This is a genomic window from Paenibacillus sp. FSL M7-0420 (genome assembly GCF_038002345.1).
Classification (GTDB): Bacteria; Bacillota; Bacilli; order Paenibacillales; family Paenibacillaceae; genus Paenibacillus_AQ.
Window position 1 is genome coordinate 5,535,851 of the sequence record NZ_JBBOCJ010000001.1, and the last position, 57,671, is coordinate 5,593,521.

Genomic DNA, 57,671 nt, shown 5'->3' on the forward strand with positions numbered 1-57,671 from the left:
GCGACCTGCTACACCATTATTCTAACCTATGCTATCGCTATTCCGTTCTATCTGTACTTTCCGGTCAATGAGGTATGGTCCTATGCGCCTGCCGGGGTCCGGTTCATCATGCTGGATGTTTTCCCGAGGTTTGAACAGGAATACCGGCCGCTATCCGGCCTCAATAACTGCTTCCCGAGCCTACATACCGCTATCTCCGTATCCATGGCTCTGCTCGCTTACCGCTCAGGCAACCGCCGCTGGATGGTGATCAGTACAATCTCAGCCGTTATTATCGTTTTTGGAATCTTCTATCTCGGCATTCACTGGCTGACCGACATGATTGGCGGCACCCTGCTGGCTGTACTGTCCACGGCTATCGCCGTACCGCTTGCCAAGCTTACCCTGCGCAGCGGGGAACAGGGCTTGAGAGTGCGGGGCCGGGTCACCAATACACGTTAAGGCCCTCAATTCGCATATGGCGTATAAAAAAAATCGGCGTTCTCTCCTAAGAGAAACGCCGATTTTTATGTAATTAAGCAGAGAGACTATTACATCTTGTCTTCTACTTCCACAACTGCGTGACTGATCGAGCCCCGGTCAAACGTCAATCGGGTCACATCATTAACCCGCAGAATAACGATGTCATCCGAAATCTCCATGATCGTTCCGTGCAGACCGCCGATGGTAACGACCTTATCGCCCTTCTTGAGCGCTTTGAGCATTCCGTTACGTGCCTTGGTCTTCTTCTGCTGCGGACGAATCAGCAGGAAGTAGAACACGACAAACATCAGTACAAAAGGGCCTACAAGACCCAGAATACTGCCTCCGCCGCCGCCTGAACCTGCTGCCATATAAAACTGTGACATATCATTTCCCCCCTTTCAAGAATAAACATGAACACTCCGTACTCTCTAGAAGCCTTTTAGATTATCATATAATCCGTATTGTGCAAAAAACTCATCGCGAAAATCAAGCAGCCGATCTTCCATGATGGCTTCACGCACTTTACGCATCAATTCCAGCAGGAAGTGTAAGTTATGGTACGTTGTCAGCCGCAAGCCGAAGGTTTCGTCGGCCTTAATCAGATGACGCAGATAAGCACGGGAATAGTTCCGGCAGGTGTAACAGGTACACTCCGGGTCCAGCGGCCCGAAATCACGGGCATACTGGGCGTTACGCACGACGAGTCTCCCCTGACTGGTCATTGTTGTTCCATTACGGGCAATACGGGTAGGCAGAACACAGTCGAACATGTCTATTCCGCGGATTGACCCTTCCAGCAGCGCATCGGGTGAACCTACGCCCATCAAATAGCGCGGTTTCCCTTGCGGCAGCAGCGGAACCGTGTAATCCAGCACTTCATACATAAGCTGCTTGGACTCTCCGACGCTGAGTCCCCCAATAGCATACCCCGGGAAATCCATGGAAGTCAAATCAGCCGCGCTCTGGCGGCGGAGATCCTCATGCATGCCTCCCTGTACGATAGCGAACAGTCCCTGGTCATTCGGACGGGCATGGCTTCGGAGGCAGCGTTCGGCCCAGCGGGTGGTACGTTCGAGCGATTTCTTCACATACTCATATTCAGCCGGATAAGGCGGGCATTCATCGAAGGCCATCATAATATCGGAGCCGAGCGCATTCTGGACCTCCATAGCGACTTCGGGAGACAGAAACTTCTTGTCCCCGTTCAGATGGGAGCGGAAATGAACCCCTTCTTCGGTGATCTTACGCATGTCGCTCAGGGAGAATACCTGGAAGCCGCCGCTGTCGGTCAAGATCGGGCGGTCCCAGTTCATGAACTTATGCAGGCCGCCCGCTTCGCCGATGATCTCATGACCCGGACGAAGGAACAGATGGTACGTATTACTCAGAATAATCTGTGCTTCCATCTGCTTAAGCTCTTCAGGACTCATCGTCTTGACAGTAGCCTGGGTGCCCACCGGCATGAAGGTCGGTGTCTCAATAATTCCGTGCGGGGTGTGGACTCTTCCGAGCCGTGCCCCGGATTGCTTACAGGTCTTAATGTGTTCGTAAGTGATTGCTGCCATTGGTTTAACCCTTCCTCTTGCTTAATAAATGAACATTGCATCGCCAAAGCTGAAGAACCGGTACTGCTGCTTAATCGCTTCTTCGTATGCGGCGAGAATCAGCTCCCGGCCAGCCAAAGCGCTTACCAGCATGACCAAGGTTGACTTGGGCAGATGGAAATTGGTGATCAGTGCATTGACGACAGTGAATTCATAACCCGGATAGATAAAAATATCCGTCCAGCCGCTGCATGCCTCAATCGGCCCGCCCTGGCATTGTCTGCCTACGGTCTCCAGGGTCCGGCAGGAGGTGGTGCCTACAGCTATGATTCTTCCGCCTCTTGCTCTGGCTTCATTGAGAGCATCCGCTGCTGCCTGCGACAGCTCGAAATACTCGGCATGCATGACATGCTCTTCCACGGTCTCGGCAGACATCGGACGGAAGGTCCCCAGACCGACATGTAGTGTGACATAGACGATATTCACACCGATGGCTGCAATCTGCTCCAGCAGCTCAGTGGTGAAATGCAGTCCGGCTGTCGGCGCTGCCGCCGAGCCTTCATGCCGGGCATACACAGTCTGATAACGCTCACGGTCATCCAGGGTTTCCTTGATATAAGGAGGAAGCGGCATGGAGCCGAGCCTATCCAGAATCTCCTGGAAAATCCCCTGATAAATGAAGCGGAGTGTCCGCCCGCCCATATCTGCTTCATCTTCAATCACGGCACGAAGCTCTTCACTGAAGACAATGACCGCTCCGGTCTTCAGCTTCTTGCCAGGCTTCACCAGCGCCTCCCAGCGGTCCCCTTCGAGATTCTTAAGCAGCAGGACCTCCGCCTTGGCTCCGGTATCTTCCTTGACTCCGAACAGTCTGGCGGGAATAACCCGTGTATCATTAAGTACAAGCGTATCGCCCGGGCGGAACTGCCCCAGTATATCCGTGAAATGACCGTGGTCCAGTTGCCCGCTCTCCTTGTCTACCAGCAGCAGTCTGGATGAACTGCGGTCGGCAAGCGGAGTCTGGGCAATCAGCTCCTCCGGCAGATTGAAATCATAAAGTTCAACATTCATAATAGGATCTTCATTCCTTAATTCTTAATTATAGTAACGTTATTAAAATAGTGTTGCAATATTTGCTTATAATCATACCCTTTGTCGGCCATTCCCTTCACGCCCCATTGAGACATGCCGAGTCCGTGCCCATAACCCCAGCCGATGAAATAGAAGCCCGGACTGCCGGTCACGACTCTGGAGTTCTGATCCGCACCCATCACAACCGTACCGCTGCCGCTGGACGTCACTTGGCCCGAGGCAGACAGCACTCCGGCCGGGCTGGTGCTGCCGATAGCAGCTGTAGAGCCGTCAGCGCCTAATACAGTATAACTTCCGGCAGGTACAATATCAAACAAGGTGCTAGGCAATCCGCCGAAGGAGGAACGGAACAGATCCGGGTACTTCACCTGCAGGATCTGGCCGTTCGCCTTGACCTCCACCGCTCTTCCTGAAGGCCCGCGCCGGGTAACCTCCAGAGTGGTTATAGAAGAGGGCAGAGTGCCGCTGGTCTTGCCGGCCAGGCTCTTCAGCAGCTCGGCTGAAGAATACGGACCCTTGATCCAGCTGTAGCTGCCGGATTCATAGACCTGATTCAGCACTACGGCGTTCTGTCCGGGATTCAGCTTGCCTGCCGGAGCAGCACTGCTGTCAACGACAGGCAGCGGCCGGATATTTACATCCTTGGCAGTGGCTGTGGCAATAGGGAGCCCTGCGGCTGTCTTGCTGCCTGTTAATTTGATGTTATCTTCCCGGGCATAGCCGGAGACGCCGTTGTCCAGCAGTACATAGTACCACTTCTTAGCCGAGCCCACCGCAGCCACATCCTCTGCGCTGGCCACACTGGTATAGTTGCCGCCGCTGTTCCATACCTCCGACGGATCAGCCGTAACGCCGCCGCTGTTCGAGGAGAATACCGCCTCCACAACCTTGCCGCCGCTCTGCAGCACTTCACCTGCGGTTGCATCAACCGCCTTGATGATTGTGGGTGCTTCTGCACTGATTCCGTTATAGACCTGGCTGAGCGTTGTGTCCACCACATTGGCAACATCGAAGCGGTTCCCCTGGGACAACGCGTAACTGCGTGCCGCTACAGCCTGGGCCTTCAGCGCCTCTTCCGGCCAGCCGGAGGATACCTCTCCCCCCACTACCGCATACAGATATTGCTCCAGCGGAACCACGTTAATGACAGACAATGAACCATTCAGGTTGCCAAGCTCCATATCGCCGCGGTAGATCCGCTTGGACCTTTCTGTAAGCATAATTCCCTTATCATTGCCGGACAAGATGAACTTCGCGTCACTTCCGGATAACAGATAATGAAAGGCCTGGACTTCGCTGTTGAAATCGAGCCCTGCGTCCATGCGGATCATTACGCCGGGTGCACCCGGCGCCACAGGCGTCAGAGCAAGCTGAGGAAGCAGCGCAGCTGCCGAAGCAGAGACCGCCGCAAGCTCGCTGTCACTTGACGCCTCTCCTACCCATACCTCGGTACGCGCACTGCCGCCCTCACCGGATATGAATACCGGCCAGGCATCTAAGCCGGCAGTGGTCAGGCTGCTGACTACCGCCTGGGCTTCCTCAAGTGTAGCGTAGGAGCCCGCAGACAGATGCTTGGTTCCGGCCACCGCAGGGGTCTGCCCCTCAGGAATCGCCAGACCGGCCTTGAGGACTGCGTTCAGCCCGTTATTGGCTGCACTCTCACTGGCATAGCCTCCGGTATATAGCTGATATACCTTGGCGCCGCCTCTGGCAGCCATGAAGATCTGCGGCTTATTGGAAGAAGACTGGAGCTTCTTCGCCGCATCCGCAGCGCTCTGCCAGCTTGGCGTCTCCAGCACCTTCACCCGGAACCCGTCGAGACTGACACGGACCTTGTTCTGGGCCGGAACCGACAATAGCGGGCTGCCGCCGGCTGCCGGAAGCAGGCTGAAGCTCTGCTCGGACTGCAGGGTTACCAGCGGTACGGTAGATTTATATTTGCTGCCAATATCGGCATACAGTGCAACCCGGATCGACCCGCCGGAATCGGCACGGGCGTGATCAGCCGGAATGAGCAGACTGCCTGCCGCAAGCAATGCAGCCAGCGCCCCCCGGCCCAGCAGCCCGATTCCTGTTGTTGTCCACTTCGCAAGTTTCATTGTAGGCCTCCTAAAAAGTATTAGTGATACATCCGCTTCGTGTGTAGCCCAAACAATACGTAAGATGTTGTACTATGGGCAGGATTCTCAGTAATCAGTTAGGCTGCGGAGGAAGCGGAAGGCCAAGATGATGATAGGCCGCAGGCGTAACAATGCGCCCTCGCGGCGTACGCTGCAGGAAACCGATCTGCAGCAGATAAGGCTCGTATACATCCTCAATGGTCTGGCTCTCTTCACCTATCGTAGCAGCGATGGTATCCAGCCCGACAGGACCGCCCCGGAAGGAGCTGATCATGGATTGCAGCATCTTATGGTCAATGCTGTCCAGTCCCCGGGGGTCCACCTGGAGCATCTTCAGCGATTCGGCAGCAATCTCCGGGGTGATAATCCCGTCACCCCGGACCTGAGCGTAATCGCGTACCCGCTTCAGAAGACGGTTGGCAATCCGCGGTGTCCCCCGGGCCCGCAGGGCAATCTCTTCCGCTGCATCGCCCAGAATCTCAATACCCAGCAGTTCAGCATTGCGCGCCACGATGAAGCTTAGTTCATCGATAGTGTAATACTCCAGCCGGCTGACCACTCCGAAGCGGTCACGCAGCGGAGCAGACAGCAGTCCCGCACGTGTCGTCGCCCCAATGAGCGTGAAAGGCGGCAGGTCCAGCCGGACCGACCGTGCGCTTGGCCCCTTACCTATCATGATATCCAGCGCGAAATCCTCCATCGCCGGATACATGACCTCCTCCACCGTCCGGTGCAGACGGTGAATCTCGTCAATGAACAGCACATCGCCTTCCTGAAGGTTCGTCAGCAGTGCTGCCAGATCGCCGGGCCGTTCAATCGCCGGACCGGAGGTGGTCCGCAGATTGACACCCAGCTCGTTGGCAATAATATTGGCCAGCGTCGTCTTGCCGAGACCCGGAGGCCCGTACAGCAGCACATGATCCAGTGCTTCACTGCGCATCTTCGCCGCTTCTATATATATTTTCAGGTTCTCTTTCACCTGGTTCTGGCCGATATATTCACCCAGATAACGGGGGCGCAGACTTAATTCCACCGCCTGCTCGTCCATCATCAGATTAGCCGATATAATCCGGTCATCCATTCTTCCTCACTCCGTTCTTCAGGGACCTATTTGGCGGTATACAGCAGCCCCAGCGCCTTCTTCATCAGCACATCAACCGGTCCGGCATCCGTGCCTTCCTGCTTCATCTTCAGATACACCCTGTCCAGCTCGGCATCGGTGTAACCGAGCGCCTTCAGCGCATCCCTGGCTTCTTCCCACGGCAGCGCCTCTGCCTTGCTCTGCGCTTCAGCCGCTACTGCGAACAATCCCGTCTGCAGGGCTGCCCCGCCGAAGCCGTCCAGCTTGTCCTTCAGATCCAGAATCATCCGCTGCGCCGTCTTCTTGCCGATCCCCGGCAGCTTCGTCAGGAAGGTGATATTCTCCTGATAGATGGCCGCGATCAGCTGGTCCGGCGTTCCGCCGGTCAGAATGCCCAGCGCAACGCGCGGGCCGATGCCCGATACCTCAATCAGCTTGCGGAACAGCCGCTGCTCCTCGCGCGACGGGAATCCGAACAGCAGTGTAGCATCCTCGCGGGTCTGATAATGAATGAACACAGTCACCGGACCCTCTGTCTTGGCAAAAGCATACGGGTTCGGGCAGAATACTCGGTACCCTACGCCCTGTACATCCAGCACAACATATTCCGGCTCCAAATGGGCAACCGGCCCTCTAAGAAAATCTATCATTTTCGCAATACCTCATTTAATTTGGAATTAAGACTCACAGAATGGGCATGGCATACCGCCACCGCCAGCGCATCCGCCACATCATCGGGCTTCGGCACAGCCGTCAGCTTCAGCAGCAGCTTAACCATCTCCTGCACCTGCTTCTTCTCCGCCTTGCCGTAACCGACTACAGCCTGCTTCACCATCATCGGGGTGTATTCCGCCACCGGAAGCCCGCGCTGCACGGCTGCCAGAATCAGCACCCCGCGTGCCTGCGCCACCGGCAGAGCCGTGGTCACATTGCGGCTGAAGAACAGTTTCTCTACCGCTACCGCGTCCGGCTTATATTTATCAATCAGCTGCACCATGCCTTCATAGACATGCAGCAGACGCTCTTCTTCCGGGGTATGTGCCTCTGTCTGGATGCAGCCGTATTGGACCGGTGTTAATTTGTTGCCGACCTTATCGACAAAGCCAAAGCCGACAATCGCCAGCCCCGGGTCAATCCCCAAAATGCGCAAGATCCTTCTCTCTCCTCTATGCCCGGGCGGATACTCCGGCCCTAAAGCGAACATATGTATTCCTTCCACCCATTATAGCAAAAAAAATTCCCCGGGAGACAAAAAGTTTGTCCCCGGGGAAATGAAACATGCATAACACAACAAAGACCCGCAGGCACCTGCGTGCCACGAGTCTTCATGATACTAACTCTATAGTCTCTCCCTCACTCCGCATGCATCACCTGTTCAGAGGAATCACGCGCATAGTCGCTGAAGGTGGAGAGCACGCTGTTGTACTCCTCCAGATCCTGCACCCGGATGCCCTGATGAAGCTGCTCCCAGATGCCCTTGGGCAGAGAGGATTTGATGGAGCCCATGTCCATCTGGAAAAAGGTCTTCATCACCCGCTCCGCTTCGGGCGGGCCTTGGAACAAGGTCAGGTTGCCCTGCTCGTCCACTCCGAAGTAGGCTTCCTTCTTGGTCAGCGGCGACAGATCATTGACCCGCTGCTCCAGCCATAGATCCCCTTCCCGGCTGAGCCAGCCGCTCCAGCCCGCATGCCGGACTATAAGCTCCTTAAGCTGGGCCGGGGTCTGCTTGCCGGGCAGGGTCTGCACCTCTTCACCAGCTACATAGAGGGTCTTGAGATGCACCGTTCTGCTAATGGCTTCCTTGCCCACAGCCTTCAGCAGCTCTTGACTATTCATCACGGCAGCATCCACTTCGGCATCATCGTCTGTATGGTTATATACGGCGGCTACAGCCGGTAAGCTGCTTCCGGGTTCCAGATTCCGCCCTGCGCTTCCGCTCAGGAATGACGAAGATTTAAGCAGCGTACTGATCTCTTCCGGAACCTGCATGCCGCGCCAGGCGAGCAACGTCAGTACGAGGCATGCCGCACCAACCCAGGGAGCTTTTTTCCAGCGTCTCCACCGCCGCCACAATTGTTTTTTCAGGCGAAAAGCATTCACGTTAATCCCTTCATTCTGCTTTTTTCCTATTGTGACCTGTGAAGGGATCATTTATGCGTAAATGCTTGAAATTCATCCCAGCCTGAATCTAATCCGTGAGCTGCGGATTCTCAATTGCTCCAAGGAACAGCACGACCCCGGTCTGCGTATCCCTGATCATGAACAGGAACGGCCGGTTGACATTCATTTCAAAGGGCGCATCTACAGGGGGCGCTGATCCGGCGCGCATATCAATGACAGTGGAAGCCGCCGCCTCCGTTCCCCGCTCGTTCACATCGATATATGTTTTGTGGATGACCTGCTCGAAGTAGATCGGGCTGTCCAAATCTGCCAGCAGGGAGAAATCCCCCCGGCTCGGATCAAAGGCCAGCTTCACACCCAGTGTCTGCAGGACCTTGGAGAGTTCTGTGCCATAGCTGGCCGTGAACCTTGGCAGCCAGAGCGTCCCCCGGGAACTGGAGAAACCCTTATCCAGTAGCAGAGTCCCCTGCTCCAGATGACCCACAAGCTCCGCGAGAGAAGATGGCTCACCCGGAAGGACCACGACCATCTCCAGCTCTCCCTCTCCGTAGGGAAGCTTAACCGCCTGCCAACCGTCATGAGCTGCATACTCGAACATACCGCTCCGCTTCATCATCATCACCTGCACTGCCGGTCCGTCCGGAGGATAAAAGTCCGCCTGCTTCGTAGCCTGTTCCTCGAACACATCCGTCCAGGCACCTTGGAAATACAGCGCATTGACAAGGACGGCAACAGCCTGCGGTCCTGGCGGCTCCGTGAGCATCTCCTGAATCTTGTCCCCCGTATGGTCTGCCACCCATCCGTTAATCTCCTTCACAGACTTCTCTGCCGACAGGTCCGTAGTCTTAATCTGCGCGTCATAGAAATCCTCACCGGTCTTGAGATAGTCCCTGCGCAGCGTCAGACCCTTCATACCCCAGACCGAATTCGCGATCTTCAGCTCCCCGCCCGTTCCTCCATGACTCATGAGCTTCATTAATAACTGATGGCCGGTATTCAGCTTCTGCCGTTCATCCGGCGCATAGCCCAGCAGCTTCCCCAGCTCCTCTGCCGTCTCTCCGGCACTGCCGTTATAGGCCAGGGCCAGAGCGGCAGCAACACTGTACGGGGATATCGTCAGGTTCCCGCTCCCTTGCTTCCATAACTGGCTGAACAGCTTCACACCCAGCCGGTTGCTGCTGTCCGTCAGACGCGAACCGAGCTCTGCTGCGGCAGCCTGTCTCTCCGCATAATTCATGCCCGAACCTCCTTCACTGCAGCCGCCCAAGAGCAGCACGGTTAGTATAAGTGCGGATAATCTTCTGCCCATGCCAATCTCCTCCCTGTATCTCCGTAACCTCTCTACCCACTGACGCTGCGGATTGGGAAAAGTTGCAAATTCTTAGCGGCAGGCATCCAAAATTGCTATTCATTATATTGAAGGCTTATCTTTCTATGCCATCATTTGCTATACTCTATATTAACGAAAAAAGTTAAAAACTAAAACAAAGGGGATATCCTTGATGATTATTCAGCCAAAAACACGCGGCTTTATCTGCACAACAGCTCACACGGAGGGATGTGCCGGACAAATACAGGAACAGATCGATTATGTACGGTCCCAAAAGAAGCTTACCGGCCCGGTGAACGTGCTGGTCATCGGCGCTTCCACAGGCTATGGACTGGCTTCACGGATTGCCGCTGCCTTTGGCGCAGGCGCGAACACCATCGGCGTCTTCTTCGACAAGGCCGCTGAAGGCACCCGCACCGCCTCCGCAGGCTGGTACAATTCTGCTGCCTTCGAGCAGGAAGCGGCCAAGCAGGGGCTGAAATCCTTCAGCATCGTCGGCGATGCCTTCTCGAATGAAATTAAGACCAAGACGATTGAGCTGATCAAGGCCGAATTCGGCACCGTTGATCTGGTCGTGTACAGCGTAGCCTCCCCGCGCCGCACCCATCCGGTAACCGGAGAAGTGTTCTCCTCGGTGATTAAGCCGGTAGGCCAAGCCTATTCGAACAAGACGATGAACTTCCACACCGGAGAGGTCTCCACCGTTACCATTGAACCGGCTACAGAGGATGAAGTCCGCCAGACCATCGCCGTGATGGGCGGGGAAGACTGGGGCATGTGGATCAGCCAGCTGCAGGAGGCCGGTGTGCTTGCAGACGGAGCAACTACCGTGGCGTACTCTTATATCGGGCCCAAGATTACGCATCCTATCTACAAGGATGGAACCATCGGCCAGGCGAAGAATCATTTGGAGCAGACCGCCATTGCCTTGAACGAGCAGCTCTCCGCCACAGGAGGCCGGGCCTTCGTATCCGTGAATAAGGCACTGGTTACCCAGTCCAGCTCGGCTATTCCGGTAGTGCCGCTGTATATCTCCGCCCTGTACAGAGTTATGAAGGAGAAGGAGCTGCACGAGAACTGCATCCAGCAGATGTACCGTCTGTTCGCCGACCATCTGTATAACGGCGGTGAAGCCGCTGCGGACGGCAGCCACCTGATCCGTATTGACGACTGGGAGATGCGCGAGGATGTGCAGATCGAGGTCATGAGACGCTGGAATGAGCTGGAGACGGATAATGTGCCTGAGCTGGCGGATCTGGCAGGCTATCAGGACGACTTCTTCCATCTGTTCGGCTTCCGTACCGAAGGCGTAGACTATGACGCTGAGACAGACCCTGCCGTAGAGATTCCTAATATGGTATAAAAGCTTGACGTTTGCTGTACGCAGTGCAAGGAAGCCGCCCCCTACCGGGAGCGGCTTCCTTTGCGTTCTATCCAGCCTGTGGCGCGGCCTGCGCCACGAATGGTCACAGCCACGCCGGCCTATTCGTCCCGGAGCCGCTTCTGGTACAGCACCACAGACACAAGGGTCAGCACGGCTGTCCACGCCGCAATGATTAGAAGAGGCGGCCACACCTCTCCCGCCGAATAACCGGCTGGGCTCAGGTTCAGCAAGTGCACCAGCTGGCTGCTTGGCATGTAATCCAGCACCCCGAACACCGGATAATTCTCCGCCAGTACGGCACCCCAAGGTGCGCCCATGAAGATGAAGGCTACCGGGATGATCGATAAGGACGCATCCAGTAAGGTTTTGGAATAAAGACCGCAGATCGTCCCGGCTGCCGTGTAGAGAACAATGGAAAGAACGATCGCGGCTACGAATACCCCTATATTTGCAGGCTCATAGCCAAACAATAGAGTAGAAATGGCGAGAACCACCATCGACATGACAAAGACCAGACTGCTTTTGCCCATCAGCACATCCATTGTTGTAGCCGGAGTCATCATGAGTGTCCGCAGCGTGTTACGCTCCTTCTCTTCCGCAATCAGGCAAGCCTGGGCGAAGCAGGTCAGCAGCACAAACGAGCTGTTGAACAGAAATCCGGCGGCTCCCGGTAAGGATGCACCTGCGCTTTTGAACAGCAGCGCAAACAGAATCGGAAACAGCAGCATAATGGACAGCGCATAATTGCGCGAGAATTCCTTATAATCCTTCACAAAGATCGCGCTGGCCCGCTTATAGGAGATGTTCATAGCAGCTCACTTCCCGTCATTTTGATAAAAATATCACCCAGGCTAGGTTCCTTCGTCTCTACCCGTTCAATGAGTCCCCGCTTCATCCAATCCGCGATCCGGTCCGCCGTGTCCCCATCCACCGGAAGCTCATAAGCCTCTCCACTGGTCAGCTCCACCCGGATCAGGTTCTCGCGGTGCTGCCGCTTCAGCTCCCTTGGTGAGCCGATGGTCTGGATGCGTCCCTGATAGAGAATCGCCACACGGTTACAGAGCAGCTCCGCCTCCGCCATATCATGCGTCGTGATGAAGATGGTCGTGCCCTTCTCATTCAGATAACGTAAGCCTTTATAGATATGCGCTGAATTCACCGGGTCCAGTGCCGAGGTCGGCTCATCCAGGAACAACAGCTCCGGCTCATGGATAATGGCGCAGGCCAGCATCACCCGCTGACGCATCCCTTTGGACAGCGTATTTGTTTTCTTCTTGCGCTCACTGCTTAAATTAACGAACTGCAGCACCTGATCCACCGCAGAACGGGGAAGATCATACAGCTTCCGGTACAGCTCCAGATTCTCCTCTATGGACAACCGCTCGTACAGACCGCTGTTATCGGTCAGAATGCCAAAACGCATCTTCTGGGCCGACTGCTGCATCGCCTCCGCCGGCTGATCGAATACTTTGGCCACTCCACCTGTAGGCTTCAGCTGTGCAGTCAGAATCTTAATCAAGGTGGTTTTGCCTGCACCGCTCGGACCGAGGAACCCGAAAATCTCCCCTTTTGGAATACTGAAGGACACCTCTGTCAGCGCATCTCTCGCCCCGAAGGTCTTGCGGATCTGTTCTACCTGAATAACCGCCATCTCACCACATCCTTATGTTGTTGATGACTTAACGTTATCCAGAATTCAGCCTTTCTGCCACCAAAACCGGGTGAATGGTACCCATTCCGGCCTGAACGGTACCTTTTACAGCTTAAGCAGCGCCTTAAGTTCCTGCAATTTGGAGCGGGATAACGGAACCACGGCCTCCTTGCCGGTGTTCAGCCGCAGACTGTAGCTGTTCTTCGTCCAGGTAATGATCTCGCGTACCTTTTGCAGATTGACGATGTAGGAGCGGTGGCACCGGAAGAATCCGAAATTCAACAGCCGCGCTTCAAGCTGGGTCAGGGTCAGGGCACAGTCATAATGCTCACCGCCGACATGTACCAGGATAGAGCCTTCTACACTTTCAATAAAATCAATCTCGGGCGGATCAAATAAAATCACCTTATCCTCCCGTTTGGTCGAGACCTTCTGCAAGGTGATGTTGGCCTCATCCTGCTTCACTGCCTCCTGCTTGTCCTCTTCCGAATCGCGGATATCCAGCTGATGAAGCCCGGACCCGCTCAGCCGGTAGATGACATCACAGGAGATCAGCGCATCCTCCAGATTCGAGGTCAGAATGAGTATCCTTTTCTGCTGCGACAGATCATCCAGTATCCGCTTCAGCTGGCGGCGGTCCTGCTCCTCCAGATAGAAATACGGCTCCTCCAATACGAGCGTGGACTGATGGGCGAAAAAGGCCCGCAGCAGGGTCACATACACCCTTTTCGAAGAGCTGAGCTGCATCAATCTGACCTTACGTTCCTCCTTCAGCGCAAAATAATCCGTCAACACAGCCGCCCGCTCCTCCCGTCCCGACATTCGGATCAGAAACGAGATTAGCTCCTCTACCGTCAACCGCATATATTCGTTCTGCCCGGCCCACGACAAATAATTGCCGGATTCCCGGGACAATTGCTCCATTAATAACTGCTTGCGCCTCAAATCTGTGATAATACCAACCGAAGGGTTCGCAGACAGGTCAAGCTCGAGCTTCGGCATAATTAATTCTCCGTCTTCATATATAGGTTGAAATTGCATATCTTCCTCCCGCTCCAGGCTCTCTAGGATATATAATGCAATTATAGAGTTATGCCATGTATTTGTCAGGTACGGCCACTATCAATGCACAGAGGAAGGCGGATTTCTGCGATGGGACTGCATACTCAAGGTTTTATCATTTCTTTACTCGTATTACTGCCGAATCTAATATTCATGTTCTTCCCGCCCCGGAGTGCTCCCGGCTCCCTGGACTCCGTCCCGCTGGTCTTCACGCTCCTGGAGCGGGCAGGCCAGATCACCTGCTTCATGATGCCCATTCTTTTAGGCCGAATGATTGCTGCTCAGCCCCTGGGAGTATCTGCTGTACTGATGGCACTATGTATGCTGGTGTACTATGGCTGCTGGGTGCGCTATTACCGGAGCGGGAGAGCTTTTGCGGTGCTGTTCAAGCCCTGGCTGGGCATCCCCGTTCCGATGGCCGTCTTCCCGGCCCTCTACTTCCTGCTGCTTGGCGTATGGCTCCAGTCCTGGTTATTCGTTGTTCCGGCCTGTCTGTTCGCCGCCGGTCATTTAGCCAACAGCTGGAGCGTCTACGGGCAGGTCCGTTCATAGCAGATCCGCAATATAACTATAGTTTTGTGCAACAAACCTACAGCTTGACCGGCTTATAATATGGTTAAGCACACTATAGCGATATGATGGAGGTTATGGCGGGTATGATGAACTGGGAGCAGGCAATTGAGCAGACGCTTACGACTACGCGGCTTAATGTGAAGCGATTTGGGAAGAGTTTTCCAATTGTAAGTATGGAGGACGGCAAATATCATCTGACCGACCACACCAACTGGACGGAGGGCTTCTGGTCCGGCATTCTATGGCTAAGCTATGAATACAGCCGGGACCCGGAGATTCATGCCGCCGCCATCCAGGCGACAGATTCCTTCAGAGGGCGCATGCTGGACGGGCAGGCGCTGGATCACCACGATATCGGCTTCCTGTACTCGCTCTCGGCCAAGGCCCGCTGGATTGCAGACAAGGATGAAGCCTCGCGTCTGCTCGCCTTGCAGGCAGCGGACCAGCTGATGAAGCGCTGGCGTCCCGGTCCGCAGCTCTTTCAGGCTTGGGGACCCGAGGGCGATGCAGACAACGGCGGACGGATCATCATCGACTGCCTGATGAATCTTCCGCTCCTCTGCTGGGCCAGCGAACAGACCGGCGACCCGGTCTATGCCAGGGCTGCCCGTATCCACGCCGAGACAAGCCGCCGCTTCCTGGTGAGGGGCGACGACTCTTCTTACCATACCTTTTACTTCGACCAGCAGACGGGGGATGCCCTTCGCGGGGGGACGGCGCAGGGGTATCAGGACGGCTCCACCTGGACGCGGGGGCAGGCCTGGGGCGTCTATGGCTTCGCTCTCGCCTACCGCAGCTTCCAAGATCCGCATTATCTTGAAACCTCCAAAAGAATGGCCCGCTACTTCGTGGAGCATCTCCCCGCCGACCATGTGGCCTATTGGGATTTCGATGCCCCGCAGGAGGAAGGCACCCCGCGCGACAGCTCCGCTTCCGCTATCACAGCATGCGGACTCTTGGAGCTGCTGGAGCATCTGCCGGAGAATGATCCGGACCGGGACTATTTCAGGGACGCCGTGAACAAATCCATGGCCTCGCTGATCAATCACTACTTCACCGCAGGCCACCCATCAGAAGAGGGATTTTTGCGGCACGGCTCCTATTCCGTCAGAGGCAACGCCTCCCCGGATGACTTCATGATCTGGGGCGATTACTTCTTCCTGGAGGCGTTGCTGCGTCTTGCACGGGGAATTCCGGGGTATTGGTATGAGCGGGGGGGGGACAAAGTGAAGTGATATACTAACCAGATTTTAAGGGACGAATGTAGAACAAAATTACCCTGCGGCATCCCCATTGTGATCGGTTTTTCGACCATATCCGGCCCACACGCCTCTGCCGCAACGAATGTAGTCGGTTTTTCGACCATATCCGGCCCACGCGCCTCTGCCGCACCGAATGTAGTCGGTTTTTCGACCATATCCGGCCCACACGCCTCTGCCGCACCGAATGTAGTCGGTTTTTCGATCATATCCGGCCCACACGCCTCTGCCGCACCGAATGTGGTCGGTTTTTCGACCATATCCGGCCCACGCGTCTCCGCCGCACCGAATGTGGTCGGTTTTTCGACCATATCCGGCTGTTCGGTGAAATCAGCGAAGTCATTCCTATTACTGATCCAGAATATAGTCATCCTGCCGATGCTCCAAGACACTTCCCCCCAACTTTATGCACAACTTATCCTTATTGGACGCAAATCACAATTTCCTAATCAACAACTGGAAACGGCTTTGCCGTCCTTTTAAAGGACGGTACCGTTTCGGCGAGAAATAGAAGGATAATTTGTAGTGTGAAACATATAAATTCTTATCTTTGAACAAAATCACCCTGCGGGTGAACGATGCTAATACCTCTCTCACCGGCCGCTTTTAAGGAGCAGTAATGTTGTACTTTTTTCAGGATTTCTCTATACCTTTTACGGGTTGAAGTACATTGTTGCATTATTTGCACAAATTTCGGTGTTTAGGGCAAGTTAGCGCTGAATTTGTTGCAGTTCGTGCAGGATTTCACCATTGACCACTTCTTTGGGAGCAGTAATGTTGCACTTTTTTCAGGATTCCTCTTCAAATTGAACCGTTCGTAAGCTCTGCGAATATCGCCAATTAAACGGAAATCAAATGAAAATCCAGAAAAATATTGTCTAGCGGACTCTTGTAGCGTATAGTATATTCCCATGTTGGAAGGGAGAGATTACTATGCTGAACAGGATTGAATCATTTCAAGGCTCCAGGCATTTCCGGCTGCAATCTATTGCGGATAGCGTAGTTGCAGCAATTGCGGCTCCAGGCACAGGCTCACTCGCAAACGCGGCCATTATTGACCTGGGGGGACTCACTCTGGTAGTGGACACATTCGCGACACTGGAGGCGGCTCAGGATTTGAAGGCTGCTGCTGAGCATCTCACAGGGAACCCTGTATCCTATGTAATCAACACACACTGGCATAGCGATCATACCACTGGCAATCAGGTGTTTGTGCCTGACGCCCGGCTGATTTCCACATCCGGGACCCATAAGATCATGAATACATTCGCCAGAGACCGGGTAGCCCAGTACCAGAACAACAGGGAGAAGATGCTAGAGGCGATCGGAGAAGCTGAATTGCAATGCGAGCAGGAGACAGATACTAAGCTGCAGCAGGAAATGGCCTGGGAGAATGCAACGGACCGTGAATTCGTGAATATGCTTCCGCAGCTGGTGCATACGGTGCCGACGATAACTTTTGACCGGCAAATGACCATTCACGGCAGCAACCACAGCGCCCAGCTCATTACATATGGCGGAGGGCATACGCAGAGCGATGCCATTGTGTACCTCCCGGAAGATAAAATTGTCATCATCGGGGACCTCGTGCTCTCGAACCACCATCCGGTTCTGGCCAATGCCAATCCTCAGGAGTGGCTGCATATTCTGGAGCAGATTGAGCGGTTGGATGTGGAGACGATTATACCGGGGCATGGTGAGGTCTGCTCCCTGCAACAGCTTCATGAGGTGAAGGGATACATAAGCAGAATGATCGCCATCGTGACCGAGGCCGTCCAGAATCAGCAGAGTATTGAAGAGATCGAAATACCGGAAGAATACCGGGCTTGGTACTTCACAACCTATTTCAAGACAAATTTGAATAAGCTCTATGACCTGATTACTGCATCAGGAAATTGAAGAAGGAGAGGGTGATCGAATGGAAGCTGTCTTTGACTACCCCGTGAGAGAACACACCTACAAAACAACCAAACATCGTGCCTTGAAATTATATGTGCTTGAGCCAAGCCATCAAATATCACAATGTCCAGTTATCTTGTTCTTTTTCGGTGGAGGTTTTGTAAGAAATAATCGTACAGCTGCACAATTTCAACATCATGCCAATTTCTTTTCTTCAAGGGGGTTTACCTCTATCTGTGTGGATTATCGTAACGCTAATGATACTGATTTCATACCTGCACAGGCAATCATGGATGCAAAGTCAGCTATAAGGTATATTCGCAAAAACAGTGCGGAATTCGGAATTGATCCTGCTAAAATCGTCATGTGTGGGGCCTCGTCAGGGGGTTACACCTGTGTTTCTTCAATTCTGTTTAATGAGTTGAATGAAATAGATGATGAAACGGAGATCAGTTGTATCCCAAATCTCCTTGCTGTTTTTGCCGCTGGAATGGATGGGGTAGAGATTATGAACCGTTTGTTTCCGGGTATAGAGGAGGAATCACAGGCTATCTCCCCCATTCATCATGTGAAGCAGGGGTTGCCTCCAACGATTTGGTTCTGCGGGACCGCTGACCCGCTTTATCCACAAAACCTGCAATTTATTGAAGCTATGAACCAGTGCGGGAATCAAATTGATTTTTATACTTATGAGGGAATGGAGCATGGTTTCTTCAATTACGGTTTACACGACAATAAGCCTTATATCGAGACCACCAAACAAATGATCAAGTTCTTTCAAGACAATTTGTAAGACTATTGCTTCCTGCAACAAACAGGTGGAAAACGGCAGTTTAATTTCTTGATTTCTGGCGCATGAGCCTAAACAAGCGGAAAAACAGCATCTATTATCGCCACTTTTGCCGCATATGGGGAATTGTCAAAAATTAAGTGCTGATTATCCAACTGTTTCCTTGTAAAACAAAGTACAGTATAGTTCTCTCCCCTTCTCTCCGTACAGAAATTCTGCTTAACCGAAGAATAGGTTACCCCTTTTCCCAACTCATCAGCCCGCTCCAGCTTTCCCTCAGGCCTCCACCCATGTTATATATGTACTTAACTGAACAAGACAAGGAGCCCCATAAATATGTCCAGAATCATGATTGTGGAAGATGATCCGAAGATTGCAGACCTGCTGCTGTCAGCGATTGAGAAGTATGGTTATGAGGGGGTTAGGGTCAAGGACTTCCGGCTGGTGCTGCTGGAATTCGAACAGGTACAGCCGGATCTGGTGCTGCTGGATGTGAATCTGCCCAGCTATGACGGTTATTACTGGTGCCGCCAGATCCGCAAAGTCTCCACTTGCCCTGTGCTGTTCATTTCGGCGCGGGACGGGGAGATGGACCAGATTATGGCGCTGGAGAACGGCGGGGATGATTATATTACGAAGCCCTTCCACTCCGGGATTGTACTCGCCAAAATCCATAGCCACCTCCGCCGGGCTTACGGTGAGTATGCGGCTAAGCGCGAGGAGCTGATGCTGGAGAAGGAAGGGCTGATTCTGTATCCTGAAAGGCTTGAACTGCAATATGGGCAGGCGGTCGTGCCCCTTACCCGCAAGGAATCGGATCTCATCGAGAGCCTTATGGAGCGTTACCCGAGGGTCGCCAGCCGGGAAGCTCTGCTGGAGAAGCTGTGGGACCCGCAGGCTTTTGTGGATGAGAACACGCTGAACGTGAACATCGCACGGGTCCGCAAGAAATTCCAGGAGCTGGGGATGGAGGATGCCGTGCTTACCGTCAGAGGTTCGGGGTACCGGCTGAACAACAGCTGGTCAGAGGCCCGGCCATGAAGCTGTTTCTCCGTGAGCATGCGTTGTTATTAGCTGTGCAGATCATGCAATTTGGGGCTATGCTGTCCATTTACTGGCTTGACGGCTACCGCGATCTGCCGACCGCGCTATATGCGGTCTTTATTGGCTTCTTCTTTCTCAGCTGTTACTTGATCTATCAATACAGCAGCAGGCGCCGCTATTATCATCGCCTCAGCAGGCCTCTGGAGACACTGGATGAATCCTTTCAGAAGCTGGAGAACCACCCTGTATCCACAGCTCTGGAGCAGCTGCTGCACACCCAATACCGCTACTATCAGCAGCAGCTGACGGCGGTGAAGCTTCAGCAGGAGCAGCATCTGACTTTTATCGACCAATGGGTTCATCAGATGAAGACGCCTTTGTCGGTCATCGAGCTGACCGTGCAGAATATGGACGAGCCCGAGTTTGCCAGCATCCGTGAGGAGCTGGAGCGCATGCGCAGCGGACTTCATACCGTGCTGTATATGGCCAGGCTGCGGGCTTTTGAGAAGGATTTCCATATCAAGCCTGTCAGCCTGCCGAAGCTGGTGAACGAGGTGGTCCATGATCACAGACGCCTATTTATCCGCAGCCATATCTTTCCCGAGGTCCAAGCCTCCGCTCCAGGCATTACCGCCCAGACCGATGAGAAATGGCTGTTCTTCATGCTGTCGCAAATTATGAACAATGCCATCAAATATTCAGCGGCGGATAACACAGAGAACGGCCGGAAAATCACGGTATCCTGCTATCTCAGAGGAATGGATGCCGTCATTGAGGTTAAGGACCGGGGGATCGGTATACAGGCGTCTGATCTCAAAAGGGTATTTGACCCTTTCTTCACCGGTGACAACGGGCGCGGACTACGGGAGTCTACAGGAATGGGGCTGTATTTGACGAAGGAGTCCGCAGACCGTCTCGGACACCGGCTTGAGCTGGAATCGGCGGCTGGTGAGGGAACGGTGGTGCGGATTATTTTGGCGGCAAATCCTTTGCTTACAGGCGTGTAATAAAAGTGAAATCTAAATCGATAGATGAGACGCTGCCGTCTCCGGTATATTGGTTACAGAACAAGTGTGTTGCACACATGGAGGGGGAGTACAGCCATATGCTGGAGGTAAACAGGGTCAGTAAAATCTATGAAGGAAATGTGGCCTACCGGGCATTGACCGATATTGATTTAACCATTGCCGCCGGAGAATTCGTAGGGATTATGGGGCCTTCGGGAAGCGGCAAAACCACGCTGCTGAATCTGATTGCCACCGTTGACGCTCCGACCACAGGAAGCATCAGGATTGGCGGCAAGGACATCGGCACACTGGACAAAAATGAACTGGCGGTATTCCGCCGCCGCGAGCTGGGCTTTGTCTTTCAGGATTTCAACCTGCTGAACACCCTGACTGTAGAAGAGAATATTGTGCTTCCGCTGACACTGGACGGAACCCGGGTCAGTGAAATGAAGCAAAAGGCCCGGGAGATTGCCGGAAAGCTGGGCATCAGCGCCATTATGAAAAAACGCACCTATGAGATCTCCGGCGGACAGGCCCAGCGGACAGCAATCGCCAGAGCCATGATTCATTCTCCGAAGCTGCTACTGGCGGATGAACCTACCGGCAATCTCGATTCCAAAGCCGCCAGAGATGTGATGGATCTGCTGGAAACGCTCAACCGGGAGCAGTCCACGACGATGATGCTTGTTACCCATGATGCTGTAGCCGCCAGCTATTGCCACCGTGTCGTCTTCATTAAGGATGGCAGGTTCTATACGGAGATTCACTGCGGGGATAACCGCCAGAGCTTTTTCCAGAAAATTATCGATACACTTTCGCTGTTAGGGGGATATAGCCATGACGTTCCGCCAGTTCGCATTCCGTAATGTCTCCCGGAACACGAGGCTATACACCGCCTATTTTCTCAGCAGCATGTTTACCGTGATGGTCTTCTTCACCTTCTCCATCTTCGCCTACCATCCGGTACTGAGCGGGGAACATATTCAATCCAGTGCGGCTCTTGCGCTTTCGGTCTCCAAATGGGTGATCTATGTGTTCTCCTTCTTCTTCGTGCTCTACTCCATGAGTGCATTTCTGCAATCGCGGAAACGGGAGTTCGGGCTGATGATGATGCATGGCATGACCGTCCGGCAGCTGCGGCGGATGATCTTTCTGGAGAATATGATCGTCGGGTCAGGCGCCACGGTCAGCGGCATCGGACTAGGCCTTATCTTTGCCAAAGGAATTCTGCTTGCCGGGGAGAATGTGCTTGCGCTTAATGAGCCGCTGCAATTCTATTTCCCGTTCAAGGCGATGGTGCTGACACTGATCTCCTTCCTGCTGCTGTTCGTCCTGATCTCCCTGTTCATCTCTACGGTGCTGCGCAGCGGCAAGCTGATCACGCTCATCCATTCAAACCGTCAGCCCAAGCCGGAGCCGAAGGCCTCGCTTCTGCTGTCTTTGCTGGTGGTAACGCTGCTGGGAATCAGCTACTTCCTGTCCCTGCGGGCGAGTGGTCTGAGTGTGGTGGTGCTGCTCGCGCCGGTGGTCATTATGGTGTCGATCGGTACCTATCTGCTGTTCACCCAGCTCAGTGTGTACCTGATCCGTAAGCTGAAGGCGCGTGAGCAGCTATTCTGGCGCAGAACCAATATGCTGCTGCTCTCTGATCTTTCCTACCGGATGAAGGACAACGCGCGTTCCTTTTTCCTGGTCGCCATCATCTCTACCGTATCCTTCAGCGCGATAGGAGCTTTATACGGATTCCAGTCGATGATCAACGGAGCGCTTACGCAGAAGAACCCTTATCTGTTCACCTATCAGTCCCTGGACGGGGACAGCAAGGCACAGTCCCATATACAGCTAATTGACCAAAGCCTGGGCAAAGCCGGGATTGCTGCCGAAAAAATGAGTCTGAAGCTTAACTATTATAAGGCTGCGGATAGCGGCCGGACACTGATTCTGGTGAAGCAATCCGAATACAACAGCGTAGCCGAGCTGCTGGGGCTAAATCCCATCCGGCTTACAGCAGGGAAAGCAGCCGTTGTAGATTTCGGCCTGTCCCGCGAGGGGGAAGAAATGCTCAACCAGCCGGTCGAGCTGCAGCCAGGAATCGTCATCGAGGCCGATCAGGCTGTCGTATCTTGGGCCGTACGGGGAGTCAGCGGTTATTACGTCGTCCCCGATGAGTGGACCCGCAAGCTTGAACAGCCGCTCAAAGTGAGCCGTTATTATGCATGGCATGGTGCGATTGGACAGCCGGGAGCAGAGAAGGCAGGCGCAAAGCTGACGAATGAGCTTCCCTACGATGAGCAGTATATTTTCTATGCGCTCGAGTATTTAACCTCCAAGACCAATGACAGCTTTGGTCCCGTGATGTTCATCGGTTTTTTTGTCGGAATCGTATTTTTCGTCTCTGCCGGCAGCTTTCTCTATTTCCGGCTGTACAGCGATCTGGATGAGGACAAGCAGAAGTTCAAGGCCATCTCCAAGCTGGGGCTGAGTGACAAAGAGCTTCGCCGGATATTGAACCGCCAGATCAGCCTGCTCTTCTTCGCGCCGATCATTGTCGCGCTTATCCATGGAGCCGTTGCCCTTACGGCGTTGTCACATATGTTCCAGTACTCCATATTCAGGGAATCCCTGCTTGTGCTGGGCCTGTTCTTCTTCATTCAGGTGATCTACTTCTTCATAGTCCGCCTGTTCTACACGAGACAGATCCGGTCGGCCTTGGCCGGATAAAAGCCCGCAAAATACAAATAAGCGCCCTTCCGCAGGAAGGGCGCTTATTCCGTTAAGACTTAAGGCAGAACCGAGAAGACAATATCGTCGAACAGCAGATAGGCGAAGCCGCTGGTGTAGAAGCCGACCTTACCGGACGGGCGGTGGCCCGGATCGGTACCGGAGAGCCTTGGTGCACCGTCTACAAATACGGCGATATCTCCGTCCTTCACCGTCATCTTCACGTCATACTCTGTATCCGGCAGCAGGTCATGCCCCGGCAGCACACTCTCGGTAAGCTTCTGCCACGCTGTATCATACAGAATCCAGCCGGAAGATCCGTCTGCCCGGGTCCGGTAGCCGATCCGGGTCGAGCCGGTGCTGTCCTGGCGGTCGAAGATGTACAGGATGCCGTTATCCGGCATCACGGACGGCGTCTTCAGCTTGAACTCCAGCTGATAATCCGTGAAGCAGCGGTCGAGCAGACCGGACGCGCCGTTCAGCAGCTTATAGCGGCGGTTGCCGTCCGGATCAGCGGCGATGCTGCGGTTAGGGTCCACCGGCCAGCCGTTGCCCCCGTGCTCGAAGTCTGTCTCATGCATAATAGTGGAGACGGTGACGGTAATATCCGCCTTAATGAGTGGATTCACCGTAGACACAGCCGAGATCAGAGTCTGCCCTTCGTATACGGCATGCACCACCCCCGTACTGTCCACCGTAGCGACCGCCGGGTTAGCCGACTGCCAGATGACGCCAGTATCCGGCGTATCCGCAGGATCGAAGGTTACCTGCAACTGCCGCTCTTCCCCTGCGGCCAGCCGCACCGCGCTCTCTGCCGGAATAATCCCGGCCAGGGTATCCGTCAGGGCCTTGAACTGAATGTCATCGAAATGCATCTGGCTGACATTGCTGACATAGAAGCCGACTTTGCCTTCTGCATTGTGTCCCGGATCATTGCCCTTCAGCCGGAACGCCCCATCCAGGTAGACGCTGATGTCGCCGCCTTTCACCAGCATTTTGACACTGTATTCCGTATTCGGCTGCAGGTCGTGACCGGGAAGCTTGACTTCCTTCAGCACCGTCCAGGCCGAATTGTACAGCAGCCAGGCGGAGCTTCCATCCGCCCGGGTCTTGTAACCGATGCGGCTGGAGCCGCTGCCGGCCTGACGGTCGAAGATATAGAGGGTCGCATTATCCCCCATCACCTCCGGCGTCTTCAGCTTGAAGCTCAGCTCGTAGTCGGAGAAGGACTTGGCACTGAGCGACGAGGCACCGTTCAGAATCTTGTACCAGCGGTTCGTGCCAATCTTCTCAATGCTGCGGTTGGCATCCTGCAGCCAGCCGTTCGCGCCGGATTCGAAATCCGTGAAATCCATCACGCCGTCGCCCGCCTCGACGTGAACGGTTACCGTGGCCGTCAGCAGCGGATTCTCCGCCGAGGCTACAGTAATAACCGTGCTGCCGACCGACTGGCCGGTAACGACACCTCCGCTATCTACAGCCGCAACCCCAGGATCGGCCGAAGCGAAGGTCAGCGCGGAATTATTCGCGTTCCACGGAAGCACCGCCGTGCGCAGCTTCACCGTTTTCCAGCGGTCCACGGTAACTTCGCTGTCATAGACGGCAACTCCCTGCACGGGATAGCTGTCCGGGCCGGCTGTCGTGCCCGCCTTGCCGTCAACGCCGATATCGTTAAACGGAATGTCAGGGAAGCCGGGAATGGCATCGAAGACATCCGCATCCGGCCGCAGCGACAGATCGCCTCCTGCCAGATCGGTGAAGCCCGGATCATCCGCAGTAACCCAGTTATTAGCATACTGGACCAGCCCGAACTTATCATAAGCCCCATACACATTGGTCGTTACACTGCGCGGAACCGACGGGTTGTAGATGACATTGCCCTGGAAGGTATTCGTATCAGGATAATAACGGTTCTCCGTGAAGAAATCCGCCAGCTCGGGATATTTGGCCAGGTAAGGGGTTCCGGTAAAATTATTGTTCGCCGCGAACAAGGCCTGCCATTTGGGCATGTAATTCAGCGGCACCTGATCATCCGGCTCGTCGCCCAGGAACATATCCGCATAATCATAAGGAATCTTGCTGTCGATGAAGATATTGTTGCGGGTCAGAATATGCGAGCCGCCGTTATTTTTAATGGCCGAATTGCCCATCTTGTAGAAAATATTCTCGTCGATGGTCAGCCCCATCGTGAAGTTATCGGGGTACACCCCTTCTACTCCGGCCTTACTCTCGCCGATGTTATGGAAATAATTGCGCCGGATGACCGTCCCCCGCTCATGGGGCTGCTCGCCCGCATTCATGTAGATCGCGCCGAGGTCGGAGAAGGTGGTGCATACGTCATAGATCTCGTTATACTCCACGGTATGGTCATTGCCGAAGATCAGCACGCCGGGATGCGGCGCATCATGCAGCTCATTGTTCGACATGCGGTTGCCGACGCCGGACAGCAGCACACCGGGATTGTAGGCTTTGTGATAGTAGGCAAAATCGTGGATATGCGAATTCTCCACCACATTGTTGCCTGGGGCAAGGGTCGTTTTGTTGCCGCCCGTCAGCGTAACGGCGGTGCCGCCGATATGATGAATATGGCTGCTGATAATCGCATGGTCCGTACCCGGTGCCCCTTCAAAATTGTTGTAGTAGAACCGGCTCTGGGTATTGACCAGTACGCCGCTGTTGGTGAAGTTGCGGATCTCGCTGTTCAGGATACGCATTTGCTTGCCGCCCATGAATACGGCTGCCGAATCACGGCCGTTCTCCAGGATAAGCTCGGAGAAGTCGATATACGAAGCATTCAGGGCGTTAATCATCGGACTCTTCAGCATCGTAACTTCAATATCCGGATTAGCCGCTGCGAATTCAGCGTTCGGCAGGAAATAGAGCTTGCCGGCCTGGCGGTCGATATAATATTCGCCGGGCATATCGATTTCCTCCAGCAGATTCTGCGCGAAGTGGAAGTCAGGATACCAGTTCTTGAAGATCCCGCTCATCTCCCCGTAGCGGAGGGTGATGCTCTTGGCGGCGGTGTCGATGGAAGCAATCTTGTTGTACGACCATTCCCAGCTGTAGCCGAAGATGCCGTCCAGCCAGATATCGTCTGCCTGTGTCCAGTACTGGGGCCGGTCATACGTGTATGTGAAGGTACCGCCGCGTGTATGCACTTCCCCGTTCGGGTCCTTACGGGTCGGACCCGGATCAAGGATCTCATCCATCTGAACGGTGCTCTCATTGGGCCAGCGGGCCAGGGTCATGCCCTGCCCGGCCACATACAGCTCCATCGGCGGCACCTCGCTGAGATCATTGGCCAGGTAATAGCCATGACGGCTGAGCTGGCCGTAATCGGTGATGCCAAGCGCCCCCAGATCGGCTGCCAGCACTTTCGTTCTCGCCTCCGGGCTGATGATCCGGCTGAGAATGGCCGGATCTGTGACCGGAACGAAGGCCGATTTGGCCAGCTGGCGGGAGCCTGACAGCGTAACCGACTCCCCCGGATAGGCCGTGTACGTGATGGGCTTATCCGCCTCGCCGGAATCCTGCTGGCGCAGCTCGAAGCTGCTGGTCCGCTCATACCTTCCTTCCCGCAGATACACGGTAACGCCGCCCTCCGGCAGCCCCTCTTCCGCCTTCAGCGTACGGATCGTATCCCGTGCCTTCTCAAGCGTCTGGAACGGGGCATTCAGCGTCCCGGCATTGGAATCGCTTCCATTATTGGCCACATAAAAAGCGGTCGCGGACACCACCTCCTCCGCATGTACAGGGGACGCAAACGGAGTAGAGGGATTGAGCGTGAACAGCAGACTGGCCGCAAGTGCCGCAAGCAAACGTTTTTTCACCAAGGCTCCTCTTCCTTTCAACGTGGGATGTAGGGGCTTGCGCCGTAGCGTTGCCTTGGCGAAGCCCCTCATGAGCAGCAGGTTCCTCCGGTTCTCCTCCAGCCGTGCAAAATTACTCTCTAGGGTGCTTACCTCTTACTTCTTACTTCTTCAGACCTTTATCCTTCAGGAATTGTTCGAATTGTTTGGTGACCTCAGCCACATATTTCTCTTCGCCGGCTTCCTTCAGCTTGCCATAGAGCGCAGGCCAGGTTTCTTCGAAATCAAGCGTTCCGGTAACCAGTCCCCGCTTGTATTCTCCCCACACGGCGTTCAGGTTGGCAATCTCCGTATTCACCGGCTCGGAATTGAACTTGAAGGCGCCTACAGGGTTGACCTCGGAGCTCGAGTTGATCTTCTTCGTCTCCTCCCAGACATTCTCCGGCTGTCCTTCCTTCAGATACGAGTTGAACACGCTGCCGAATACCCAGTCCATGTTGGGCAGATAACGGGAATCCGCTTTGGCCTTGATGTACTCTCCGTCTGCCTTATCGTAATGCTCACCGGCAATCCCGTTACAGAGCAGATTGTACAGCTCCTTGTCGGTATTCACCAGATTCAGCAGCATCATGGCACGCTCCGGGTTAGGGGCAGTACGGCTGATCGATTGGTTCGTAGTCGCCGAATACCCGTTGGAGAACCAGTCACTGAGCGGGACAGTGATGACGTCATTGCCGCCGTTTTTGGCCTTCACCTCAGCTTCCACGCCCGGCTTCAGCGTCACGTTGAAATCCACGGCAATCCGGCCTTTCGCCAGGTAATCATTCGCTTTTTCAGTAGCGGCATCCTTGTAAATATAGCCTTCCTTATACCATTTGCTGGCCAGCCGGAAATTGTCCAGCTCTTCTTCCGGGTAACGCTGCAGGGTATAGGTAGGGTCATCTGTCTTGATATAGAAATGGTCATCCAGACCTGGAACTACCCAGTACTTGTCGTCATGTGACTGCGGATTAATGAAGGAGGTGCCGAAGATGCCAAACGGAATGATATCCGGCTCACTCTGCTTAATCTGGGCCAGGAACGGCTCGATATCTGCGATTTTCTTGATGGAAGCGGTGTCAAGTTTGTATTTGTCAGCGAAGCGCTTTTGGATGATGAAGCCGTACCGCGAGCCGTTAATCTGCTGATTCGGAATGCCGTAGATCTCCCCGTCCACCGAGAGGCCATCCCACATCACCTGCGGCACATCCTTCTTCAGCTCCGGCGCATACTCCTCTAGCAGCGCGTCCATCGGCTGGATCGCACCCTTGCGCACCAGCTCCTCCGGCTTCAGCATGTAGCCGGTCCAGAGAATGTCGAATTTCTCCCCTGCGGCAAGCACAGTGTTCATCTTCTGCACATAATCCCCGATGGCTACAGGCATCAGCTTGACGGTGGCGTTGATCTTCGCCTTCGTAAGCTTATTTACTTCCTCCTGCACTTTATCCTGATCGGCCTGAAGCTGGGACAGCGGATAGTACCAGGTTAATTCTACCGGCTTCAGTTCACCATCCTTCCCGGATTCCGGAGCCGTACTTTGCGTTGCTTCCGCTCCGCTTCCTTCCGTGCCTTTAGCGGCATTGCCATTGCCGCCGTTATTGTTGCCCCCGCAGCCTGACAGCACGGATGCAGCCAGCATTACAGATGCCAATACGCCAACCAGCCCTTTTTTCATGTGAGTGACCTCCTGTACTTTGTACATGTAATTGTATGTTAACCCTTTAGGGAGCCAACCGTAAGCCCTTTGACGAAAAACCGCTGAAAAAACGGGAAGATGACCAGCATGGGTCCGCCGGCCAGTACGGCAATCGCCATCCGCGCCGAGCTGTTCGGAAAACTCGACAGGTCAATGCCAAGCTGCCCGGTGAATTCCGAGTTCGTCGTCAGAAACTCAATACTGTTCAGCGTCCGCACCAGCAGGAGCTGCAGCGGCACCTTGTTCGGATCATCGATGTACAGCATCGCATTGAACCATTCGTTCCAGTAGGTGAAGGAGATCAGCAGACCCAGCGTAGCCAGGGCAGGCGTCGAGAGCGGCAGAATAATCCGGAAGAAAATGCGGAACTCCCGCGCCCCGTCGATTTTGGCCGACTCAATGATCTCCAGCGGAATCTTGGACATGAAGCCCTTCATGACCATAATGTTGAACGGCGACAGCAGAATCGGCAGAATCAGCGCCAGCAGACTATCCTTCAGATGCAGGTATTGCGTAATGAGAATGTAAGAGGGAACGAGTCCCCCGCTGAACAGCATGGTGAAAAATACATAGAACGTCGTCGCCCGGTTATACCGGTAATCCTGCCTTGAAATCACGTAGGCGGTCATCGCGGTCAGCAGCAGTCCGGCCAGTGCGCCGATGATCGTCACCGTGAACGTCACGCCATAAGCCCGGAGCAGAATGTCAGGAGCGTCCAGCAGATAGCGGTAGGCATCCAGACTGAAGGACTCCGGGATGAACTGGTACCCGTTCTCAGTCAATGACTTCTCATCCGTCAGCGAGACCACGATGACCAGCAGGAATGGCAGGATCACCACCAGCGACAGCACCGTAAACAACAGATTAATGAACAGCTTCGAGAATTCAAATTTTTTGCCCACGCTCAGGGCACCTCCTTACCACAGGGAATTATCGGGATCGACCTTGCGCACAATTCCGTTAGCTGTCAGCACCAGCACCAGACCTACAACTGACTGGTAAAAGCCTGTAGCCGCAGACATGCTCACATTGCCGACCTCACGCAGCGCACGGTACACATAAGTATCAATGATATCCGTAGAGCCATAGAGAAAACCGGAGTTATTCGGGATGAAATAATGCAGGCCGAAATCCCCGCGGAACATATTGCCGATTGACAGAATCAGCATAATAATGATGATTGGGGCCATCAGCGGAATCGTGATTTTGAAGGCCATCTGCCGTTTGGTCGCCCCGTCGATCCGCGCCGCCTCGTAATATTCACTGTTAATGCCAATAATACCGGCAAAATAAATCAGCGTGTTGAACCCCACCACTTTCCACAATTGAACCAGAATCAGAATGACCGGCCAGGGTCCGGGGTTCTGATACCAGCTCACCGGATTCAGCCCGAAGGATTCCAGCGTGCGGTTGATGAAGCCGTCCGAGTGGTTCAAGAAAGCGTATGCCACATACCCCACCAGCACCCATGACAGGAAATGCGGCAGAAACAGGGCTGTCTGATAGAACTTGCTCCACTTGGCCTTGATCTCATTCATCAGAATAGCCAGCAGCAGCGCCGCCGAGGTGCCTATCAGAATATAGGCGGTGTTATACAGGACCGTATTCCGGGTAATCCGCCACGCCGTGTCCGTAGTGAACAAATAACGGAAGTTGTCCAGCCCGACCCATTTGCTGCCGAAGATGCCGAGATCATACCGGTAATTCTTGAAGGCGATAATCAGGCCAATCATCGGAATATACGCGAAAATCAATTTGTACAGCAGTCCCGGCAGCGAGAGCAGGAACAGCTCCCGGTTGCTTTTGAAATGGGCCAGCTCCCTGCGGAGCCAGGATTGTCTGCGCGTGGCCGGCAGCGCTCCTGAACTTGCCTGCTGTTCCGCCAGCGGAACCTTATTCAACATAACCAAAGCCCCTTCCTTTCCTTGCTTAGCTGCAGCTGTGTGCCTGTGTCCCAGGCTTTGCACGACTAACATAGCGCAGAACCAGGCCGCTGCGTTACTGTACAATTGCAAGAATGCTGTAAAGCCGGGCTGTATTGTTGCCAGATTCCTGTCTAGGGGGAGGCAGACTCCTGCACGGCACAGCAAAAAGCCCGCCAGATGAACAATGCTCATGTAGCGGACCCTGCCTTACGTATGGGGAAAGTGGAATCATCTGCTGCGGTCAATGGCTGATTTCAGGCGGTACTCCTTCGGCGTGGTGCCATAGCAGCGCTTGAACAGGCGGTAAAAATAACTCTCGTTCCCGAACCCGACCTTCTCCATAATCTCTGTTACGGTGAAGTCCTCTTGCTCCAGGTACTTCTTGGCACTGGCCAGCCGGGCAGCGTTAATCTGATCGACCACCGTCTTGCCTTCCTGCGCCTTGAACACCTGGCCCAGATAGACGGAGCTCATCTTGAGCATATCAGCGATCCGCTGCACATTCAGATCAGGATCGGCGTAATGCTTATCAATAATCTCCTTCACTGTGTCCGCCAGCAGCCGGTTCTTGTCCTCTCGCCCGCTCCGGCGCTGCTCCGCGACTTCCCGCACCACCTCCAGCAGGACCGTCTCCATCTCATCCAGCGTCTCCTTCTCCAGGATCCGGCGGTTGATCGCCTGCAGGTTAAGTGAGACCGGATTGACATTCCGGCTATTCATCTCGGCAAGCGTCTGGCTCAGGGTCACGGCCAGATGAAGCACCGCTGAATACATATTCTCGTAGCTGAAGCCGCCAAGCAGTGCTCTCCACTTGCGGATTGTCTGCTCGGTCTCTGCCAGATCCCCGCCCTTCAGTCCCTCCGTCAGCTGCCGCTCCAGCTCCTGCGGAATGCGCAGCGCTTCATTCTCTTCATTCGCCCGGAGCATCTCAGGCTCAAGCACAGCTCCTTTGCCGTAGATCATCCGGTAATTGGCATGACGCTGCGCCAGATTATAATGCGCCGTGATGCTGCGGTAATCCGTGAAGACCTCGCTTAGCGTGACTGTAAAAGTAATATGATAATAGTTACCGATCGTCTGCTGAAGCTCCCTGAACCGTTCCTCCAGCTTCGCCAGTTCCCCGTCGTCACTCCCGGCAATAAAGACCAGATGGCCGCTCTTCATATCTGCAGCTTCACAAGAGCCCTGGAGGCGCAATAATTCCTGTCCGATGTTGGAGATGGCGAAGTACAGCAGCGATTCCATCGGCAGTCCCGGCTCTGCCGCCAGCCCCTGCAGGTTGTCGATCTGTACCAGCGCCAGCCGGAGCGGGGACGGATAAGCAATATCGATGCCGTGCTGCTCTCTAAGTTGCAGGAAGGACTGCTCATCCAGGCTGTGGCTTGAAGCGATCAGGCTGCGGAGCTGATAGAGCTTGGCAATATTGGACTGCGAGGCCCGCTCCAGCTCCAGCCCCTTCAGCTTGCTGATCATCTCCGTAAGGTTGGCTGCAATCAGCGACAGCTCATCCTTGGCCTGCGGCGCGCCCCGCACATCCCCGGGAACCAGCGTCAGCAGCTGGCCGACCGGCTTATACAGCCGCACTGCGAAGAACACGGACAACAGCACGGCCAGCAGAACAACAGACAGCGTGACCGCGATCTCCGTCCATTTCATCTGCCGGACACTGCCCAGCACCACATCGTAATCCTGCATGCTGACAATCTGCCAGTTGTTCAGGGCTTTGCTCAGATAAGTCACCTTATACTTCCTGCCGTCATGTGTATAGTTGAAGGAATCCAGCGGCCTCCCTGAAGCGCTGATCTGCGGCAGCAGCTCTCCCTTCAGGTTAAGCCCTTCAGGAACCTGTCCGCCGGTTGCAATCAGCACCTCACCATCGGTATCGGTCACGAATAACACATCATTCTGCCGCTCCGCCACTTGGTTAAGCGCTTTCATATTATCAAGCATCCATCCCGGCTTTACCGTGAGGATCAGCACATTGTCATTGATTGAACCCAGGGTATCCCCGTCATAGAGGAAGAAGGCAAAGACATCAATGCCCCCACCCTTGCCGTCCAGGTCGAGCGGAATGAGCTGGAGCTTCGGCAGATCTGCCCGGGAATCCATATAGTTCTGCAAGGAGCTGTACAGAAGACTATTGTTAATCTCATGATTCAGCGACGAGAAGAACCGGTGCTGGGCCCCATTATAAAAAACAGCCGCATGCAGATACGGAGAGGCTGCGACCGTATGATTCAGCCGCTCAATCTTGAGGATGCTCTGCCTGTAATCCGCGCCGGACTTCAGCGCCAGCAGCTCCTCGTCATTGTACAGGGAGACCGCCAGATCTTTTACAATCCCGTTCATGTTCTCAATGTTGTAATTGATCTGGGTCAGCAGCTTGCGGTCCGCTTCGTTCTGGAGGCTGAGCACCTTGCTGCGGGCACCCGAGTTCACAGACAGCGAAGCCGCAGCCAGTATAGCGACAACAAGCATGAAGCTGAGTAAGATCCGCTGTAAATATTTGCGCGAGCGGATGGTCTGAAGTACATTCATAGGTGATCTCTCCCGGCTCTTAGGGTGACCTTACTATAATCCCGCGCCAAATTGCTTGTCAATCCGCAGAACCGGCTCTGCACGGAACAATTCCCTTATTAGCATCCGCGCGATCACCCGGTGCCCCGGAGTGTCCGGATGGATACCGTCGCCATATCTGTAAGCGGCGTTCTGCGAGCGCTCATGCCGGATATGCTCCAGCAGCGGCGTACGCAAGTCAATGACTCCGTCTGCCGGACAACCACCGGACAGCAGCCAGCCTGCATAACGCTCCAGCACCCGATCGTATTCCCTGTATGGCGCGAGATAGCTGAAATCTGCCGCGTCTGCGGGCTGTAGCTCCCCCGTCATGGACAAGGCATCGAACGGCGGAGGTGTCATGAGAACGACCCCGGCTCCGGCTTCACGGATGCGGGTGCTGAGTGCCAGCATACCCGCCTGATAAGCGGCGAAGCGTTCTTCCGAGAAGGGATGATAGATCCCGTCATTCATACCATAGCAGGCTATAACCACATCTGGAGCAGCCCCCGCCAGCTCTCTGGCCAGCCGCTCATGCACACAGGGGCGCGGATAAGGATGCGCCGCCTCGCTCAGACCCGAGACCGTCTCGCTGGGAACTCCGGATGGAATCAGCTCAGCGGTCCGCTCCGGCCGGTGCGTGTTCAGCCATTCCCCGGTCAACCGGATATATTGTCCGTCAGCAGTAATGCTGTCCCCGAGGAACAGAATCCGGGGATTTCTCTTGTTCAGTGTAATTCTATCCTTAAGTATATTCCGCATTCTTTGTCCTCCTGACCTTGGCGCAGCTCTCACTGCCCGGCCGCAGCCAGGCCGGTACATCCGCCACCCTAATGGTAGCGCCGCCCGCGCCTTTGCGCCTTGACGATCCCGACCTTCTTTAGCATAATATGGCCATGACTACCAAAATACTAGCGCGGGATATCGGCTTTGAGCCGGGTTTTACCTTTAGAATCCAGAAATGCCCGCTGACCCATGATTACTACGTCCACAGCCATGACTTCTCCGAGCTTGTCGTTATTCTGTCAGGACACGCTATACACATCATTGAAGGGAGAGAGGTGCCGGTTAAGGCCGGACAGGTTTTTTTAATTCACAGCAACGTTTCCCATGGCTACAAGAATGTGGACGGAATTGAATACGTGAACGTGATGTTCCAGCCGGAGCAGCTGCTTCAGCAGTCCGAGCTGAGGCTCCTGCCCGGCTTCCAAGCCTTATTCTATATTGAGCCGTTCTACCGGAAGGAGATGTATTTCAAGGGGATGCTCTCGCTGGAAACCGGGCAGCTCCGTGAAGCTACCCGGCTGCTGGATCAGATTCTCGAGGAGCATGACCGGCAGCCCGAGGGCTACCGGCTGATGATCCGTACCTATTTCACCGCTCTGGTAGGCATGCTCTCCCGCTATTATCAGAACAGCAGCAGTCATGAGGATAACAAAGCGCTGCGGATCGGGGAGACCGTCACCTATATCGAAGAGCACTTCCTGCAGCCGATCACGCTGCAATCCATGGCAGACCGGGCCTATATGTCCACCCGCCAGTTCCTGCGGGTATTCACCCGCAACTACCAGACCACCCCTATGGATTATGTCATCCGTAAGCGGCTGGATTATTCCTGCACCCTGCTGCGCAGCCCGGGCCTGAGCATCTCGCAGGTGGCGATGGACAGCGGCTTCCATGACCAGAATTATTACTCCCGCCAGTTCCGCAAGGTATTTAACTGCAGTCCCAGCCAATACCGCGAGCGGATGCTGGACTCCTGACCGCTGCCCGGGCGGGTGCTCAGCCCTCCCCCGGACCGGGCGCGGCAGCAGCCTCATCCCGCTGGCGCAGCCGCTGCCGGTAGGCTCCGGGGGTTACTCCGAACCTGGCACTGAACAGCCGGGTCATATAATTGGGGTCCTGAATGCCTACCCGTTCGGCAATTTCCGAGATGCCAAGCACCGTACCGCCCAGCAGCTTCTTCGCTTCCTCCAGACGCAGATGCAGCACATACTGCAGCGGCGTGGTGCCGATATGCTGCTTCATGCATCTGGTAATGTAATCCGCCTGGAAATGCAGCTCCTCCGCAAGCCGGGCCAGATGAAACGGCTCCCGCCAATGTTCCGCCAGATAGGCCGCGGCAGCCCGGGCCAGCCGGACCGCCGGCTCCGGCGGCTGAGCCGTATGCTCACATTCCGCCTGAAGCGCTGCCAGCAGACCAGCCAGCAGCAGATGAAGCCGCATGGCATTCTCTGCGCTGAGCCGGTTATGAAGCTCGTTCATCTCCTGCAGGATCGGCTCCAGCCCCTCCAGATCAACGGCTGCGAACTTCGGCAGATACAGCCGCTGCTGCACCGAAGGCTCCTCATCCTCTACCGTTCCCTTTGCCAGCAATGAAGACCAGGGGATATCCCTGCGCCGGATATACGCCGGTTCAGGTGCATGAATGAAATGCACCCAGTAGATCTCCGTATCCTCCTCACAGGCACGGTATCCGTCATGCGGCAATCCGGCCTCCAGCACCAGCACCATCCCCGTCCCCACCGCATATTCCTTGCCTGCTTCCATCATATAGAGCGTACCCCGCTTGACCAGCAGCAGATCATATACACCGAAGGTGCGGGCGAAATGCCGGTCCCCCGGTGACCAGACGGCATGTCCCACTGTGACAAACTGCGGCAGCGGCGGAATGGGAAACTCCAGGCACAGCATAATCCCCCCCCCTGTCTTAAGTCGGTTTTGTGCTATTCAAAGTCTATATTATCACTGGCTGCTCCGGCAATAAAGAGGTACAGTGACTGGGAATCTTCTTTTCATTCCATTCCATAAGGGGCTGTATATCCATGCGTTTTCGTCAGGTTCATCTTGATTTCCATACCTCAGAAGCCATTCCCGGCATTGGCCGGGACTTCTCCAGAGCCCAGTTCCAGTCCATGCTGCGTACAGGTCATGTTGACTCGGTCACCGTATTCTCCAAATGCCATCACGGCTGGGCCTATCACCCGAGTGAAGCCAATGAGATGCACCCCGAGCTCACCTTCGACTTGCTGGGTGAAATGATTGAGGCTGCCCATGAGATCGGAGTCCGTACACCGGTGTATTTATCGGCCGGCCTGGACGAGAAGCTGGCCCGCCGCCACCCGGAGTGGCTGATCCGTGATGCCGAGGACCGGACCCGGTGGGTGAAGGATTTCATGACACCGGGTTACCACGAGTTCTGTATGAACACCCCTTATCTGGACATCCTGCTGGCCCAGATTCATGAGGCGGCTTCCCGGTACGATGCTGACGGCATCTTCCTGGACATCGTTGGTTGCCGTAAATGCCGCTGCCAATATTGCGTCACCGCTCTGCGGGCCGCGGGCCAGGACCCCCGGGATGAAGCTGCCGTCATCGCCCTTGGTGAGCAGACTTACCTGAATTATGCCCGCCGTGTGCGGGAGACTCTGGATGCCGTCAAGCCTGGACTTCCTGTCTATCACAACAACGGCCATCAGCAGCGGGGACGCCGCGATCTGGTACAGGTCAACAGCCATCTGGAGCTGGAGTCGCTTCCTACCGGAGGCTGGGGTTATGATCATTTCCCGCTGTCCGCACGCTACGCTCAGACACTAGGTATGGAATTCCTCGGCATGACCGGTAAATTCCATACCTCCTGGGGCGAATTCGGCGGCTATAAGCATCCGAACGCGCTGCGGTTCGAGACTGCGCTTAGCCTGGCCCACGGCGCCAGATGCTCTATCGGTGACCAGCTCCATCCCTCCGGCCTGATGGATGAGGCAACTTACGCCCTGATCGGCGCTGCCTACAGCGAGGTCGAGGCGAAGGAGGAATGGTGCAGCGGAGTTACGTCCGTTGCAGATATTGCCGTCCTGTCCCTGGAGGCAGCACGCGAAGCCTGCCCCGGCGGACAGGCACGCAGGGGGGAACGCAATCTGGCCGATGCCGGTGCGGTACGCATACTGACAGAAGGCCATTACCTGTATGATATCGTAGATACATTCAGCGATTTCACCGCCTACAAAGTGCTGGTGCTGCCCGATGAGGTGCACGTATGGCCGGAGCTTGCCGACGCGATCAGGGCCTTTACCGCCGGAGGCGGCAAGGTGCTGGCCACCGGACGCTCCGGCCTGAATCCGGCAGATGATGCGTTTGCGCTGGACCTCGGAATCAGCTGGCTGGGAGCCAACCCTTACCGTCCCGCTTACTTTAAGCCGTATTTCACGCCCGGCGCGCTGCTGCCCGCCTCCTATGTAATGTACGGCGAAGGCCAGCTAATCGAATTGCAGGAAGGACAAGGAGAGGCGCTAGGACATCTGGAGAATCCTTATTTCAACCGCGATGTCTTCGCCTTCTGCTCCCACCAGCATACACCGGGCGCCATGGAGAACAACGGTCCGGGGATGGTGGAGAGCAGCAGCGGCATCTATATTGCCTGGGATGTATTCAGCGAGTATGCGGATGCCGGCCCTCTCATCCTGAAGGAGATGGTGCTGCATGCACTGTCGCGGCTGCTCCCTCAGCCGTCACTGCGTACGAATCTGCCGGCCCGCGGCATAACGACCCTGCAGTATCAGCAGGCAGAGCAGCGCTATGTGCACCATCTGCTCTACGCCGCTCCTACGCTCAAAGGCCGGATCGAAGTCATCGAGGATATTGTGCCGCTGCGGGACATTTCTGTCAGCCTGCGCCTCCCCTCCTCTGATCCCGTGCACCGTGTCTATCTGGCCCCGTCAATGACAGAGCTGCCGTTCACGTTCAGCAGCGGGGGTGAGATTAACTATACGATTCCTTACCTGGAGAATCACCAGATGGCGGTAATCGAGCTGGTATAGCCGGAAGAACGGCGGTTACTCCGCCCTGCCATTCATGCCAGACAGGCTTACAAGTTGCCCGGACGCAGCTTTGTAGGCCTGTTTCTGCTTCCCGGTCCAGGCAGTCAAAATAACATAAGAAAACTAAAAAAAATGAAAGACTCTCCAATTTCCGTTCCAGACTCCTCTTCTGCCGGATCAATCGCTCAAAATATCGCAAAACATGATGCGGAAAAACAGTTCCGTTTCTATTTTATAATGAATGCGTAGCGCTACAAATTTAAGTAAGCGGTTTCATTCATCGGCACTTAAGCTTTCAGGAGGAAAATTGAACAGATAAGGAGATTATTATGAGGAAAAAAAGTTTGGTGATGTTACCCTTTGTGATTCTGATGTCCTTCATGCTCGCAGGCATCTCCAGTGCAGAGGTAACCTCTAATTTTGTCAATCCGCTTATGGGAGGTGCTGACCCCACCATCGCCAGGGCTGCAGACGGCTACTACTATTCAGCTTTTTCTGGCGATAACAATATCACCCTGAAGAGGCATGAGACCATTCTCGGCGTATCTGTGGCCAAGAGCAAGGTCGTCTGGAAAAAGCCGGATAATTTCGGATTCGTATGGGGTCCCTATATCTACAGGCTGGAGGGCAAATGGTATCTGTACTTCTCTTCCGGCCCCGAGGAGAGCTACGGTTACGGTCATCCCAGCTCTTATGTCCTGGAGAATGCTTCTCCCGATCCTTTTGAAGGCACGTGGGAGCTTAAGGGCGAATCCGCCAATGCAGACAGCGACGGGCAGGTTACGGTCAAGCAAGGGCTGCTGAACACGGAGAGCTTCGGTCTGGCCTGCGGAGTGGTATCCATCCAAGGGGAAACCTACTTCACCTATACCAAGTACTTCTACTACCCGGACCCGAATGACCCTGCAAAGACGAAATTCGACGAGAGTCCGACCATTGTCAAAATGAAGAACCCGTGGACCCTGGAAGGTCCGGAGGGTACAGTGGCCCGGCCGCAATATGACTGGGAGAAGCAGCACGACAATATCAATGAGGGCGCAGCCGTTGTGGAACGTAATGGCAAAACCTTCTTCGCCTATTCGGCCAGCAGCTTCATGAACGATAACTATTCTGTAGGGGTATCCGTGGCCGATGCCGGTTCCGATGTGATGCAGGCACAGTCCTGGGTGAAGCATCCCGAGCCGGTTATGAAAAGATCGGACGAGAACAGCTCCTACGGTCCGGGCTCCCCCCTGTTCCTGAAGTCCGAGGACGATACCGAGGATTGGATTATGTATCACGGCATACCGACCCACGGGCAAGGCGGCGGGAACCGGGGCATCAGAGCCCAGCGCTTCCACTGGGATGATCATGATTACATCAATCTTGGAATTCCTTCTAACCCCGGCACTGTCCTGAACAGACCCTCCGGCGAGGAGAGAAGCGAAATCTATGAGGCCGAGGACGCCAGCCTGTCAGGAGTGTCCCGGATCATCGGCAAAAGCGGTTATGCTTCCGGCGGCCTGTATGAGAAATTCAGCAACAGCAGTGACAATAACTATGCAGAGTTTACAGTGAACACCAACGCACAAGGAACCTACTCACTGGATTTCAGATACAACAACAATACGCCAAGCGCGGTTAACATGAAATTAAAAGTCAACGGGGGGGCAGCCCGGGATCTCTCTTTTGCCTCCAACGCAGGCTTTGATGCCAACTTCGATATCCACTCCGTGCATAATATACAGCTCAATGCCGGAAGCAACACGATCCGGTTATCCGGCAAGAGCGGTCTGGCCCTGGATGCGATGATTATCAAAAGAAGCAGCCTGTACCAGGCCGAAGATGCCGTGCTGTCAGGCAATGCCAGGATTGACAGAGACCATGCGGGATATAGCGGAACCGGATTTGCCGGCGGCTTATGGATTGCAAATTCTGGGGTCACCTTCAAGGTCAATGCTGCCAGCGCAGGCAGCTATTCGGTTAATCTGGGCTACAGCTTAGGGTTTGACGATGACAGAACCCTGAGTATGTATGTGAACGGGCAAAAGATTAAGCGGGTCGATTTCTTCAGCCTGGGCAACTGGGACCGCTGGGCCGACCGTTATGACAATGTTTTCCTCAGAGAAGGGGAAAATACGATTATGTACAAATATGACGCCGGCGACACCGGCAATGTCAATCTGGACTATATCACGGTCACCGAAGCAACCACTTGGCATTATGGCGCAGAGGATGCCAAGCTGACCGGTGCGGCTGACACTTCTGTCGTGTACGCCAAAGACGGCAACATGGGGACCGGTTATATAACCGGACTATCCGCTGCGAACTCCTCGGTAGAGTTTGCTGTAAATGTTGAGAATGCGGCGTCCTATGATGTGAAATTGCGATATGCAAAAGCTGATGCAGGCAAAACCCTGGCCCTCTACTTAAACGGCACCCGGATCAGGAGCATTACCCTCCCCGCCACCGGCGGGCCTGCGGTCTGGAAGGAGCAGCTTGAGACGCTGAGCCTGAAGCAGAGCAAGAACATCATTACCTACAAGAACGAAACGGACAATTCCGGCATGATCAATATCGACAGTATTCATCTGACCAAGCGCACCCCCTGGAGGTACCAGGCGGAAGATGCCGCCAGAACCGGAAGCCTGCAGATTGCCAGAGATCATCTATGGTATGAGGGCAACGGATTTGTCGGCGGATTTGAGCAGACAGGAGATTCGCTGAAGTTCGAGGTCAACGTTCCTAATACAGCGGCCTATACCTCAACCCTGCGCTACTCCGGCGCACAAAGCTCCAACATCACCATGTCGATGTACGTTAACGGGCAGAGAATCAAGCAAATCTCCCTGACCCCGACTGCGAATTGGGAGATGTGGGCCAACAGCACCGAGTCCGTGAACCTGAAGTCCGGTAAGAATGTCATTCAATTCATCCGTGAACAGGGCGATACCGGAAGATTCAATATCGACAGCCTCACCATTGATAAGACAAGCGGCGGATTCATGAGCTCCATTGCCAAGAAGATCATTCCTGAAAAAATGGTCAAAATCCAGCCGAAGCACAGCGGAAAAGCGCTGGATGTAGACCGGGTATCCAGTGATCCGCTGGCGGTCATTAACCAATGGGCGAACGGCGACGGCAATAATCAGCTGTGGAGATTCCTGGATCTCGGCACGGGATATTACCAGATCCAATCGGTTCACAGCGGCCTGGTTATTGATCTTCTTCCCGGCTCAGCGACACAGCAGCTCTGTCAGAATACGATGGCCAAGGGAACGATACCGGATAGCCAGCAGTGGAAGCTGGTGAAAGACGGGGACTATTACAAGATCGTGAACAAAAGAAATAATAAAGTCATTACTGTAGAAGGCGCATCGAACAATAACGGTGCAGCCGTGCGGGTAGCTGATGACCAGGGCAAAGATAATCAGCGTATGAAAATCGAAATCCGCAACCTCAGCAACAGTGAGATCAGCGCCTTAAGCGAGCTGGGCGGGCGTTATGAGGTAACCTTTAACGCGAGTGGCGGAAGTCCGGAGCAGACGGTTGTTCAGGCTGTATACGGAGAAGCGTTGACTCCTCCGGCAGTCACGAAGGAAGGCTATGAGCTGGAGGGCTGGTACAACGAGGCTGAGAAATGGGATTTTGCCGCCCGTACCGTGCCTGGCGCATTAACGCTGACGGCGAAATGGGAGCTTAAAGCGCCGGAGGTGCAGATCGTCAGTGAAGGCGCGATGCGGGCAGGCTCAGACGGAGTGCTCCGCGCCGCAGGCCAAGGTACAGGAACCCTGTCCTACACCTGGTATGTGGACAAGGGAGATGGCTACGGCGAGCCGGTTGGTTCAGGTGACAGGCTGCTGCTTCCGGCGCTGTCGGAAGCGATGAGCGGGTACCGGTATAAGGCCGTTGTGACCGGCGAAGGCGGCTTAACCGGCGAGCAGGAATACATCCTGCAGGTGCTTCCGGCCGATGCCGAATGGACCCCTCCGGGATTCGGTATAGATCTTCCCTCCCGGCTGGAGACCGTCGCGGGCGAGCCGTTGACGCTGCTGGTTGAGCCTACGGGAGATGTAGCGTCCATAGCGTGGGAGATGAAACGCCCTGACGGCGGGGATTGGCTGCCTGCAAGCGTTACCGGAGCGGTATATCGCTTCACCCCGGGAATGGAGGATGACGGAACACAGTACCGTGTTGTACTGACCGGAGCAGCAGAAGTGGATTCGGTACGCGTTACCGGAACAGAGCTTAGCCTTAAGGTGTATCCGGCGTATGAGCTTCCTTCCATCGAGTCATTCACGGCTTCGGCTAATCCGGTAGCCGGGGGAGATTCCGTTACCTTTACCGTTGTAGCCAGCTCGGTCTACGGAGAGCTGAGCTACCGCTGGCTGAAGAATGACCTTGTGCTGGACGGCGCCACCCGCAGCAGTCTGACTATTGAGAAGGCCGGGGCTGCGGATGCAGGAGCATACAAGGCTGAAGTAAGTAATAGCCGTATCATCGGTAACCGTTCTTATTCGGATACGGTCAGTACCGGGACCATTGATCTGACCGTCAGCCTTCCGGTGGTAACACCAACGGACCCTCCGGTGACGCCGGCAGGTCCGCCAGTATCAACGGCAACTCCTAAGCCGGCACCGCAGCCAACTGCAACGCCGGGTCCGGCGGTTGCTGTCATTACAGCTGCTCAGCTAAGCGGTCCGGGGACCGACGGAGTGGTTACGGTGCAGGTGGGGCAAGCGGCTGCAGTGGAGCTTCCGGTGAATGCCGGGGAGCTGCTGGGAACCCGTTCCCTGCGTGTGCAGGGAGACGGAATTGAGCTTGTGCTGGCGCCGGAGCTGCTGAAGCAGCTGGCGGAAGCCGTGCCTGCGGACGGGCGCAGCGGTGCCAAGCTTCTGCTGACCGCAGAGCCAAAGACGCTGGCCGCAGCGGCGCTGAAGGCCGAAGCAGGCGTCACGCTTAAGGGCAAGCTGATGAATTATGATCTTATCGCGTCCGGTGCGGATGGCAAGATCCACCGGCTGGACAAATATCCGGTTCCGGTAAGCCTCAGCTGGCCCGCCGCTGGACTTGATCCGAAGCTGCTTGGCCTGTACCGTGTGGAGAGTGACGGTACGCTCACCTACCTGGGCGGTGCAGCGGAAGGCAGCGGGTTGAAGGGGCTTCTTGACGGCAGCGGCACCTACGCGCTGCTGGAGTATTCCAAGCAATTCGACGATGTTCCGGATTCACACTGGGCCTTTGACGCGCTGCGCGAGCTGTCGGCGAAGCATCTGATCCGGGGCATCTCCGAGCAGGCTTATCAGCCGGACCGGAATATTACCCGGGCTGAATTCGCACAGCTCATGGCGAACACGCTGCAGTTAAGCGGCAGCGGTAGCGGTAGCAGCGGTAGCAGCAGCGACAGTGCCAGCGACAGTGCCAGCGGTAGCGACAGTGCCAGCGGTAGCGACAGTGCCAGCGGTAGCGACAACAGTAGCGGTAACGGCAACGGTAGCGATAGCGACAACAGCAGCCGCAGCTTCACAGATGTGCCGCAAGGCGCATGGTATCAGAAGGCGCTCTCCGGCATGGTCGAGGCCGGCCTGATTACCGGACGGACTCCAGAATCCTTCCAGCCGAATGCAGCGATCAGCCGGGAGGAGATGACCGTCATTCTGATGCGGGCGTATCAGCTCCGGCAGGGAACCACCCTTCCGGCTGCTGCGCTCAGCCCTTCCTTCAAGGATGCCGGCAGCATCTCCGGCTGGGCAGCGGAACAAGTGGCGGCAGCGGCTTCGCTCCGCCTGGTGCAAGGGCGGGCTGACGGCACCTTCGCTCCGAAGGCTCCCGCCACTCGTGCCGAAGCTGCGCAGCTCCTGCTGAATTATCTGAAGAAATAAGTCTTTGGCGGCAAGCGGATATTAACTGCTCTGTAAGGCATAAATAAGGCGTTCCTCCTGGAATAGCATCCGGGGGAGCGCCTCTTGCTGTCCTCAAGCTTTATTATCCAGCTCCCCGCATGCAAGCCTCTGGCTTTTCCCTTTAACTGAAATTAACTACATGCAAGGAGGTGCGCGCTTTAGCCGTTGAAGCTCTCCCGCCAAATCCATGTTCCATCGCGCCAGGGATCATATTTAAACAACTGATTGTATTTCCTGCAATAGAACTCTCATATTTTGCTGCGAAATGGGATTCTATTGTATTTCGTACAGTAAGATGTTGCATTTCAGGTGAAAAATGGCCTTTGCTCGAGATTCAACTGTACAGAATGCAATAGAGCCCACATTTTTAGCCATTTTTACAGATTCTAATGTACAAAATGCAATTGCTATTGCTCTATCTACAACATTCCCCTCACAAACTCGGCCCCACCCCGAGATTGTTGTACAAATGTCATCATTTCTCCACCACCCAGCAGCAATACGGAGCAAATCCTGCATTTCGTGCAGGAATCCGGCTTACATGCCGGTAAATTGAGAGCCTAGGCTGCATAATGTGCAACATTTCCGCCTTGGCCTCTTGTGCCGGGCCTTCTTCTGTCTGCCAAGTAATCTGTCCGCCGGATAATCCCATTCCCTGCAATAAAAAACACCTTCAAGATTGTCTCCCTGTCTTACGGCAGGTTCCATTCTCTTGAAGGTGTTTTGGATGGGTCTCACTTTGTCGGGACTGTTCTGGCACCGATTACTTTGCTGCACTCTGGATCATGCCCGCAAGGGCGGCAATTTCCTCAGGATCACGCGTTGCCCCCAGGATGATCCAGCCGCTGCACTGACTGCGCGGCCCGAGATAGACCGTTTCACCGTCTATCGTTTTTTGCTGCATGGAATTGGGCCGCGTTTTGCATGGCTCCAGAGCATACATCCAGTCGGTGACCGCCCGTTTGGCGATCAGTGAACGCGGATAGCATTGCAGGGAACGGATCACATAGGCTGCGGTATCCTGCCCGGCGTTCACCAGCATCTCGGCGGTCAGCCCGCCGCTTCCGGCTGCGGCTGCGGGGTAGCCGCAGACCTGCGGCAGATCGGACAACCCTGCCACCAGCTGGGGAACGTATTGATAACAGCGGATCGGGTCCAGCCGGGTTCCGGCATCGTAGACAGCCAACGGATCCGCTTCCGGCGGGGCAGAGTCACGGAGCAGCATTTTCTCAGGCAGGACCGGCAGGATATAACTCCCCCCGCCCGCCATGAAGGACCCTGCCAGCTGGATATGGTATCCGTCATCAACGGGTTGGACGGAATCTGTTACATTTTGCACCGTATCCTCCCGGAACAGGTCAGCCGCTCCGTAAGGGGTAATGATGCGGACTGTTTTCTGATACACAGGCGACATTCCATACCCTCTCACCGGAATGTCACCCTCCAGGCAGATGTGCTGCTCATCCCAGCTCAGCCGCACCGATTCCGGCAGCGCCGGGGAATAGGACCCCGTCCCATGGACAGTTCTGACCTCATCCGGGGTGCCGAAGATTTCAGGGCCTATAGCAGCTACAGCCGCATAGAACCCTGAATCCCAGCCCGATTGCTCATTATCGGTCAGATCTACATGATCCGGATGAAGCAGATACCGCTCATCCCGCTCCCAGCTGATCTTCCCGGCATCCAGCCTGATTTCCCCGATATCCATCCCCCGCTCCAGTATCACAGTGAAGAGCAGCCGACCATTGCATATGGTCAACAGATGCATTTGCGAGCCGAAGCGGTCTCTAATCAGCGTCAGACTGACATAACCGCCTTCCGGCAGCGCTTGTGGAAGGTCCGGCTGCAGCCCGGCCAGCGTCAAACTACCAATTTGCTCAGTGTTCATCCAAATGCTCCTTCCGTCCGCCCATCAGCCATCCAACCATTCATTCCTTCACACCGATCAGCCAAGCATTCATTCCCTCTCCGCCCACCAGCAACCGAACCATTCATTCCTTCACACCGATCAGCCAAGCACTCATTCCCTCTCCGCCCACCAGCAACCCAACCATTCATTCCTTCACGCCCACCAGTCACCCAGCCGTTCATCCCCGTCGGCCGATTTTTCATTCGGACGCTTCCCCTCCGGCATGTCCCGCTATGCCGATATGGCTAAGCAGATATACTGGTTCCAGCTGTTCGAAGCTGGTCACAATAAGGTGAGCGCGGGCAAGCAGCCCGCTGTCTCCGATGCCAACCACGCGCATGCCTGCCCGGACCGCACCCTCTACACCGGCTGCTGCATCCTCGAATACGCAGCAGCCGGCCGGGTCTGCGCCAAGTAATCGGGCGGCCTGCAGGAACACCTCCGGGTCCGGCTTCGCCCGGGTGACGCTGTTCCCGTCCACCACCGCATCAAACAGCGGCCGGATGCTCACCTTCTCCAGAATCAGCGGAGCGTTCTTACTGGCCGAGGCAATCGCCGTCCTGATCCCTTGTGAACGCAGTTGCCCAACGAAATCCGCAACCCCCGGCAGTACATCGGCAGGCGTAAGCGTCTGTAGATACTCCTTGTACCACTCATTTTTACGGGAGGCCAGATCCTCCTTGTGCTCTGCCGTCAGATCCGTAATCCCCCCGGCCCGCAGCAGAAGCTCCAGCGATTCCATGCGGCTGACACCCTTCAGCTGTTCATTCTCTCTTTCACTGAAAGCGAACCCCAGCTCTTCGGCAAGGCGCCTCCAGGCCTGATAGTGGAACTTTGCGGTATCGACAATGACACCGTCCAGATCAAAGATAGCTGCCTCCAACGGTTGCACCTGCAACTGGGTTCCCTCCATTCAGCTTCTGTACTTCATATGCACCCGGGTGAATGGTGATCTGGTAGCGCTCTCCCCGCCAGGCCACGGTGAAGCTCAGCTCCTCCCAGCCTTCGGGCAGCCGGGGCTCCAGCTCAATACTCTCACTCCACATCGCACTCTTCAGCCCGGCGAACCCGTATACGATCAGCTGCCACAAGCCGCCGCAATTGGCGATGTGAATCCCCTCGGCAGCACCCTTTTTCTCAGGTGAGAGATCAATATCCATCACCCGCTGCAGAAAAGCGCCCGCAGCCCCCCTCTGCCCGAGCCAGGAGGCCACAATGCCGTGAACCGCCGCCGACAACGAGGAATCATGAGTTGTAATCGGCTCATAATAAGCGTAGGACGCCTGCATCTGCTCCAGGGTGAATTCCTGCGGGAACAGCATCATTAATTCCAGCACATCTGCCTGCTTAAGCGCCTTGGAGCGGTAATTACGCTCCTGGGAGATGAAATGGCCGAAGGGACGCGACCGGTCGGTCCAGATGCCCGCAAAATCCACCTCAGCGTAAGAGGCAAAATCGTCCGATTGCGGAACAATTTCGCTCCGGCTGTCATACGGCAGCCTCAGCTTCTCCGCCGTATGCCGGAAGAGCTCCCGCTCACCGGGACGGATATCCAGCCGCTCCGCCGCAGCCGCATAGCTGTCCGGGCTCCCCACTTCCAGGCTGTCGAGACAGGCAACGGTCTGCTCCAGACTGAACTTAACCATCCGGTTGGTGAAGGCATTGTTGCGGGTAAAAGGCAAATATTCATCCGGTCCCATCACGCCGAGCAGCTCGGCTGTCCCCTCCTGGTTCCAATCCACCCGGCCGCACCAATAACGGGCCGTCTCCACCAGAATGTCAATCCCGTAATGCTCCAGGAATTCATCATCTCCGGTCGCCCTAACGTAATGGTATAGCGCATAGACGATGTCCGCTGTTATATGAATTTCATGATCGGCATATTGCCAGTTGGCACATTGCTCTTCCCCGCCCAAGGAGGACTCCCAGGCATACCGTGCTCCCCGGTATCCATATTTCCGTGCGTTGCTTCTGGCTCCGTCCAGCGTATGATAACGGAACAGAAGCAGATTGCGGGCCGCCTGCGGATGGGTGTGCAGGAAGAAGGGCAGCAGATTAATCTCTGTGTCCCAGAAATATCTGCCGAAATAAGCTTCTCCGGCATACCCCTTGGCACAGATGGCCACCCGGTCATCCTTCTCCGCATTCGCACGGATGAGATGATAGAGTGAGGCGCGGACGCTTAGTTGTGCTGCATCGTCTCCCTTAATACCGATATCGGCTGCCTGCCACTTGCTCCTCCAGCTGCCGGCATGCCGGTTATACAGTTGCTCCCAGCCTAATTCACGTGCGCGGCGGAGCTGTTCATGCGCCCTGTCGTACATCGTTCCTTCTTCCCTGTCACGGTCCGTGGTCACCGCAGTCAGCTTGCTGACCGTCAGCCGGTCCCCGGCCCGCAGAGCTAATTCCCCGCGCTGCGCAGCCATCATCTCTGTGACGCCGGCCTGCCAGTCCACCGCTTCAGATACTTCAAGAGCCGACAGCATAATGATCCGGTTGCCCTCCTCGGTAAGTGTCTCAAGTGACAGCATACCTTCGGATTCCGCCAAGGGAATGACCTGAGCAAAATGATTCATCCCGTTGGTCCGCACATCTCCCCGCAGAGTCGCCGCCAGCTCCAGCCGGCCTTCACCTGCCAGCACCTCCACCTGGACCTGCTGGATACACAGATGGGTATCCGCCAGACTGAGGTAGCGGCTATAAGTACACTTAAGATGCACACCTTCTGCTGTCTCCCACAGAAATGAACGGTGTAGCATCCCATCCCGCAGGTCCAGCCAGCGGCTGTAGCTGCTGATCCGGCAGCGGTCCATATCCAGAGACTCGCCCCCTGACCGGAATTCAAGCCCCAGGACATAGGGGAGATTGACAATCTCCTCCTTCAGCAGCGGATGCTGCGCAACAATGCCAGGGATGAAGGTGCCCTGCTTGGATTTGGGGTGCCGTGGCTTCTCCAGCGTAACGTTATCAGGAAAGCGCAGATATTCCTCATTCTGCGGCGCATCGCTGCACCCTTCCTCAAAGCTTCCGCGCATATGCATATAGCCGTTCCCTTGGGTAAAAAGCCCTTCATAATGCTTATGCAGCCGGGCTTCATACCCATCTTCCTTCAGGCACCACAGGTTATCCTCATTCATCTGCAACCCTCCATTCTCCGGTAACTTTCACTGTCATTCCCGTCCGCCTGCTCATCCCTTCACCGCTCCCGCAGCAAGGCCGGATACAACCTGCTCCTGCAGCAGTATATACACCACAATACTCGGGATGATCACGACCATCGTGGCCGCGAACATGACGCCGTAATCACTGGCGAACTGGCTTTTGAAATAATAGAGCGCAAGCGGCAGGGTACGGCTCTGATTCCCTGTCGTCAGAATAATAGCGAACTGAAACTCATTCCAGCAGAGCAGGAACTGCATCACACCGGCCGTGCCGAAGCCCGGCTTCGAGATCGGCAGAATAATCCGGAAGAAGGTCTGGATGAAGCTGGCGCCATCCAGATAAGCCGATTCTTCCATTTCCTTCGGGATTGTCAGGAAGTAACTCGATAGAATGTAGAGCGAGACCGGCAAGCCGAAGCCGGTATATACGATAATCAGTCCAATCAGCTTGTCGTACAGTCCAAGCGTATTCACCGTCAAGTACAGCGGCTGCAGCATCGCCGCTCCCGGAATCAGGAGCGACAGCGAGAAGGCTCCCATCAATAGCTTCTTGCCGCGGAATTTGAAGCGCGCCAGGACATAGGCTGCCATACCGAGCAGCAGCAGATTGAGCAGGGTTCCGAAGATCCCCACGATTACACTGTTGATGTAGAAGCGGGAGATCGGCGCTATTTGGAAGGCCTTCGTGTAATTGGAGAAGCGGAAGCTGCTTGGCCAGCCGAGCGAATTGCTCAGAATCTCGGCATTGGTCTTGAACGAAGCGAGCAGCACCCACAGGAACGGACCCAGCGACAACAGGACAATCAGGATTACAAATCCATACTTAAGAACACCCAAACCTTTTTTCAACATTCTCACCCCATCCGCTCCATTCAGTTTTGGGAGCTGCCTATTCTGAACAGATTTCGGCACAGCAGGACAAAAATCAAGCCAAAGCCGATTAGGAAGACGCCCACGGAATTGGAATAACCGAAGTTATTGTCCATGAGTGCGGTCTTGTAGATATAGATAGGCAGGTTCATCGTCTCATTGCCGGGTCCGCCGCCTGTAGTCATCAGAATAATATCCATCTTCTGCAGCATGCTGGTTCCGGACAGAATCACGCAGGTGCCGATAATATTGCGCAGCATGGGAATCACAATGTACAGATTAATCTTCAGCGTGCTGGCCCCGTCGATCCACGCCGATTCATACAGACTGTCCGGAATGGCTGCGATCTCAGCCAGAATCAGGATCGTAACCACCGCCGCATAGGGCAGCCAGGTCATCGTGACAGAGAAGAAGGCCGTGGCATAATCCATGAACCAGTTCTGGGAGTAATCCGCATTCCCGAATAAGCGGGCAATACTGTTCACCGCACCAAAGTCAGGATTGAGCATACACAGAAACAGCATCCCTACGGCTGCACCCGAGATAATATTCGGAAACATGTAGACCGTGCGCGCGAACTTCCAGTAGAATTCCTTCATACTGAGAATGATCGCGAACAGGGTGCCGATGGCCACGTGAACCGTAGACTGCAGCAGGACCCAGACACCTGTATTCAGTGCGCTTTGGCGAAAATCGGCATCATCCGTAAACAGCTGGATATAGTTAGTGAGACCGTTAAATACCGGGCTGCGTCCGGCCGACCATTCCGTAAAGGAGGTGCCGAACAGAATCACAAGTGAGACAGCATAGACAAGAATAAACAATATTACAGTCGGTAACAGGAAAAGCGTGATATACCCTCTATTTTTCCTAACCATCCATATGGTCCTCCCCAATCCTCAGCTTACATAACTGCTTTATTTATTCTTGGCGGCAATATCCGTCAGTTCCCGGGCAATCTCTTCGGCAGTTGCCTTGCCGGCTACCAGCTTCGGATACAGGTTCTTCCAGGCATCCGTTACGTTCGGGAAGACGATGGAGTCGAGTGTCCGGTAATGAAGCTGCGTCTTTTGGGCGACGGTGATCGACTCGACCATGATCGGATATTTCTCTTTCAGAGCATCTGAGGGCTGAACTTCACTCGACACCGGCATTACATTGCCGTATTCAAGCGCGATGGTCTGCCCTTCAAGCCCTGTTTTGAACTTGATGAATTTCTCGGCGGCATCGCGGGTTTCCGGCGTTTTGGCTCCGATCATATAGCCGACCTCATAGGTGGAGATCAGACTGTTGTTCGGGTAGGCGGCAACGCCCACTTTTTGATCGAAGCCTTCAGCGGATTTGGTCGGGTCGCTGAAATCACCGATCATCCACGGACCATTGGCAATCATCGCTGCCTTGCCCTGGCTGAACGCGTTCGCTGCATTGGCATATCCCGCTCCCAGCGCATCCTTCGTCGTATACTTATCCAGCAGCTCCTTCATCATGTTAAGCGCCTGAATCATTTCCGGCGTATTGAAGTTGGCAGGGTGCAGAGTGTTCATGAACGCTTTGCCGTTATCCCCGTTCGTACCGATCATCGCCGCAAGAATCAGGTTACTCGTCCAGGCATTCTCCCCGGTCATCAGGGCAAGCGGTACATAGCCTGCAGCCTTCAGCTTCTCGTTGTTGCTCATGAATTCATCCCAGGTCTCCGCCGGTTTGATTCCTGCCTTCCCGAACATTTCTTTATTGTAAAAGTAGCCGATGTTCTGCTTCTGATCGCTGATCGACCAGACCTTGCCGTCCCGTGTATTGGAGGCAAGGGCGTCTTCTCCGATAGCGGCCTTCCATTCCGCATCTTTATCCAGATATTCATTGAAAGGGGTTGCAAGATTGCCTTTGATCAGAACATCATTAATCCCGTCCTTGCCCATGACGACATCCGGAACATCCCCGGAAGCGGCCAGAATTTTGATCTTGTCAACATAGGCGGCATCGCTTGGAATCTCTTCAACCACAACCTCCACTTCATTGCCGTATTTGGCATTGAACTGCTTGATCTGTTCTTCCTCCATCTTGGCTGACGCATGTGTGCCTACCCGGAAGGTCAGATAGGAGATTTTGACCGGCGCTTTAGCCGCAGGCGTAGCATTCCCCGCGCCCGCTGATGCCTCAGCCCCGCCTTTATCCGCTGAATTCCCCGATCCGCAGGCTGAAATGGACAGGGCCAGAATCAGAGTACTCGCCAGAGTAATGCCTGTTTTATACCGTGGTCTTTTCAAATGAAATCCCCCTTAAATAATGTTGGCCTCATACACAGGGCGTAAATTGTGCGCCCGTTGCAGTTTGTTACAGCTCTCATTGTAGAACAAAGAAAACGGCGAATGAATTCGTTTTTCCGTATACTCTTTTATAATATCTTGAGCAAATCAGTTAAGGCGGCGGGGTAGCTGAAAGGGCTTTCAGATTTCTTTAACTCTTCTTCGTTATCTTTACCACATTGGCCAAAAGGGCCCGTTTTCCCCCTGCCCGGCTATTCGCCATCCGCCAAAAATTATATAATACCTTTAAATCTATGAATCATCACCAAGGAGCAGTCTGCATGTCCAACAAGCCTATCCTGCGATGGCTCAGCCTTCGCCCGGTTTCCGAATTATTCTCCCGTATTCCCGTCAGGAATAAAATTGTAATTATCATCGTTCTGCTGATTCTTCTGCCGATGACCTTCGCCGGCTGCTATTTCTATTGGAACATCTCCCAGATTCTAACCAGGAACGCCAATGCCAATCTGTCTCTTCTGATCCGCCAGACCAACGATAATATTGAGAAATCCTTTCAGATTATCGATAACACCTCCCTGCATTTTCTCTCCAACAAAATGTTAAGAAACTGGTTAATCGACGATATGTCGCTGAGCGATGATTTCTACAAGAAATTCGTCAACAAAACCGAAATAGAAGAGGACCTGAAGTATAGTCTCATGTTCAACAATGCCTGGAATATCAGCCTGTTATCTACGGCTTTTGTATTTTTTGATAGCGACAACTATGTATCCGTTCTCAAGACACCGCCCAATATTGAACAGACCAATAAGAACAATCTCGCTGTCTATCAATCGGTGAATGGCAGAATGGTCAGAGGCAAGGAGATTCTGAAGCCAAGCCCCGGTGACCCCACCATTTATTTCACACGCGTCATGTCCAATATCAATCTTCCCGAGCAGCGTCTGGTGCTGATCTTCGGCACGAATGAGGCAGATTTGGCAGAGGAGTATTCCGGCCTGCTCGATTTCACCGGTGCGCTGGCCTATATCATTGATAACAAGGGAATCATTTACTCCAGTGCTGGGAAGCAGGAGCTCGGCTCAGTGGTTCCTTCCGACATTCTAGCCCTCAAGAACAACACCGAGGTAAAGGAGGTGAAGCTGGGCCAGGAGACCTATTTAGCAGCTTCCCGAAGCATCGGCACCACTGGGCTTACCTTCATTGCCGGCATCCCGAAGAAGCAGGTGCTCTCCAGACTATCCGGAAGCATGCACAACTACATATGGATCATCACCCTGATTGCCTTCGTCTCCCTGGCGGCAGGCATTCTGATTTCTCTGCGTTTTACCCGGGTCGTCCGTGATCTCCTGCGGAGTATCCGTAAAGTGAAGAAGGGGGATTACAACTCCAAGATGCCTGCATACAAGGATGCAGAGCTGAATCAGCTAAGCAACACCTTCAACCATATGACAGACGAGATCAGCTATCTCATTAAGGAAGTGTACGAGAAGCACCTGCTGATTAAGGAGTCGGAGATCAAATTTTTGCAAGCCCAGATGAATCCCCATTTCCTGTTCAATACGCTCATTACCATCGGCTACAAAGCCAAATTGTCCAGAGATGAGACCGTTTACAGAATGGTATCCTCCCTTACGGAGCTGCTGCAGGCAAGTATTTATTCGAACAGCCTGGCCAAGATTCCGATTCGTCAGGAGCTGGATTTCATCAAATTCTATCTCTATCTGCAGAAGGAGCGGTTTGAAGATAAGCTGGAGTATACGATTCAGATCGAGGATGATGCCTTGCTGGATCTGCTGCTGCCCAAGCTGAGCGCCCAGCCGCTGGTAGAGAATGCGGTGGTGCACGGTGTGGAGAAAAAGCTGGGCAAGGGTATGATCCATATTCATATCTACCGCCGGAACGGCTCGGTCTTTTTTGAAATCAAGGATAATGGCAACGGATTTGACCAGATTCCGCAGGATTGGAATAATTTCGAGAACCTCACCATACGCAAACAGGGACACAACAACATTGGCCTGATAAATACACATAAGCGGGTGAAGCTGATTTATGGCGAGCCTTATGGAATTGAGGTCGAGAGCGAACCGGGGGCAGGCTCCAAGGTTACACTTCACATACCGACAGATTTGGGGGAATGATTACATGTATAATGTCATGATTGTCGATGATGAGCCTGTTATCAAAAAAGGGCTGCAATGCTTTATTGACTGGAGCTTGCTGCACTGCGAGGTTAGCTGTGAGGCTTCCAACGGGCTGGAAGCCGTAGAACTGCTGGGCTATTATGATATCGATATTATTGTTACCGATGTCCGTATGCCGGGGATGGATGGCCTTGCCCTATCGGACTATGTGCACCGGAACTTCCCGCAGATCAAGGTTATCATTCTGACAGCCTTCGCAGATTTCTCCTATGCCCAGACGGCTATTCAATATGAGGTGGTCGATTTTGTCATCAAGACCAATCCCACGGAGCAGATTCCCCGGGCCATTGAAAAAGCAACGCGGCTGCTGGAAAAGGAACAAGAGCAGAAGCAGAAGCTAAGACAGCTGGAGAGCAAGATTCATGACAATCTGTCTGAAATCAGCGAGAAATTTCTGAAGGAGGCCGTCGAAGGCCTGATCAGCGATGAAGCCGGTTTATTCAGCCGCTCCAGAGAGCTGGGACTGCAGCTGGAGAACTATTTCGGGGTCTATATGGAGGTTAAGGATATGCCCGGCCCCCATGCCTCTGCTGGAGCGCAGACCAATGATCATCACCGGTTCCTGGCCTCCATCCGCCAGTTCCTTACCCTGGCGTTCGCGGAACGCCCCTTTTATATTCTGAATATGGAGAAAAACACCCTTCTGGCGATTGTCTCCATGGGCAGCGGCAATGCGGCAGTATCCACCCAGACCCTGCTCACGATCAGCAACGAAATTCTGGCCATGGCCGAGCACTTCCGGCAATACCATGTCAATATCGGCATCAGCCTGCTGCACCGGGATGTGCTGACCCTGCCCGGAGCTTACCAGGAGGCCCGCGAGGCGCTGCAGGGCAGCTTTTATAACGATAATTATGTTGCCGTGTATATGCCTCATGCGAGCCAGACCCTCACTCCCGGTGCTCCTCCCCATCATGCTGCCGAGCAGATTGCCGAATATCTGCAGCAAGGACAGAGCGATCAGGCTCTCCAGCAGCTGGATCAGCTGCTCAAGAGCTACCGGAACCACCAAGAGCCGATGGAGAATGTAAAAGTAGCTTGCCTGCTTATCGCGTCCTACTGCTTCCGTCTGCTGAGTGCGAGCCAGCCCTTCGAACCGCAGATGGATGAGAACCAGTCGGCGGTGTACAAGCACATTCAAGAGAGCAAGAGCATCCAGGTGCTCGCAGATATCCTCATGCGCCTCATTCAGAGCTGCTCGAAGGCCATTGCGCAGAATGACAACCAGCCCAATTACATCGTCATCGAATGCCAGAAATATATACGGGAACATTACAACCAGAACCTGAATCTGCAGATTATTGCCGACCATATCCATATCAACAGCAGCTACCTCAGCCGCCTGTACAAAAAAGTAACCGGCGAGTCCATCATCGACGTCATCAATAAATACCGGATTGAAATGGCCAAGAAGCTGCTGCGCAACCCTGCCAGCAAAGTCTTTGAAGTCGCCGAAGCCGTCGGCATTGAGACCCCGGCCTATTTCACCCATGTCTTCTCCAAGTACACCGGGATGAGCCCCAAGGAATACAAGCTGAATTATTCACAGTTGAATTAACGGCAAAAGTCTCTGAGTTTACAAAATTCTTTTTATTTCTAAAATTATCATTAATAAAAATAGAGCCTGAAAGCAGGGCTAAATCAGTTATTATAGTTTCAGTGCAATAAAAAGAACAAAATGCCTGCGGCATCCCGAATGTGATCGGTTTTTCGACCATATCCGGCCCACACGCCTCTGCCTCACCGAATGTAGTCGGTTTTTCGAACATATCCGGCCCACACGCTTCTGCCGCACCAATTGTGGTCGGTTTTTCGAACATATCCGGCCCACACGCTTCTGCCGCACCGAATGTAGTCGGTTTTTCGACCATATCCGGCCCACTCGCCTCTGCCGCATCGAATGTGGCCGGTTTTTTGACCATATCCGGCTGTTCGGTCAAATCAGCGAAGTCATTCCTATTATTGATCCAGAATATAGTCATCCTGCCGATGCTCCAAGACACTTACCCCCAACTTTATGGACAACTTATCCACATCGGACGTAAATCATAATTTCCTAATCAACAACAAAAGGGTTATGACATTGTCCAAAATACAATGTCATAACCCTTTTGTTAGTACCGGCGAGAGGACTCGAACCTCCACGGTTTCCCACTCGATTTTGAGTCGAGCGCGTCTGCCATTCCGCCACGCCGGCTTAATATCTTATATATCCGCTATGGATAATTAAATTTTAGATGAAAACCATTCAATAGAATAATAATGGCGCGCCCTGAGAGATACGGATGCTATGCATCCGATTGCGAAGTTATGCTATCGAAGCTTATGCGTAAGCGAACTCGTTCGAATCTGAAGGACACTTTGTTAAATCAGAGAAGTATTAATGGCGCGCCCTGAGAGATTCGAACTCCCGACCTTTTGATTCGTAGTCAAACGCTCTATCCAGCTGAGCTAAGGGCGCAAAATATGGAGCGGACGACGGGAATCGAACCCGCGACCCTCGCCTTGGCAAGGCGATGCTCTACCGCTGAGCCACGTCCGCACACGGTATGTATTCAATTGCTTCAATAAAAATGGCGGAACCGACGGGATTCGAACCCGCGATCTCCTGCGTGACAGGCAGGCATGTTAGGCCAACTACACCACGGTTCCAAAATAATATTGCGGGGGCAGGATTTGAACCTGCGGCCTTCGGGTTATGAGCCCGACGAGCTACCGGGCTGCTCCACCCCGCGTCAGTAATAAAATATTCTCTTCTTGCTAGTTAAGTCTCCATGGTGGAGGCTGAGGGGTTCGAACCCCCGACCCTCTGCTTGTAAGGCAGATGCTCTCCCAGCTGAGCTAAGCCTCCATCGAAGAAGCAACTTAATGATCATAACACATTTTTATGAGATATACAACCATTAATTTATCAAAGATGAAATTGGTGACTCGTATGGGATACTCTTCACTTCGTTACGAGATTGCGATGTAATCCTTACGAAGCTTATGCTTCAACGAACCCTGGGAATTCTCATCCCATCACTCAAAGAAGAAATTGGTGACTCGTATGGGATTCGAACCCATGTTACCTCCGTGAAAGGGAGGTGTCTTAACCCCTTGACCAACGAGCCAAATTAGCAAACAATCTTTCGACAACAAAAAATATTATATCATATAAACTAGATTAATACAATAGAAATATTATTATTCTATTCATTGTATGCACAATCAAAAAACAAAAAACCACCATTGATAATCAACAGTGGTCTTAAGTGCTTGGCAACGTCCTACTCTCCCAGGACCCTTCGGTCCAAGTACCATCGGCGCTGGAGGGCTTAACGGTCGTGTTCGGGATGGGTACGTGTGGAACCCCTCCGCTATCGCCACCAAACGTGATTTTTGCGCTGCGTG

Annotated in this window: 41 protein-coding genes, 7 tRNA genes and 1 rRNA gene (1 of these 49 cut by a window edge); 15 read left to right on the forward strand and 34 right to left on the reverse strand. The window is 54.3% G+C overall.

All coding sequences use genetic code 11. From position 1 onward, the window contains the following. Window positions 1-441, forward strand: partial view of a phosphatase PAP2 family protein gene (locus MKX51_RS23585; RefSeq protein WP_340994070.1) — the 3' portion only. It extends 399 nt beyond the left edge of the window; only the last 441 of its 840 coding nucleotides appear in the window; its start codon lies beyond the left edge, outside the window; it ends in the stop codon at window positions 439-441. 89 nt (window positions 442-530) lie between these two features. Here MKX51_RS23585 and yajC read toward each other — a convergent pair whose 3' ends face one another. From yajC to MKX51_RS23630, 9 genes are all read right to left on the reverse strand, one after another. Then, window positions 531-848 carry a preprotein translocase subunit YajC gene (gene yajC / locus MKX51_RS23590; protein WP_340938733.1) on the reverse strand — a complete coding sequence of 106 codons (318 nt, stop codon included), beginning with the start codon at window positions 846-848 and terminating at the stop codon, window positions 531-533. A 45-nt stretch (window positions 849-893) separates the two neighbouring features. Continuing rightward, window positions 894-2,030: a tRNA guanosine(34) transglycosylase Tgt gene (gene tgt / locus MKX51_RS23595; RefSeq protein ID WP_340938732.1), complete on the reverse strand. Its 1,137-nt coding sequence runs from the start codon at window positions 2,028-2,030 to the stop codon at window positions 894-896. Between the two features lie 21 nt (window positions 2,031-2,051). Further along, the gene (gene queA / locus MKX51_RS23600) at window positions 2,052-3,080 is read right to left on the reverse strand and encodes a tRNA preQ1(34) S-adenosylmethionine ribosyltransferase-isomerase QueA (protein ID WP_340994071.1); all 1,029 of its coding nucleotides are present in this window, start codon (window positions 3,078-3,080) and stop codon (window positions 2,052-2,054) included. A 17-nt stretch (window positions 3,081-3,097) separates the two neighbouring features. Further along, on the reverse strand, window positions 3,098-5,200 hold the full coding sequence (locus MKX51_RS23605) for a SpoIID/LytB domain-containing protein (protein ID WP_340994072.1): 2,103 nt from the start codon (window positions 5,198-5,200) through the stop codon (window positions 3,098-3,100). A 94-nt stretch (window positions 5,201-5,294) separates the two neighbouring features. Then, window positions 5,295-6,302 carry a Holliday junction branch migration DNA helicase RuvB gene (ruvB, locus tag MKX51_RS23610; RefSeq protein ID WP_036690556.1) on the reverse strand — a complete coding sequence of 336 codons (1,008 nt, stop codon included), beginning with the start codon at window positions 6,300-6,302 and terminating at the stop codon, window positions 5,295-5,297. Between the two features lie 26 nt (window positions 6,303-6,328). Further along, window positions 6,329-6,952, reverse strand: a complete 624-nt coding sequence (gene ruvA, locus MKX51_RS23615) for a Holliday junction branch migration protein RuvA (protein WP_340938728.1) — start codon at window positions 6,950-6,952, stop codon at window positions 6,329-6,331. Beyond that, window positions 6,949-7,452 (reverse strand): crossover junction endodeoxyribonuclease RuvC, encoded by a 504-nt coding sequence (ruvC, locus tag MKX51_RS23620; protein ID WP_036690559.1) that lies wholly within the window; start codon window positions 7,450-7,452, stop codon window positions 6,949-6,951. Before ruvC ends, ruvA begins: the two co-directional genes overlap by 4 nt. A 203-nt stretch (window positions 7,453-7,655) precedes the next feature. Beyond that, window positions 7,656-8,402, reverse strand: coding sequence for a BofC C-terminal domain-containing protein (locus MKX51_RS23625; protein WP_340994073.1), 747 nt, complete (start codon window positions 8,400-8,402; stop codon window positions 7,656-7,658). A gap of 88 nt (window positions 8,403-8,490) precedes the next feature. Then, window positions 8,491-9,732, reverse strand: coding sequence for a serpin family protein (locus MKX51_RS23630; RefSeq protein ID WP_340994074.1), 1,242 nt, complete (start codon window positions 9,730-9,732; stop codon window positions 8,491-8,493). A gap of 193 nt (window positions 9,733-9,925) precedes the next feature. On the opposite strand from MKX51_RS23630, the gene fabV reads away from it, so the two are divergent. Beyond that, entirely contained in the window at window positions 9,926-11,116 is a 1,191-nt protein-coding gene (gene fabV, locus MKX51_RS23635) for an enoyl-ACP reductase FabV (protein ID WP_340994075.1), read from the forward strand. Window positions 11,117-11,235: 119 nt separating this feature from the next. Here the strand turns inward: fabV and MKX51_RS23640 are convergent, their stop codons facing one another. From MKX51_RS23640 to MKX51_RS23650, 3 genes are all read right to left on the reverse strand, one after another. Beyond that, on the reverse strand, window positions 11,236-11,946 hold the full coding sequence (locus MKX51_RS23640; RefSeq protein WP_340994076.1) for an ABC transporter permease: 711 nt from the start codon (window positions 11,944-11,946) through the stop codon (window positions 11,236-11,238). Next, window positions 11,943-12,788 carry an ABC transporter ATP-binding protein gene (locus MKX51_RS23645; protein WP_340994077.1) on the reverse strand — a complete coding sequence of 282 codons (846 nt, stop codon included), beginning with the start codon at window positions 12,786-12,788 and terminating at the stop codon, window positions 11,943-11,945. Before MKX51_RS23645 ends, MKX51_RS23640 begins: the two co-directional genes overlap by 4 nt. Before the next feature lie 105 nt (window positions 12,789-12,893). Further along, window positions 12,894-13,829: a LytTR family transcriptional regulator DNA-binding domain-containing protein gene (locus MKX51_RS23650; protein ID WP_340938720.1), complete on the reverse strand. Its 936-nt coding sequence runs from the start codon at window positions 13,827-13,829 to the stop codon at window positions 12,894-12,896. Window positions 13,830-13,940: 111 nt separating this feature from the next. Between MKX51_RS23650 and MKX51_RS23655 the strand changes: the two genes are divergently transcribed. The 8 genes from MKX51_RS23655 (at window position 13,941) to MKX51_RS23690 (ending at window position 23,143) form a co-directional block, all read left to right on the forward strand. Beyond that, on the forward strand, window positions 13,941-14,402 hold the full coding sequence (locus tag MKX51_RS23655) for a hypothetical protein (RefSeq protein ID WP_340994078.1): 462 nt from the start codon (window positions 13,941-13,943) through the stop codon (window positions 14,400-14,402). Window positions 14,403-14,506: 104 nt separating this feature from the next. Continuing rightward, a complete protein-coding gene (locus MKX51_RS23660) occupies window positions 14,507-15,658 on the forward strand; it encodes a glycoside hydrolase family 88 protein (protein WP_340994079.1) in 1,152 nt (383 codons plus the stop codon). Window positions 15,659-16,615: 957 nt separating this feature from the next. Beyond that, on the forward strand, window positions 16,616-17,581 hold the full coding sequence (locus tag MKX51_RS23665) for an MBL fold metallo-hydrolase (RefSeq protein ID WP_340994080.1): 966 nt from the start codon (window positions 16,616-16,618) through the stop codon (window positions 17,579-17,581). Window positions 17,582-17,600: 19 nt separating this feature from the next. Then, window positions 17,601-18,374: an alpha/beta hydrolase gene (locus MKX51_RS23670; RefSeq protein WP_340994081.1), complete on the forward strand. Its 774-nt coding sequence runs from the start codon at window positions 17,601-17,603 to the stop codon at window positions 18,372-18,374. Window positions 18,375-18,707: 333 nt separating this feature from the next. Further along, window positions 18,708-19,412 carry a response regulator transcription factor gene (locus MKX51_RS23675; RefSeq protein WP_340938713.1) on the forward strand — a complete coding sequence of 235 codons (705 nt, stop codon included), beginning with the start codon at window positions 18,708-18,710 and terminating at the stop codon, window positions 19,410-19,412. Continuing rightward, window positions 19,409-20,422 carry a sensor histidine kinase gene (locus MKX51_RS23680; RefSeq protein WP_340994082.1) on the forward strand — a complete coding sequence of 338 codons (1,014 nt, stop codon included), beginning with the start codon at window positions 19,409-19,411 and terminating at the stop codon, window positions 20,420-20,422. The genes MKX51_RS23675 and MKX51_RS23680 overlap by 4 nt, the downstream gene beginning before the upstream one ends. Before the next feature lie 98 nt (window positions 20,423-20,520). Further along, window positions 20,521-21,288, forward strand: coding sequence for an ABC transporter ATP-binding protein (locus MKX51_RS23685; protein ID WP_340994083.1), 768 nt, complete (start codon window positions 20,521-20,523; stop codon window positions 21,286-21,288). Further along, complete coding sequence (locus tag MKX51_RS23690) at window positions 21,260-23,143, forward strand: ABC transporter permease (protein WP_340994084.1); 1,884 nt, start codon at window positions 21,260-21,262, stop codon at window positions 23,141-23,143. The genes MKX51_RS23685 and MKX51_RS23690 overlap by 29 nt, the downstream gene beginning before the upstream one ends. Window positions 23,144-23,202: 59 nt before the next feature. Here MKX51_RS23690 and MKX51_RS23695 read toward each other — a convergent pair whose 3' ends face one another. The 6 genes from MKX51_RS23695 to MKX51_RS23720 all read right to left on the reverse strand — a co-directional run bounded on the left by MKX51_RS23695 (window position 23,203) and on the right by MKX51_RS23720 (window position 33,933). Continuing rightward, window positions 23,203-26,976: an Ig-like domain-containing protein gene (locus MKX51_RS23695; protein ID WP_340994085.1), complete on the reverse strand. Its 3,774-nt coding sequence runs from the start codon at window positions 26,974-26,976 to the stop codon at window positions 23,203-23,205. Between the two features lie 142 nt (window positions 26,977-27,118). Further along, window positions 27,119-28,669 carry an ABC transporter substrate-binding protein gene (locus MKX51_RS23700; RefSeq protein ID WP_340994086.1) on the reverse strand — a complete coding sequence of 517 codons (1,551 nt, stop codon included), beginning with the start codon at window positions 28,667-28,669 and terminating at the stop codon, window positions 27,119-27,121. Window positions 28,670-28,707: 38 nt separating this feature from the next. Further along, entirely contained in the window at window positions 28,708-29,592 is an 885-nt protein-coding gene (locus MKX51_RS23705; RefSeq protein WP_340994087.1) for a carbohydrate ABC transporter permease, read from the reverse strand. Window positions 29,593-29,607: 15 nt separating this feature from the next. Further along, a complete protein-coding gene (locus MKX51_RS23710; RefSeq protein WP_340752126.1) occupies window positions 29,608-30,594 on the reverse strand; it encodes an ABC transporter permease in 987 nt (328 codons plus the stop codon). A 249-nt stretch (window positions 30,595-30,843) separates the two neighbouring features. Further along, a complete protein-coding gene (locus tag MKX51_RS23715; protein ID WP_340994088.1) occupies window positions 30,844-33,153 on the reverse strand; it encodes a helix-turn-helix domain-containing protein in 2,310 nt (769 codons plus the stop codon). Between the two features lie 33 nt (window positions 33,154-33,186). Next, window positions 33,187-33,933, reverse strand: a complete 747-nt coding sequence (locus tag MKX51_RS23720; RefSeq protein ID WP_340994089.1) for an SGNH/GDSL hydrolase family protein — start codon at window positions 33,931-33,933, stop codon at window positions 33,187-33,189. 134 nt (window positions 33,934-34,067) lie between these two features. On the opposite strand from MKX51_RS23720, the gene MKX51_RS23725 reads away from it, so the two are divergent. Next, on the forward strand, window positions 34,068-34,934 hold the full coding sequence (locus MKX51_RS23725) for an AraC family transcriptional regulator (protein ID WP_340994090.1): 867 nt from the start codon (window positions 34,068-34,070) through the stop codon (window positions 34,932-34,934). A gap of 19 nt (window positions 34,935-34,953) precedes the next feature. On the opposite strand, the gene MKX51_RS23730 is transcribed toward MKX51_RS23725, so the two are convergent. After that, the gene (locus MKX51_RS23730; RefSeq protein WP_340994091.1) at window positions 34,954-35,865 is read right to left on the reverse strand and encodes an AraC family transcriptional regulator; all 912 of its coding nucleotides are present in this window, start codon (window positions 35,863-35,865) and stop codon (window positions 34,954-34,956) included. A gap of 131 nt (window positions 35,866-35,996) precedes the next feature. On the opposite strand from MKX51_RS23730, the gene MKX51_RS23735 reads away from it, so the two are divergent. Together MKX51_RS23735 and MKX51_RS23740 are read left to right on the forward strand one after the other, a co-directional pair. Continuing rightward, window positions 35,997-37,988, forward strand: a complete 1,992-nt coding sequence (locus MKX51_RS23735; protein ID WP_340994092.1) for an alpha-amylase family protein — start codon at window positions 35,997-35,999, stop codon at window positions 37,986-37,988. A gap of 329 nt (window positions 37,989-38,317) precedes the next feature. Further along, window positions 38,318-43,849: a CBM35 domain-containing protein gene (locus MKX51_RS23740; protein WP_340994093.1), complete on the forward strand. Its 5,532-nt coding sequence runs from the start codon at window positions 38,318-38,320 to the stop codon at window positions 43,847-43,849. 784 nt (window positions 43,850-44,633) lie between these two features. On the opposite strand, the gene MKX51_RS23745 is transcribed toward MKX51_RS23740, so the two are convergent. The 6 genes from MKX51_RS23745 to MKX51_RS23770 all read right to left on the reverse strand — a co-directional run bounded on the left by MKX51_RS23745 (window position 44,634) and on the right by MKX51_RS23770 (window position 52,074). Further along, window positions 44,634-45,758, reverse strand: coding sequence for a DUF4432 family protein (locus tag MKX51_RS23745; RefSeq protein ID WP_340994094.1), 1,125 nt, complete (start codon window positions 45,756-45,758; stop codon window positions 44,634-44,636). A gap of 220 nt (window positions 45,759-45,978) precedes the next feature. After that, window positions 45,979-46,671, reverse strand: coding sequence for a beta-phosphoglucomutase (gene pgmB / locus MKX51_RS23750; RefSeq protein ID WP_340995694.1), 693 nt, complete (start codon window positions 46,669-46,671; stop codon window positions 45,979-45,981). Then, complete coding sequence (locus tag MKX51_RS23755) at window positions 46,643-48,916, reverse strand: glycoside hydrolase family 65 protein (protein WP_340994095.1); 2,274 nt, start codon at window positions 48,914-48,916, stop codon at window positions 46,643-46,645. The genes pgmB and MKX51_RS23755 overlap by 29 nt, the downstream gene beginning before the upstream one ends. A 51-nt stretch (window positions 48,917-48,967) precedes the next feature. Beyond that, window positions 48,968-49,792, reverse strand: a complete 825-nt coding sequence (locus MKX51_RS23760; RefSeq protein ID WP_340994096.1) for a carbohydrate ABC transporter permease — start codon at window positions 49,790-49,792, stop codon at window positions 48,968-48,970. A gap of 20 nt (window positions 49,793-49,812) precedes the next feature. Then, complete coding sequence (locus tag MKX51_RS23765) at window positions 49,813-50,688, reverse strand: carbohydrate ABC transporter permease (RefSeq protein WP_340994097.1); 876 nt, start codon at window positions 50,686-50,688, stop codon at window positions 49,813-49,815. Between the two features lie 39 nt (window positions 50,689-50,727). Then, a complete protein-coding gene (locus MKX51_RS23770; protein ID WP_340938692.1) occupies window positions 50,728-52,074 on the reverse strand; it encodes an ABC transporter substrate-binding protein in 1,347 nt (448 codons plus the stop codon). A 320-nt stretch (window positions 52,075-52,394) separates the two neighbouring features. Here MKX51_RS23770 and MKX51_RS23775 point away from each other — a divergent pair, with 320 nt between their 5' ends. Both MKX51_RS23775 and MKX51_RS23780 read left to right on the forward strand, forming a co-directional pair. Then, window positions 52,395-54,215, forward strand: coding sequence for a sensor histidine kinase (locus MKX51_RS23775; RefSeq protein ID WP_340994098.1), 1,821 nt, complete (start codon window positions 52,395-52,397; stop codon window positions 54,213-54,215). A 4-nt stretch (window positions 54,216-54,219) separates the two neighbouring features. Then, window positions 54,220-55,836: a response regulator gene (locus MKX51_RS23780; protein ID WP_340994099.1), complete on the forward strand. Its 1,617-nt coding sequence runs from the start codon at window positions 54,220-54,222 to the stop codon at window positions 55,834-55,836. Here MKX51_RS23780 and MKX51_RS23785 read toward each other — a convergent pair. The 9 genes from MKX51_RS23785 to rrf form a co-directional block, all read right to left on the reverse strand. Next, on the reverse strand, window positions 55,763-56,260 hold the full coding sequence (locus MKX51_RS23785) for a hypothetical protein (RefSeq protein ID WP_340994100.1): 498 nt from the start codon (window positions 56,258-56,260) through the stop codon (window positions 55,763-55,765). The genes MKX51_RS23780 and MKX51_RS23785 overlap by 74 nt on opposite strands. 136 nt (window positions 56,261-56,396) lie before the next feature. Continuing rightward, window positions 56,397-56,475, reverse strand: a tRNA-Leu gene (locus MKX51_RS23790). 187 nt (window positions 56,476-56,662) lie between these two features. After that, window positions 56,663-56,739 (reverse strand) — tRNA-Arg (locus MKX51_RS23795). Between the two features lie 6 nt (window positions 56,740-56,745). Continuing rightward, a tRNA-Gly gene (locus MKX51_RS23800) sits at window positions 56,746-56,820 on the reverse strand. 32 nt (window positions 56,821-56,852) lie between these two features. Continuing rightward, window positions 56,853-56,930: transfer RNA gene (locus tag MKX51_RS23805), tRNA-Asp, on the reverse strand. Between the two features lie 9 nt (window positions 56,931-56,939). Further along, window positions 56,940-57,013 (reverse strand) — tRNA-Met (locus tag MKX51_RS23810). 40 nt (window positions 57,014-57,053) lie between these two features. Further along, window positions 57,054-57,129: transfer RNA gene (locus MKX51_RS23815), tRNA-Val, on the reverse strand. Window positions 57,130-57,316: 187 nt separating this feature from the next. Further along, window positions 57,317-57,391 (reverse strand) — tRNA-Glu (locus MKX51_RS23820). Between the two features lie 143 nt (window positions 57,392-57,534). Beyond that, window positions 57,535-57,651: ribosomal RNA gene (gene rrf, locus MKX51_RS23825) — 5S ribosomal RNA — on the reverse strand. Window positions 57,652-57,671 lie beyond the last annotated feature (20 nt).

Bases quoted from the DNA above. Each gene is read 5' to 3' on its own strand.
- yajC (WP_340938733.1), bottom strand. From the start codon at position 848: ATGTCACAGTTTTATATGGCAGCAGGTTCAGGCGGCGGCGGAGGCAGT.
- tgt (WP_340938732.1), bottom strand. From the start codon at position 2,030: ATGGCAGCAATCACTTACGAACACATTAAGACCTGTAAGCAATCCGGG.
- queA (WP_340994071.1), bottom strand. From the start codon at position 3,080: ATGAATGTTGAACTTTATGATTTCAATCTGCCGGAGGAGCTGATTGCC.
- MKX51_RS23605 (WP_340994072.1), bottom strand. From the start codon at position 5,200: ATGAAACTTGCGAAGTGGACAACAACAGGAATCGGGCTGCTGGGCCGG.
- ruvB (WP_036690556.1), bottom strand. From the start codon at position 6,302: ATGGATGACCGGATTATATCGGCTAATCTGATGATGGACGAGCAGGCG.
- ruvA (WP_340938728.1), bottom strand. From the start codon at position 6,952: ATGATAGATTTTCTTAGAGGGCCGGTTGCCCATTTGGAGCCGGAATAT.
- MKX51_RS23630 (WP_340994074.1), bottom strand. From the start codon at position 9,732: ATGGGCAGAAGATTATCCGCACTTATACTAACCGTGCTGCTCTTGGGC.
- fabV (WP_340994075.1), top strand. From the start codon at position 9,926: ATGATTATTCAGCCAAAAACACGCGGCTTTATCTGCACAACAGCTCAC.
- MKX51_RS23640 (WP_340994076.1), bottom strand. From the start codon at position 11,946: ATGAACATCTCCTATAAGCGGGCCAGCGCGATCTTTGTGAAGGATTAT.
- MKX51_RS23645 (WP_340994077.1), bottom strand. From the start codon at position 12,788: ATGGCGGTTATTCAGGTAGAACAGATCCGCAAGACCTTCGGGGCGAGA.
- MKX51_RS23650 (WP_340938720.1), bottom strand. From the start codon at position 13,829: ATGCAATTTCAACCTATATATGAAGACGGAGAATTAATTATGCCGAAG.
- MKX51_RS23655 (WP_340994078.1), top strand. From the start codon at position 13,941: ATGGGACTGCATACTCAAGGTTTTATCATTTCTTTACTCGTATTACTG.
- MKX51_RS23660 (WP_340994079.1), top strand. From the start codon at position 14,507: ATGATGAACTGGGAGCAGGCAATTGAGCAGACGCTTACGACTACGCGG.
- MKX51_RS23665 (WP_340994080.1), top strand. From the start codon at position 16,616: ATGCTGAACAGGATTGAATCATTTCAAGGCTCCAGGCATTTCCGGCTG.
- MKX51_RS23670 (WP_340994081.1), top strand. From the start codon at position 17,601: ATGGAAGCTGTCTTTGACTACCCCGTGAGAGAACACACCTACAAAACA.
- MKX51_RS23675 (WP_340938713.1), top strand. From the start codon at position 18,708: ATGTCCAGAATCATGATTGTGGAAGATGATCCGAAGATTGCAGACCTG.
- MKX51_RS23680 (WP_340994082.1), top strand. From the start codon at position 19,409: ATGAAGCTGTTTCTCCGTGAGCATGCGTTGTTATTAGCTGTGCAGATC.
- MKX51_RS23685 (WP_340994083.1), top strand. From the start codon at position 20,521: ATGCTGGAGGTAAACAGGGTCAGTAAAATCTATGAAGGAAATGTGGCC.
- MKX51_RS23690 (WP_340994084.1), top strand. From the start codon at position 21,260: ATGACGTTCCGCCAGTTCGCATTCCGTAATGTCTCCCGGAACACGAGG.
- MKX51_RS23700 (WP_340994086.1), bottom strand. From the start codon at position 28,669: ATGAAAAAAGGGCTGGTTGGCGTATTGGCATCTGTAATGCTGGCTGCA.
- MKX51_RS23710 (WP_340752126.1), bottom strand. From the start codon at position 30,594: ATGTTGAATAAGGTTCCGCTGGCGGAACAGCAGGCAAGTTCAGGAGCG.
- MKX51_RS23715 (WP_340994088.1), bottom strand. From the start codon at position 33,153: ATGAATGTACTTCAGACCATCCGCTCGCGCAAATATTTACAGCGGATC.
- MKX51_RS23720 (WP_340994089.1), bottom strand. From the start codon at position 33,933: ATGCGGAATATACTTAAGGATAGAATTACACTGAACAAGAGAAATCCC.
- MKX51_RS23725 (WP_340994090.1), top strand. From the start codon at position 34,068: ATGACTACCAAAATACTAGCGCGGGATATCGGCTTTGAGCCGGGTTTT.
- MKX51_RS23730 (WP_340994091.1), bottom strand. From the start codon at position 35,865: ATGCTGTGCCTGGAGTTTCCCATTCCGCCGCTGCCGCAGTTTGTCACA.
- MKX51_RS23735 (WP_340994092.1), top strand. From the start codon at position 35,997: ATGCGTTTTCGTCAGGTTCATCTTGATTTCCATACCTCAGAAGCCATT.
- MKX51_RS23740 (WP_340994093.1), top strand. From the start codon at position 38,318: ATGAGGAAAAAAAGTTTGGTGATGTTACCCTTTGTGATTCTGATGTCC.
- MKX51_RS23745 (WP_340994094.1), bottom strand. From the start codon at position 45,758: ATGAACACTGAGCAAATTGGTAGTTTGACGCTGGCCGGGCTGCAGCCG.
- MKX51_RS23755 (WP_340994095.1), bottom strand. From the start codon at position 48,916: ATGAATGAGGATAACCTGTGGTGCCTGAAGGAAGATGGGTATGAAGCC.
- MKX51_RS23760 (WP_340994096.1), bottom strand. From the start codon at position 49,792: ATGTTGAAAAAAGGTTTGGGTGTTCTTAAGTATGGATTTGTAATCCTG.
- MKX51_RS23765 (WP_340994097.1), bottom strand. From the start codon at position 50,688: ATGGTTAGGAAAAATAGAGGGTATATCACGCTTTTCCTGTTACCGACT.
- MKX51_RS23775 (WP_340994098.1), top strand. From the start codon at position 52,395: ATGTCCAACAAGCCTATCCTGCGATGGCTCAGCCTTCGCCCGGTTTCC.
- MKX51_RS23780 (WP_340994099.1), top strand. From the start codon at position 54,220: ATGTATAATGTCATGATTGTCGATGATGAGCCTGTTATCAAAAAAGGG.
- MKX51_RS23785 (WP_340994100.1), bottom strand. From the start codon at position 56,260: ATGACTATATTCTGGATCAATAATAGGAATGACTTCGCTGATTTGACC.